This is a genomic window from Apibacter mensalis, from assembly GCF_001418685.1.
GTDB lineage: Bacteria > Bacteroidota > Bacteroidia > Flavobacteriales > Weeksellaceae > Apibacter > Apibacter mensalis.
This window is the reverse complement of sequence record NZ_LIVM01000001.1, coordinates 230,686-288,356: the sequence shown is the minus strand read 5'-3', so window position 1 is coordinate 288,356 and position 57,671 is coordinate 230,686. Positions and strand designations below refer to the sequence as shown.

General features: G+C 30.3%; 56 protein-coding genes and 4 tRNA genes (1 of these 60 running past the window's edge). 33 read left to right on the top strand and 27 right to left on the bottom strand.

The features are described from left to right. From ASC36_RS01270 to metN, 11 genes are all read right to left on the bottom strand, one after another. On the bottom strand, positions 1-1,999 hold the 5' portion of the coding sequence (locus ASC36_RS01270) for a TonB-dependent receptor (protein WP_055424664.1). The gene continues 137 nt to the left of window position 1, outside the view; only the first 1,999 of its 2,136 coding nucleotides appear in the window; the start codon lies at positions 1,997-1,999; its stop codon lies beyond the left edge, outside the window. A 160-nt stretch (positions 2,000-2,159) separates the two neighbouring features. Next, complete coding sequence (locus tag ASC36_RS01265) at positions 2,160-2,870, bottom strand: C40 family peptidase (RefSeq protein WP_055424663.1); 711 nt, start codon at positions 2,868-2,870, stop codon at positions 2,160-2,162. Positions 2,871-3,072: 202 nt separating this feature from the next. Then, on the bottom strand, positions 3,073-3,456 hold the full coding sequence (locus ASC36_RS01260) for a DUF3276 family protein (RefSeq protein WP_055424691.1): 384 nt from the start codon (positions 3,454-3,456) through the stop codon (positions 3,073-3,075). 120 nt (positions 3,457-3,576) lie between these two features. Then, positions 3,577-5,334, bottom strand: a complete 1,758-nt coding sequence (locus ASC36_RS01255; RefSeq protein WP_055424662.1) for an ABC transporter ATP-binding protein — start codon at positions 5,332-5,334, stop codon at positions 3,577-3,579. A 107-nt stretch (positions 5,335-5,441) separates the two neighbouring features. Further along, positions 5,442-6,449: an aspartate-semialdehyde dehydrogenase gene (locus ASC36_RS01250; RefSeq protein WP_055424661.1), complete on the bottom strand. Its 1,008-nt coding sequence runs from the start codon at positions 6,447-6,449 to the stop codon at positions 5,442-5,444. A 37-nt stretch (positions 6,450-6,486) separates the two neighbouring features. Further along, the gene (locus tag ASC36_RS01245) at positions 6,487-6,918 is read right to left on the bottom strand and encodes a hypothetical protein (RefSeq protein ID WP_055424660.1); all 432 of its coding nucleotides are present in this window, start codon (positions 6,916-6,918) and stop codon (positions 6,487-6,489) included. Positions 6,919-7,030: 112 nt separating this feature from the next. After that, positions 7,031-8,275: a type IX secretion system plug protein gene (locus ASC36_RS01240; protein ID WP_055424659.1), complete on the bottom strand. Its 1,245-nt coding sequence runs from the start codon at positions 8,273-8,275 to the stop codon at positions 7,031-7,033. Further along, positions 8,268-8,960 carry a monofunctional biosynthetic peptidoglycan transglycosylase gene (gene mtgA / locus ASC36_RS01235; protein WP_055424658.1) on the bottom strand — a complete coding sequence of 231 codons (693 nt, stop codon included), beginning with the start codon at positions 8,958-8,960 and terminating at the stop codon, positions 8,268-8,270. Before mtgA ends, ASC36_RS01240 begins: the two co-directional genes overlap by 8 nt. 30 nt (positions 8,961-8,990) lie before the next feature. After that, on the bottom strand, positions 8,991-9,794 hold the full coding sequence (gene metQ / locus ASC36_RS01230; RefSeq protein WP_055424657.1) for a methionine ABC transporter substrate-binding lipoprotein MetQ: 804 nt from the start codon (positions 9,792-9,794) through the stop codon (positions 8,991-8,993). A 39-nt stretch (positions 9,795-9,833) separates the two neighbouring features. After that, the gene (gene metI, locus ASC36_RS01225) at positions 9,834-10,487 is read right to left on the bottom strand and encodes a methionine ABC transporter permease MetI (protein WP_055424656.1); all 654 of its coding nucleotides are present in this window, start codon (positions 10,485-10,487) and stop codon (positions 9,834-9,836) included. Next, positions 10,480-11,511 (bottom strand): methionine ABC transporter ATP-binding protein MetN, encoded by a 1,032-nt coding sequence (gene metN, locus ASC36_RS01220; protein WP_055424655.1) that lies wholly within the window; start codon positions 11,509-11,511, stop codon positions 10,480-10,482. The genes metI and metN overlap by 8 nt, the downstream gene beginning before the upstream one ends. A 300-nt stretch (positions 11,512-11,811) precedes the next feature. Between metN and ASC36_RS01215 the strand changes: the two genes are divergently transcribed. Both ASC36_RS01215 and ASC36_RS01210 read left to right on the top strand, forming a co-directional pair. Next, positions 11,812-12,276, top strand: coding sequence for a MarR family winged helix-turn-helix transcriptional regulator (locus ASC36_RS01215; protein WP_055424654.1), 465 nt, complete (start codon positions 11,812-11,814; stop codon positions 12,274-12,276). A 33-nt stretch (positions 12,277-12,309) separates the two neighbouring features. After that, the gene (locus ASC36_RS01210) at positions 12,310-12,945 is read left to right on the top strand and encodes an NAD(P)H-dependent oxidoreductase (protein ID WP_055424653.1); all 636 of its coding nucleotides are present in this window, start codon (positions 12,310-12,312) and stop codon (positions 12,943-12,945) included. A gap of 205 nt (positions 12,946-13,150) precedes the next feature. Here ASC36_RS01210 and ASC36_RS01205 read toward each other — a convergent pair. After that, a tRNA-Leu gene (locus ASC36_RS01205) sits at positions 13,151-13,234 on the bottom strand. Between the two features lie 103 nt (positions 13,235-13,337). On the opposite strand from ASC36_RS01205, the gene ASC36_RS01200 reads away from it, so the two are divergent. From ASC36_RS01200 to ASC36_RS01185, 4 genes are all read left to right on the top strand, one after another. Next, positions 13,338-13,766 (top strand): type II 3-dehydroquinate dehydratase, encoded by a 429-nt coding sequence (locus ASC36_RS01200; protein ID WP_055424652.1) that lies wholly within the window; start codon positions 13,338-13,340, stop codon positions 13,764-13,766. A 26-nt stretch (positions 13,767-13,792) separates the two neighbouring features. Beyond that, a complete protein-coding gene (locus ASC36_RS01195; protein ID WP_055424651.1) occupies positions 13,793-14,809 on the top strand; it encodes an AI-2E family transporter in 1,017 nt (338 codons plus the stop codon). Between the two features lie 151 nt (positions 14,810-14,960). Then, positions 14,961-15,350, top strand: coding sequence for a peptide-methionine (R)-S-oxide reductase MsrB (gene msrB, locus ASC36_RS01190; RefSeq protein WP_055424650.1), 390 nt, complete (start codon positions 14,961-14,963; stop codon positions 15,348-15,350). Positions 15,351-15,384: 34 nt separating this feature from the next. Continuing rightward, positions 15,385-16,008 (top strand): L-threonylcarbamoyladenylate synthase, encoded by a 624-nt coding sequence (locus ASC36_RS01185; RefSeq protein ID WP_055424649.1) that lies wholly within the window; start codon positions 15,385-15,387, stop codon positions 16,006-16,008. Positions 16,009-16,230: 222 nt separating this feature from the next. Here ASC36_RS01185 and ASC36_RS01180 read toward each other — a convergent pair whose 3' ends face one another. Then, positions 16,231-19,146 (bottom strand): M16 family metallopeptidase, encoded by a 2,916-nt coding sequence (locus ASC36_RS01180; RefSeq protein WP_055424648.1) that lies wholly within the window; start codon positions 19,144-19,146, stop codon positions 16,231-16,233. 42 nt (positions 19,147-19,188) lie between these two features. Continuing rightward, positions 19,189-20,373, bottom strand: coding sequence for a Na+/H+ antiporter NhaA (gene nhaA / locus ASC36_RS01175; protein ID WP_055424647.1), 1,185 nt, complete (start codon positions 20,371-20,373; stop codon positions 19,189-19,191). A 263-nt stretch (positions 20,374-20,636) separates the two neighbouring features. Between nhaA and ASC36_RS01170 the strand changes: the two genes are divergently transcribed. From ASC36_RS01170 to ASC36_RS01145, 6 genes are all read left to right on the top strand, one after another. Then, positions 20,637-21,398, top strand: a complete 762-nt coding sequence (locus ASC36_RS01170) for a class I SAM-dependent methyltransferase (protein ID WP_055424646.1) — start codon at positions 20,637-20,639, stop codon at positions 21,396-21,398. A 186-nt stretch (positions 21,399-21,584) separates the two neighbouring features. After that, positions 21,585-22,808 (top strand): bifunctional folylpolyglutamate synthase/dihydrofolate synthase, encoded by a 1,224-nt coding sequence (locus ASC36_RS01165; RefSeq protein ID WP_055424645.1) that lies wholly within the window; start codon positions 21,585-21,587, stop codon positions 22,806-22,808. Between the two features lie 97 nt (positions 22,809-22,905). Beyond that, positions 22,906-22,980, top strand: a tRNA-Val gene (locus ASC36_RS01160). Positions 22,981-23,028: 48 nt separating this feature from the next. Beyond that, a tRNA-Gln gene (locus ASC36_RS01155) sits at positions 23,029-23,099 on the top strand. Between the two features lie 89 nt (positions 23,100-23,188). Then, a complete protein-coding gene (gene rpsT, locus ASC36_RS01150; protein WP_055424644.1) occupies positions 23,189-23,443 on the top strand; it encodes a 30S ribosomal protein S20 in 255 nt (84 codons plus the stop codon). A gap of 15 nt (positions 23,444-23,458) precedes the next feature. Beyond that, positions 23,459-23,530, top strand: a tRNA-Glu gene (locus tag ASC36_RS01145). 363 nt (positions 23,531-23,893) lie between these two features. Here ASC36_RS01145 and ASC36_RS01140 read toward each other — a convergent pair. Together ASC36_RS01140 and ASC36_RS01135 are read right to left on the bottom strand one after the other, a co-directional pair. Then, on the bottom strand, positions 23,894-24,244 hold the full coding sequence (locus tag ASC36_RS01140; protein ID WP_055424643.1) for a DUF1493 family protein: 351 nt from the start codon (positions 24,242-24,244) through the stop codon (positions 23,894-23,896). Between the two features lie 847 nt (positions 24,245-25,091). Beyond that, positions 25,092-25,697, bottom strand: a complete 606-nt coding sequence (locus tag ASC36_RS01135; RefSeq protein ID WP_055424642.1) for a 2,3-bisphosphoglycerate-dependent phosphoglycerate mutase — start codon at positions 25,695-25,697, stop codon at positions 25,092-25,094. 167 nt (positions 25,698-25,864) lie between these two features. On the opposite strand from ASC36_RS01135, the gene ASC36_RS01130 reads away from it, so the two are divergent. The 3 genes from ASC36_RS01130 to sucC all read left to right on the top strand — a co-directional run bounded on the left by ASC36_RS01130 (position 25,865) and on the right by sucC (position 31,867). After that, complete coding sequence (locus ASC36_RS01130; RefSeq protein WP_245630713.1) at positions 25,865-27,832, top strand: S9 family peptidase; 1,968 nt, start codon at positions 25,865-25,867, stop codon at positions 27,830-27,832. Positions 27,833-28,177: 345 nt separating this feature from the next. Next, on the top strand, positions 28,178-30,364 hold the full coding sequence (locus tag ASC36_RS01125; protein WP_055424640.1) for a thiol protease/hemagglutinin PrtT: 2,187 nt from the start codon (positions 28,178-28,180) through the stop codon (positions 30,362-30,364). A 309-nt stretch (positions 30,365-30,673) separates the two neighbouring features. Further along, positions 30,674-31,867, top strand: coding sequence for an ADP-forming succinate--CoA ligase subunit beta (gene sucC / locus ASC36_RS01120; RefSeq protein ID WP_055424639.1), 1,194 nt, complete (start codon positions 30,674-30,676; stop codon positions 31,865-31,867). Positions 31,868-32,270: 403 nt separating this feature from the next. On the opposite strand, the gene ASC36_RS01115 is transcribed toward sucC, so the two are convergent. Further along, positions 32,271-32,789, bottom strand: a complete 519-nt coding sequence (locus ASC36_RS01115) for a mechanosensitive ion channel domain-containing protein (protein WP_055424638.1) — start codon at positions 32,787-32,789, stop codon at positions 32,271-32,273. A gap of 504 nt (positions 32,790-33,293) precedes the next feature. Here ASC36_RS01115 and prfB point away from each other — a divergent pair. Beyond that, entirely contained in the window at positions 33,294-34,415 is a 1,122-nt protein-coding gene (gene prfB, locus ASC36_RS01110) for a peptide chain release factor 2 (protein ID WP_055424637.1), read from the top strand. Between the two features lie 57 nt (positions 34,416-34,472). Further along, positions 34,473-35,387, top strand: coding sequence for an SPFH domain-containing protein (locus ASC36_RS01105; protein ID WP_055424636.1), 915 nt, complete (start codon positions 34,473-34,475; stop codon positions 35,385-35,387). A gap of 63 nt (positions 35,388-35,450) precedes the next feature. On the opposite strand, the gene ASC36_RS01100 is transcribed toward ASC36_RS01105, so the two are convergent. The 3 genes from ASC36_RS01100 to ASC36_RS01090 form a co-directional block, all read right to left on the bottom strand. Continuing rightward, entirely contained in the window at positions 35,451-35,810 is a 360-nt protein-coding gene (locus tag ASC36_RS01100; protein WP_055424635.1) for a hypothetical protein, read from the bottom strand. A 39-nt stretch (positions 35,811-35,849) separates the two neighbouring features. Next, complete coding sequence (locus ASC36_RS01095) at positions 35,850-36,125, bottom strand: hypothetical protein (protein WP_055424634.1); 276 nt, start codon at positions 36,123-36,125, stop codon at positions 35,850-35,852. 104 nt (positions 36,126-36,229) lie between these two features. Beyond that, on the bottom strand, positions 36,230-36,544 hold the full coding sequence (locus ASC36_RS01090) for a hypothetical protein (protein WP_055424633.1): 315 nt from the start codon (positions 36,542-36,544) through the stop codon (positions 36,230-36,232). Positions 36,545-36,709: 165 nt separating this feature from the next. Between ASC36_RS01090 and ASC36_RS01085 the strand changes: the two genes are divergently transcribed. After that, positions 36,710-37,810: a hypothetical protein gene (locus tag ASC36_RS01085; protein WP_055424632.1), complete on the top strand. Its 1,101-nt coding sequence runs from the start codon at positions 36,710-36,712 to the stop codon at positions 37,808-37,810. Beyond that, positions 37,800-38,366, top strand: a complete 567-nt coding sequence (locus tag ASC36_RS01080) for a hypothetical protein (RefSeq protein ID WP_055424631.1) — start codon at positions 37,800-37,802, stop codon at positions 38,364-38,366. Before ASC36_RS01085 ends, ASC36_RS01080 begins: the two co-directional genes overlap by 11 nt. Here ASC36_RS01080 and ASC36_RS01075 read toward each other — a convergent pair. The 3 genes from ASC36_RS01075 to ASC36_RS01065 all read right to left on the bottom strand — a co-directional run bounded on the left by ASC36_RS01075 (position 38,333) and on the right by ASC36_RS01065 (position 40,537). Next, positions 38,333-38,902: a 5-formyltetrahydrofolate cyclo-ligase gene (locus ASC36_RS01075; RefSeq protein WP_055424630.1), complete on the bottom strand. Its 570-nt coding sequence runs from the start codon at positions 38,900-38,902 to the stop codon at positions 38,333-38,335. The two genes, ASC36_RS01080 and ASC36_RS01075, sit on opposite strands and share 34 nt — an antisense overlap. 5 nt (positions 38,903-38,907) lie before the next feature. Then, complete coding sequence (locus ASC36_RS01070; RefSeq protein ID WP_055424629.1) at positions 38,908-39,138, bottom strand: ferredoxin; 231 nt, start codon at positions 39,136-39,138, stop codon at positions 38,908-38,910. A gap of 157 nt (positions 39,139-39,295) precedes the next feature. Further along, positions 39,296-40,537 carry a peptidase U32 family protein gene (locus ASC36_RS01065; protein WP_055424628.1) on the bottom strand — a complete coding sequence of 414 codons (1,242 nt, stop codon included), beginning with the start codon at positions 40,535-40,537 and terminating at the stop codon, positions 39,296-39,298. 183 nt (positions 40,538-40,720) lie between these two features. On the opposite strand from ASC36_RS01065, the gene yidD reads away from it, so the two are divergent. From yidD to ASC36_RS01050, 3 genes are read left to right on the top strand one after another with little or no spacing between them, the layout of a single operon-like run. After that, positions 40,721-40,960 carry a membrane protein insertion efficiency factor YidD gene (gene yidD, locus ASC36_RS01060; protein ID WP_055424627.1) on the top strand — a complete coding sequence of 80 codons (240 nt, stop codon included), beginning with the start codon at positions 40,721-40,723 and terminating at the stop codon, positions 40,958-40,960. Between the two features lie 6 nt (positions 40,961-40,966). Beyond that, on the top strand, positions 40,967-41,821 hold the full coding sequence (gene lgt / locus ASC36_RS01055) for a prolipoprotein diacylglyceryl transferase (protein ID WP_055424626.1): 855 nt from the start codon (positions 40,967-40,969) through the stop codon (positions 41,819-41,821). A gap of 1 nt (position 41,822) precedes the next feature. Continuing rightward, on the top strand, positions 41,823-42,860 hold the full coding sequence (locus ASC36_RS01050) for a glutaminyl-peptide cyclotransferase (RefSeq protein ID WP_073961179.1): 1,038 nt from the start codon (positions 41,823-41,825) through the stop codon (positions 42,858-42,860). 92 nt (positions 42,861-42,952) lie between these two features. Here ASC36_RS01050 and lipA read toward each other — a convergent pair whose 3' ends face one another. Beyond that, complete coding sequence (gene lipA, locus ASC36_RS01045; RefSeq protein WP_055424624.1) at positions 42,953-43,807, bottom strand: lipoyl synthase; 855 nt, start codon at positions 43,805-43,807, stop codon at positions 42,953-42,955. Positions 43,808-44,006: 199 nt separating this feature from the next. Here lipA and ASC36_RS01040 point away from each other — a divergent pair, with 199 nt between their 5' ends. The 8 genes from ASC36_RS01040 (at position 44,007) to ASC36_RS01005 (ending at position 52,154) form a co-directional block, all read left to right on the top strand. Further along, positions 44,007-45,011, top strand: coding sequence for an AAA family ATPase (locus ASC36_RS01040; RefSeq protein WP_055424623.1), 1,005 nt, complete (start codon positions 44,007-44,009; stop codon positions 45,009-45,011). A gap of 23 nt (positions 45,012-45,034) precedes the next feature. Continuing rightward, the gene (locus ASC36_RS01035) at positions 45,035-45,901 is read left to right on the top strand and encodes a DUF58 domain-containing protein (RefSeq protein ID WP_055424622.1); all 867 of its coding nucleotides are present in this window, start codon (positions 45,035-45,037) and stop codon (positions 45,899-45,901) included. A gap of 2 nt (positions 45,902-45,903) precedes the next feature. Next, a complete protein-coding gene (locus tag ASC36_RS01030) occupies positions 45,904-46,815 on the top strand; it encodes a BatD family protein (RefSeq protein WP_055424621.1) in 912 nt (303 codons plus the stop codon). Beyond that, positions 46,805-47,806, top strand: a complete 1,002-nt coding sequence (locus ASC36_RS01025; RefSeq protein WP_055424620.1) for a vWA domain-containing protein — start codon at positions 46,805-46,807, stop codon at positions 47,804-47,806. Before ASC36_RS01030 ends, ASC36_RS01025 begins: the two co-directional genes overlap by 11 nt. A gap of 6 nt (positions 47,807-47,812) precedes the next feature. Next, entirely contained in the window at positions 47,813-48,826 is a 1,014-nt protein-coding gene (locus tag ASC36_RS01020; RefSeq protein ID WP_055424619.1) for a VWA domain-containing protein, read from the top strand. Positions 48,827-48,845: 19 nt separating this feature from the next. Then, the gene (locus ASC36_RS01015) at positions 48,846-49,670 is read left to right on the top strand and encodes a tetratricopeptide repeat protein (protein ID WP_055424618.1); all 825 of its coding nucleotides are present in this window, start codon (positions 48,846-48,848) and stop codon (positions 49,668-49,670) included. Further along, positions 49,670-51,499: a BatD family protein gene (locus ASC36_RS01010; protein ID WP_055424617.1), complete on the top strand. Its 1,830-nt coding sequence runs from the start codon at positions 49,670-49,672 to the stop codon at positions 51,497-51,499. The genes ASC36_RS01015 and ASC36_RS01010 overlap by 1 nt, the downstream gene beginning before the upstream one ends. Before the next feature lie 61 nt (positions 51,500-51,560). Continuing rightward, entirely contained in the window at positions 51,561-52,154 is a 594-nt protein-coding gene (locus ASC36_RS01005) for a MarC family protein (protein ID WP_055424616.1), read from the top strand. Positions 52,155-52,390: 236 nt separating this feature from the next. On the opposite strand, the gene rnpA is transcribed toward ASC36_RS01005, so the two are convergent. Continuing rightward, the gene (gene rnpA, locus ASC36_RS00995) at positions 52,391-52,762 is read right to left on the bottom strand and encodes a ribonuclease P protein component (protein ID WP_073961178.1); all 372 of its coding nucleotides are present in this window, start codon (positions 52,760-52,762) and stop codon (positions 52,391-52,393) included. 158 nt (positions 52,763-52,920) lie between these two features. Between rnpA and ASC36_RS00990 the strand changes: the two genes are divergently transcribed. From ASC36_RS00990 to ASC36_RS00980, 3 genes are all read left to right on the top strand, one after another. Next, positions 52,921-53,334 carry a BrxA/BrxB family bacilliredoxin gene (locus tag ASC36_RS00990; RefSeq protein WP_055424613.1) on the top strand — a complete coding sequence of 138 codons (414 nt, stop codon included), beginning with the start codon at positions 52,921-52,923 and terminating at the stop codon, positions 53,332-53,334. A 1-nt stretch (position 53,335) separates the two neighbouring features. Continuing rightward, complete coding sequence (locus ASC36_RS00985) at positions 53,336-53,662, top strand: SUF system Fe-S cluster assembly protein (protein WP_055424612.1); 327 nt, start codon at positions 53,336-53,338, stop codon at positions 53,660-53,662. A 261-nt stretch (positions 53,663-53,923) separates the two neighbouring features. Then, entirely contained in the window at positions 53,924-54,625 is a 702-nt protein-coding gene (locus ASC36_RS00980) for an RsmE family RNA methyltransferase (protein ID WP_055424611.1), read from the top strand. Between the two features lie 96 nt (positions 54,626-54,721). Here ASC36_RS00980 and ASC36_RS00975 read toward each other — a convergent pair whose 3' ends face one another. Together ASC36_RS00975 and proS are read right to left on the bottom strand one after the other, a co-directional pair. Then, complete coding sequence (locus tag ASC36_RS00975; protein ID WP_141656163.1) at positions 54,722-55,966, bottom strand: 3-deoxy-D-manno-octulosonic acid transferase; 1,245 nt, start codon at positions 55,964-55,966, stop codon at positions 54,722-54,724. 170 nt (positions 55,967-56,136) lie between these two features. Further along, entirely contained in the window at positions 56,137-57,612 is a 1,476-nt protein-coding gene (gene proS / locus ASC36_RS00970; RefSeq protein WP_141656162.1) for a proline--tRNA ligase, read from the bottom strand. Positions 57,613-57,671 lie beyond the last annotated feature (59 nt).

The window sequence follows — 57,671 nt, the reverse complement described above, 5'->3', positions numbered from 1 at the left end:
AGTTTATTGAAAATAGCGATGGAGAAAACTCAAAGACCATATCAGAGATATAATAACCGTTCAGTTTACCGTTTTTAGGTTCTTCATTGGTAAGATATTGACTACTTACATATTGATGCATCCATTTGCAATTTAAATTTTTTAGAGGCTTCCATTCTGCTGTAATATTTCCGATATAGTTAGGGGAGAAGGCAATAGTTGTATTTCCAAGCTCCTTTATATCAGAATCAGTTTCTTTTTTAAAGTTTATATTTTTATTAATACTTATAGTTGAATTTGCTGAAAGTGAAAATTTAGTAGATAATTGATAAGAGGCAGAAAGTTCAATTCCTGTCCGATAGCTTTTACCGCTGTTTTCTCTAATAAAGCTTCCCACATCGTTAATTTTACCGCTTAATACTAGTTGATTGATATAATACATGCCGTACCAGTTTGCGGAATATGAAAATTGACGGAAATTTTGTTGAACTCCTAATTCAATATTATGCATTAGCTCTGCTTTAACACTATTGTTTTCCAATATATCATTTCTGCTTGGTTCTCTTTGAGCAAGTCCATACGTTAAATATATGGAACCTTCTTCAATTTTATACGAAGTTCCTACTTTTGGATTTATAAAATTGTAATTTTTATCAAATTTTATAGCTCCACCATTCTTAAATATACTTTTCCCTCCGGGCACATCATAACCTTTATAATGAATGGTACGATATTGAATGTCTCCAAATAATTCCCAATAGGGAGTAAGATTGAATATCGCTTTAAAAAAAGTGGAAATCTCGTTTTTATTAGCTTTATTCCTATAATATTCATGATCTTTCAAGCCATTCGAAAAATATTCAGCCCAAATAACATTTCCGTGATGATATCCTTCATATGTGTTTGCCCCCATTCCAATTTCCAATTTCCATTTATTGATATTTCCTGAGGCACGATTTACTATTCCGTAAAAGTTATTATCCAACCATTGCCTCCGAATCAAATCTGAGCGCGAAATGGTTTCATTACCTATTATAATATCCTTTAATTTATAATTGGATAATTTGGAATTTTGCTTATATTCTTCATAATATCCTTTGCCACGAGTATAAAAAAGTGTTGAATTCACTACCCAAGAATTGCTAATTTTATGTTTAAAATATAAATGATAATGATCTTGATAATAATTATCAGTTTCGTTATTATAATAACGGATTATATTTCCGTCCTTCTCATAAATGGCTCCGCAAGAGTTGAAGGTTCTCCTTTTTTTCATCATTTCATCATTGATACCATTCCAAGATTGATATGTTTTTTCTTGTCCGCCAAACGTCATAATTCCGATGGATGTATTATTTTTTTCGTACAAACCATGAACATAATAAGAAAACAGGTCAGAAAAGGCCCGGTCAATATATCCATCAGATTTTATAAAAGATATCTTTGCATCTATTTTTAGTGTCTCATTAAAAAATTTTCCCGTCCCAAGCCCCAAGGTATGCTTATGGGTCTTAAATGAACCTATGGATTGAGCTGTTTGGAAGTAAGGGGTGTTAGAGGGTGTTTGTATTTTCGCATTAATACTAGCACCAAAAGACCCCGTACCTTCAGTAGAGGTTCCTACTCCACGTTGTATGGTAAGGTTGGATAAAGAAGAAGCAATATCTGGCATATTTATCCAGAAAGGACCTTGAGATTCTGCATTATTAATAGGAACTCCATTTAATGTTACATTAATTCGTGTCTGGTCACTCCCTCTTATTCTTAAACTTGTATAACCAATTCCTGCCCCGGCATCTGAAGTTGAAACTACAGAAAGATTATTTTTTAACAAGTAGGGGATATCTTGTCCTAAATTTTTACTTTCCAGTTGTCTTGCGGTTATTCGTTCTTTACTTATGGGGGCATTGCCGGATACAATAATTTCTTGCAATTCAAATAATGAATCTTTTTTAATCTGTGCTTTTAGGCTTAAATTAAAAAGAGCTATAACTAAATAAAACCAATCCCTTTTTTTCATAATAAAAAATCCCAGGGATATTGTTATAGGACTAAAAAAATAAGATTTCAAATAACTGTAATCTTTATCTAAGATTTCCCTTGACAACATTACTTGTCCAGGTTCTTAGGGTATAATCTCAGCCGTTAAACAGCACCCCTTAGTAGTGTTAAAGTTAATTTTATACGGAAGCCTTAGCTAGGCTATTACTATCTTGTGCTTTCTCACGTAATTTTTGTAAATCAATATCTGAATCTAAAATTCTTTTACCAGTCCTGAATTTTGAGCTCCAATAAGCAGTATCAAGAGAGGAAATAGTAACTCCTTTGGATGAAGAAGCATGAATGAAAAAAATTTCACCGGACGGGCTTACACTTTCAACAATTCCAACATGAGAAATCCTGCTTTTAGGCGTATGTGCAAAGAAAATAAGGTCTCCCTTTTTTAAATTATGTTTTGAAACAAAAGTTCCCCTATGGGATTGTTCAATTGATGTGCGAGGTAAAGAAATGTTTAATGCTGCAAATACATGTTGAACAAAAGAAGAACAGTCTATTCCACGTCTAGTTGTACCCCCGTATTTATAAGGAGTTCCCAAATATGTTTTCGCTTCATTTAATAAATTATAGACTCTTTTTGAAAATTTTTTTTCGGCATAGATATTGTTACTTTCGGTTAAAACAACATCTTTTCTTAATGTTGAAGAAAAATTTTCATCACTAATCGATGATGTATTGCATATTTTAACAGATTTTGGATGATATACCAACATTTCGTTAGTGCTAGGATATTTATAAGTATCGTTATTACTTGCTATGTAATTAGATACACAAGAGGTAGCAGAAGTTGAAATTACTATAATTACAGAGAGTATTTTTACTAATGACTTCATAATTCAAAGATGGTACAACTATTTTTTATAGTTTTCAAAAATAATAATCATATGCATATATATGCGATCAATTTAACTTTTTTCACAAATATTTAACAAATACCTTAAATATGTTAAATAAAAGTTAATTAAATAAAAAAACAGATATTTTCAAGATTAATATCTGTTTTTTTATAATATAAATTTATATTAAAAATGCTATCTAAATGTCATCGAAATTTACGTTGGTATAATTAGAAATATTTGCTGAATTAGCATTATTTTTATTTTCTTCAGTTTGAAGATGAAAATCGTCTCTATGTCTTTCAGAAATAACTTTTTCACCGGTTTCTTTAATAATGAAAGATGTAGTTTCTTCAAAGATGTCTTTGAAATTTTTAAAATCTTCCTTATATAAATAGATTTTAAATTTTTTGAAACCTAAAGCCCCATCTTCAGAAATATTCTTTTTGCTTTCAGTAATTGTTAAATAATAATCACCGGCTTTAGTTTCTCTTACATCGAAAAAATAAGTTCTTTTTCCTGCTCTTAATACTTTAGAGAAAATTTCATTTTCTTTCTTCTCTACATTTTCAAAATCATTCATCATATATGTGTTTTGTTTTTTATTGCCTTAAATTATGTATTTTAAGGGATAATAAAATATTATTTTTTTTATTTAAACAGAGCAAAATTATAAAAAATACTCTTAATATTACAATTGTTTTTATGATAGTTTTTGTGTAATTTGTTTTTTATATAATTCAGAATAAAAACCTTGATTTGAAATTAGATCAGAATGAGTTCCCATCTCAATAATTTTCCCTTTATCCAACACAATAATTCTATTTGAATGTTTAGCGGATGATACTCTGTGCGTAATAATTAGAGTAGTTTTAATACCTATATCATTTTCAATATTGGATAATATTTTTTCTTCAGTTTCAGTATCCACCGCTGATAAACTGTCATCAAATAAAAAAATTGTAGGGTCTTTAATAAGAGCTCTGGAAATGGATATACGTTGTTTTTGCCCCCCGGATAGGGTAACCCCACGTTCTCCAACTTCAGTTTGATAGTTGTCTTTGAATTCCATGATATTAGAGTGAATTTCTGCCTTTTTAGCGTATTTTTCAACTTGTTCTAAGGTAGCATTTTCAATTCCATATGAAATATTGTTATAAATTGTATCTGAAAAAAGAAAACTTTCCTGAGGAACGTAACCGATTTTATCTCTTATTATATTTATATTATGTTCGGATAGAGGTTGGTCGTCAATATAAATCATTCCTGAATTGGGCTCAATAAGTCGTTCTAACAATAGTGCAATAGTAGATTTTCCCGCCCCGGTCTTTCCCATAAAAACGATAGTTTCTCCGGGTTCTATTTCAAAAGATAAATTCGTTAGAGCTTGTATTCCTGTATTAGGATATGTATAAGATACATTTTCAAACCTAATTTCCCCTTTTATCGGATAAAGATTGAAATTAGAGTTTTTTATTTCTTCTTTAACACTTAAAAAGTCATTGATTCTTTCCATAGACGCCTCAGCTCGACGTATCATCGATATTACCCAACCTAAAGCTGTAAATGGCCATATTAAAACATTGAGATATAGAAAAAAATCTGTAATAGTTCCAACATTTATTTTGCCATCTATATATCTTTGGCCACCAATGTAAAGTATAAATAAGTTGCTCAATCCGATAATAAGGATCATTAATGGAGAAAAAATGGCTTCAGTTGTTGTAAGGGAAAGCGTTTCATTTCTATATTGATTCGATTGGTCTATATATTTTGATATGATATAATCTTCTTTAGTGAAAGATTTTATAACCCTTATTCCTGAAAAAGAATCTTGTACAAAGGATGAAAGTTCAGACTGTTTCCCTTGTACAATTTTAGTTTTCTTATTAATCACAGTGCTTTGATTATATATAAAATATGAAAGAAAAGGTAATGGAAGGATTGCGTAAAAGGTCATTATCGGATCAGAAGCTAACATATATCCGAGAATAATAATAAGCATTATAGATAAGTTGGCGCTATACATAATTCCGGGACCTAGGTATTGGCGTACATTTACCACATCTTCGCTAATACGATTCATGAGATCTCCTATTTTAAATTTTTTAAAAAAGCTGAATGAGAGTGTTTGATAATGTTTATAAATATTATTTTTAAGCTCAAATTCAATTCTTCTGGATGCAACAATAATAGTTTGCCTCATATAAAATTTCATGATTCCCGAAGTAATTGGAGCCAACACAATGATTCCACCATAAAGAAGCAGCTGTTTCAATAACTGCTTTTTATCTAGTGAATCCGAACTGGTAAGAGAATGAGCAATAATGTTAATGGCTTTTCCAATAAATTTTATCGGGAAGATAGTTAAAAAATTGGAAAGGATTATAAATACAACTCCATAAAGGAGCAATTTTTTATGTTTTAAAAAATATGGATTTAAAGTTTTTAAGGCACTCATAAAGGCAAAGTTACAAAACTTGTGGTTTTTATTTCTTATAAACTAAAAAAGAGTATCTGATTTAGTTACATCAGGTACTCTTTTCTATAAATTTATAAGTTGTAATGTTATCTTTTTTTATGCTGGATTAAATATTCGGCAATCTGAACTGCATTCAGAGCTGCACCTTTACGTATTTGATCACTTACACTCCAGAAGGCAATACCTTTTGGGTTGGTAAGATCTTTTCTGATTCTTCCTACAAAAACCTCGTCTCTTCCTGAAAGGAATAGAGGCATCGGATATTTCTTTTCAGATGGATTATCTTCTACAATAATTCCATTAAAATTTTCAAAAGCTTTTCTAATTTGTTCGACGCTTAATTCATCTTCGGTTTCTACCCATATACTTTCCGAATGCGCCCTCATAACGGGTACACGAACACAAGTTGCTGACACTTCTATATTTGAATGCATAATTTTACGAGTTTCATTATACATTTTCATCTCCTCCTTAGTATATCCGTTATCTGTAAAAACATCGATATGAGGTATTAAATTGAATGCCAATTGATAAGCAAATTTCTCAACATGGACCTCTTTTCCAGTAGTGGATTGCTTTACTTGTTCAATTAATTCATTCATAGCAGTAGCACCCGCTCCGGAAGCAGATTGATAGGAAGAGACATGTACCTTTTTAATATGAGATAATTGTTCAATAGGTTTTAAAGACACTACCATTTGTATGGTAGTACAATTAGGATTTGCAATAATACTTTTGGGGGTATTCAATGCATCTTCCGCATTCACTTCAGGTACAACCAAAGGTACTTCATCATCCATTCTAAATGCTGACGAATTATCAATCATTATGGCTCCGTGCTTAGTAATGGTTTTGGCAAAATTTAAGGAAGTTCCGCTTCCTGCGGAAACTAAAGCAATATCTACTTCTTTAAAATCATCATTATGTTGAAGTTCCTTCACCTTGTATTCTTTATCCTTAAATGTATAAATTTGTCCGGCACTTCTCTTCGATCCGAAAAGTACTAATTCGGTTAAAGGAAAATTTCTTTGGTCTAAAACTTTGAGAAGCTCTTGCCCAACCGCTCCGCTTACTCCAACAATTGCAATTTTCATAACTATAAACTTTAATGATTTTTAATGATTTATCTTTTTAGGATAAAAAGCTAGCCCAAAATGATCTTGGAATCATTCCAAGAACTAATGCAAGAGATACTGCTGACATAAGAAGCATCCAAACAGTAATTTTAGGCACTTTTTTAATTTTTGCATTAATAATTGTAATTAATGCACCTACCATAACCATGGAAAAAGGATGTTCTATATAATTTCGTCGCACTGCAGCAATTCCCATAATATCTTTCATGCTGGTACTTTGAAAGATAGGAGAGCTGAAAAATAATATTATTCCAAGAACTATCTGTGTATGTGTAAATATCAAAGCTAAAAGTGAGATTTTTTTGGCCTGACCACTAATAGGTCTTTCCTGCAAATAATAGATAAACGATACAACAGTAAGTAATAATACAAATACAAGGGTAATCATACCTACGTAGTGATGTATGTTTTTAAAAAGGATATACATAGATTTACTTTTATTTCTTTTTAAGAAGTAACAAAAATAGTAAACCTAATCAAATATATTGTTATTTAAATGATTTTTATTGAAATTTTAAATACTCATAATCAATAAACAATTATAATCTACTAGCTCTAACTTCACCATAACCGATAAGTGCATCATAAGTCCCTCCAAAAGGAGTATAGTATAGTAAACTTTGATACAGATTTTCGGTTTGCCAAAATGAGCCTGAAATTTCTGATATACTAAAGTGATTGTTTTTTTTGTCAACTGTTGCAATGGTATAATTATAATACCCTTGTTTTAATAGCAATGTTTTTATATACTTACCTTGATTATGATCATAAATCATCTTATTTGAATCGGAAAGCTCATAATTATTAAATAATCCGACTATATATAAATCTTTATTATCTAAAGGTTGTTTGAATTCCACAGAAAAATTTACCGGAGTGTAATCGCCTTCCGTTCTGGCATCCCTTTCTTGATTAAGATCAAATCGCCTGAAATAATAAGCACCATTTACATCTGGATTATAGGCATAAACTGGTGGATAAGGTATAATCGGATATAAATAGGTGAGGTATAGAGGATTATTTTCTAGGGAATTAGAAACTCCATAACCGGGGATAGCTATATTTTTCGTGTCGAAAGCATAAAATTCATTTCCTCCTTCAAAAGCGTTAGTAAGCTGTCCAAATGTGAAAGAATTTCCATTTATAAATTGAGGCTCTATATTATAGATAGCATTTTTCCAATTGTTATTTTGAAGTAAACTTAAAGACAGTTGTCTGGGGGAAATTGAATTGATACCAGAGAGGGTAGCCTGTGCTATTACTCGCTGTGTAATATTAGGATTTTTGGATGTTGAATACCTTTCATATCTTACATTAATATGTGCAAAATCTTCATAAAATGCAATTTTTTTACTGAATAAAGGCTGATGGTTGTCATTATATACGGTAAGAAGATAATTTCCCGAAATCTTAGGTTGCATGTCTTTGTTAGGAAATTCCAAGGTATAATGTGTGTAATTTTGTCTCGTATTAAAGGAAGGTTGGTAATCGTATATTTGAGGTAAAGTATACCCATCAATATATTCCGATTCAAAAAGAGTATCCTCATTCCAATTCCTGTCGTAATGCTTTATAGTATAATAAATTTTTTCATAGCCTCTATCTAGCATATCAAAAGTTAAAACAAACATACCATTTCCCATTGGGATGAAAGGGGTTTCATCGTTTGTGTCGGGATTGAATAATTGTATACCATTGACGGAAGAGCTATACACTTTTTCTAAAGCAGACTGTGAAAAACAGAGCTGAGAAAGTAAGCATAATAATAGAAGCTTTTTAAGCATTTTTAGTTTTTTTTAATTTGTAATAGTTCGAAAAAATTACTGTATCTTTTAAATTAGACATTTGTCGCATAATCCATAACTTTCTTTTTTGAATGAATTTTCCGTTAATGATTTTTCCGTATTCCCTAGGATTGGGTAAAAGAGCAGCCAATGTAGCAGCTTCACTTGTAGTAAGTTTAGAGGCCGGTTTATGAAAATAGTGTTGAGAAGCGAATTCTATACCATAAATGCCATCCCCGAATTCTATTACATTTAAATATACCTCAAGTATTCTTTTTTTACCCCAAATCCACTCAATAAGACAGGTGAAATATACTTCTAAGCCTTTTCTAACATAATTTCTTCCATCCCATAAAAACACATTTTTTGCTGTTTGTTGTGAAATGGTGCTTCCCCCTCTTTTAGGTGTTCCTTTTTTTTCAATTATTTTTTGTATCTCTTTAAAATCAAATCCACCGTGTTGAAAATATTTTTGATCTTCGCTGGAAATGACCGCAAGTTTTATTGAATTGGCCATACTATCAATTGGAACCCATTTTTTTTCAATGTTTGAACCATTTACAAAAAATCTTTTAAGCATGAGTCCTGTATAAGGAACTGGGATCCATTTATAAACTAGGACTATAAGGATGGATAATACAAATAATCCAATAAAAACCCGTTTAATCCATTTAAAAATCTTCATTAAAGTTCAATTGATAATAAAATGGATTACTTACCAACCTTTAACCGCTCCTCCCTTGAATTCACGATCGGTAGTTTCTGCGACTTCGTTCGATTGATAGGCTTTGATAAATTTTTTCACATTTTCAGCATCTTTATTATCTTCTCTTGAAACAATCACATTCATATAAGGCGAATCCTTGTCTTCGACAAAAAGTCCGTCTTTTAAAGTAAATCCCTCTTTAGCTGCAAATGTATTGTTGATTATGGCAATGGATACTTTATCATCATTAAGGATTTCTGTTAAAATAGCAGGGTCCATATCAATTATTTTTAAATTTTTAGGATTTTCAATTATATCCGATGCACTAGAAATAAGGCTTTTAGGGTCTTTTAATTTGATTAATCCTTCTTTTTGTAGAAGCAGTAAAGCCCTCCCTCTATTGGTGGCATCATTAGGAATTCCAATAGTGCTGCCAGATTGTAATTCATCCAGTGATTTTATCTTTTTGGAATATCCGGCCAATGGATAAATAAAAGTATTACCTACAATAGCAAGTTTATATCCTCTTTGCTTAATGATATGATTCAAAAAAGGTTTGTGCTGAATAATGTTAATATCAATATCTCCATCATTGAGTGCCGTATTCGGTAAAATATAGTCATTGAATTCAACTAATTCTACTTCTAAACCGTATTTTTCTTTAGCAATCTTTTGTGCGGTTTGGGCCACTACAAATTCTGGCCCGGATTCTACTCCTACCTTAATATAATTGGGATTATCTACCTGTTTCTTTTGGCAAGTGCTTAGTAAAATAGAAGAGACGAATAAGATAAATATTGTTAGTTTTTTCATTATTATTTCTTTTAGATGTTATTTTTTATGTTTAAATTTTTAACGGTGATCTACTTTTTTTGAAAAATAATCTCCCGCGAATTGGATTGCAAAAACAAGTAAAACTAATAATATTAAAACAAAATTCATAATTTCCATATTTTTATTTACATATCCTTCTTGATATCCTATTTTTCCCAAACCTCCGGCTCCTACAGTCCCACCCATAGCTGAATAACCTACCAAAGTAATCAAAGATATTGTAGCACAATTAATTAGTGAAGGAAATGCTTCCGGAAGTAATACTTTTTTAATAATTTGAAAAGGGGTTGCGCCCATAGCTTTGGAGGCTTCAACCAAACCACTAGGGACTTCCAATAAACTATTTTCAACCATTCTGGCTATAAACGGAGCAATTCCCAAGCTTAAGGGAACTAAGGCGGCAGGAACCCCGATGGAGGTTCCCACGATTAAGCGCGTAAAAGGAATCATCCATACAATCAAAATGATAAAGGGTATAGCACGAAATATATTAACTATGGTGGATACGGTATGATTGAAAACAAGATTTTCCTTCAGTTGCCCTTTACGTGTTATAAATAAAACAATTCCGACAGGTAATCCTATCAAATAACCAAAAAAACCGGAAATAAAAGTCATGGCTATGGTTTCCCAAGTTCCTTTTGCTAAGAGATCAATAATTGAGTTAGACATATCCTAATAAAGTTACTTTAATATTTTTACTTTTTAAATACTCTATAGCAGCTATTTCTTTGGAAATAGTGCCGATAAATTCCGTTAACATGACTCCGAACTTTACTCCACCTGCGTAATCCATTTGAGCGCTTATAATATTGTTATTGATATCAAATAATCTGGAAATTTCAGACAATACCGGCTCATCTACCGTATTTCCGGATATTTGTAATTTTAACAACGGGTGTTTACCTTCTTCCGGCATATGGGTAATACGTTTTTGGTAATCAATAGGTATTTCTAGATGTAAAGAAGACGATATAAAACGCTGAGCTAATTCAGTTTTCGGATTTGAAAAAATTGCAGAAACACTTCCTTGTTCAATTAGTTTTCCACGATTCATGACAGCTATATCATCACATATTTGTTTGACCACATCCATTTCATGTGTAATTAGTAAAATAGTAATTCCCAGCTCTTTATTTAAATCTTTAAGCAGAGACAAAATGGAGCGAGTAGTAGATGGATCTAAAGCGCTGGTTGCCTCGTCGGATAGTAAAACTTTAGGATTACTGGCTAGGGTTCTGGCAATAGCAACCCTTTGTTTTTGCCCTCCGGAAAGATTTACCGGATAACTGTCTAATTTATCGGTAAGTCCTACCAGCTCTACTAATTCGTAAACTCTATTTTTGATTTTAGCTTTAGAAGTATGGCTTAATTCCAAAGGAAAAGCGATGTTATCAAATACAGTTCGAGAGGAAAGCAGATTGAAATGTTGAAAAATCATTCCTATATTTTTCCGTGCCGCAGTTAATTTAGAAGGAGAAAGTTCCATCAGATTTTGACCATCAATCCATACCTCTCCTGAATTAGGTCTTTCCAATAAATTAACACATCTTATGAGTGTACTTTTTCCGGCTCCAGATTCACCAATGACCCCAACTATCTTTCCTTCAGGAACAGATAGGGAAATATTGGAAAGAGCTATGTTTTTCTTCCCTTTGTGGTCGAATGTTTTGGTAATGTTTTTTAAATCAATCATTTAATAGATTAAATTTTTTATGTCTTTATACGATTAGGGTATGTACAAAGGTACAAATAGTATACAGAAAGTCATATTAAAATACAATATTTACCACTATTGAATTATTTTAATTATATAATGCTTATCAGTAATAGCTTATGATAAATTAGCGCACTTGAAAATTCAAATTTTATAATAGTAGATTTATGTATAATCAAATTCAGATACGAAAAGCCGGTAATATAGTTATTATTAAAACAAACTTAAAAAGTTGCATATTAATTGTATACAATTTAATTTTGTTCAATCTAAATTGGTATGGAAAGTTTACAATTAAAAAATCAATTATGTTTTCCTATATATGCTTTGTCCAGGTTAATAACCACACTTTATAGACCACATTTAGAAAAATTAGGCTTAACCTATCCCCAGTATTTGGTATTATTAGTATTATGGGAAAATGAAGAAATTTGTGTAAGGGATATAGGAGAGTTGTTGTGGTTAGATAGTGGAACCTTAACCCCTCTTTTAAAGAGAATGGAAGAAAATGGATTTATAAAGAGATTTCGTTCCACACAAGATGAAAGACATATGCTAATTCGTCTTTCAGAACAAGGGAATAAAATGAAAGAAAAAGCAAGAATAATTCCGCAGACTCTTAAGACGGAATTGGAAATTGAAGAAGAAGAATTATACGCTCATCAGAAAGAATTTTGTAAGTTGTTATCCATTGTTTCGGCGAAGAGCAAGAATAGAAGTAAGAAAAAAAGAGAATCAAAATAATAATATATATATTTAAAATAAATTAATAATAAAATGGAATTAATTAACTCACTTAAATGGAGGTATGCAACAAAAAAATTCGATGCCACCAAAAAAGTTGAACAATCGTTGGTAGATCAAATCGTTGAAGCAGCATGGTTAGCTCCCACCTCTTCCGGATTACAGCCTTTTAAGATTATAGAAATTACCAATCCGGAATTAAAGCAAAAGCTGGTTTCTATCTCTATGGATCAAAAACAAGTTGAAGATTGTTCACATATTCTAATATTTGCTGCCTGGGATAATTATACAGAAGAACGAATAGATACCATTTATGGGCATATAACGAGAGAACGTAATCAGCCTTCTGATGCTTATCAAAGCTATACGGATCGTATTAAAGGAATTTATCTTAATACAGCTGCTGAAAATAATTTTGAACATGCTGCACGTCAAGCCTATATAGCTTTTGGATTATCGATTGCAGCAGCAGCAGAGCTAAAAGTTGACACGACTCCTATGGAGGGTTTTGACAATCAGGCAGTAGATGAGCTTTTACAATTAAAAGAGCTTGGATTGAAAAGTGTAGTTATGCTCCCTTTAGGTTATAGAGATGAAAAGAATGACTGGTTAGTAAATTATCCGAAAGTTAGACATCCTAAGAAAGATTTTTTACTTAAATTTGATTAGAAGTAAACTAATATTTACATAAATAATTTTAATGATTGATAAGAGGCTTTATTTTAAAGTTCTCTTATTTTTATTTAAGTAATAAAAAAAATACGAGGTTGGGTAGAAAATTAATAATTTATTAAACAAGAAGATTACTTGTAAGATTTACTAATGATACTATAGAATAATAAGTAATTTGTAAATAAAAATACCTATTATATTGTACCCAGGGCGGGAATCGAACCCGCACGATATCGCTACCACTGGATTTTGAGTCCAGCGCGTCTACCAATTCCGCCACCTGGGCATTATTTTTTAGGTGTGCAAATATACTTAAATATTTTTCTTCTTCAAAATTTATGTTTTTTATTTCATTCATTCTTTCTTTCCTATATTCGTAAAAAAAGATTATGAAAATATTAATTATCAATGGTCCTAATTTAAACCTTCTAGGGCAAAGAGAAACACAAATTTACGGTTGTTGTTCATTCGATGTTTATTTTAAGCATTTGCAGAAAAAATTTATAGATGTGGAATTAGAATACTATCAAACTAATCATGAAGGCTCGATTATTGATAAGATTCATGAAAAAGGATTTGAATACGATGGTATTGTGATTAACCCGGGAGCATATACTCACTATTCCTATGCAATATATGATGCATTAAAGTCAGTACTTGCACCGGCAATTGAAGTTCATATTTCCGACATTGAAAAAAGAGAAGAATTTAGAAAAATTTCAGTAATAAAAGACGCTTGTATACACCAAATTAAAGGCAAAGGATTACCCGGTTATGAAGAAGCCATTGAATATTTAATACAAATGAAACAACAATAAAAAGTAATAAGTAATTGATATTTTAAATGAACGAAAAAATAAGTGGAAAAGTCATACATCAGATATTGTTTTTAATAATAATAATATCTCTTTTTATCCTTATTATAAGTCAGTTGGCCATATTTCTTCCAAGCTTTTTAGGAGCAATCACCTTATATGCACTATCCAAAGATTTTTTCTTATATCTAACTGAAAAAAAAGGACTGAAAAAATGGTTGTCAATTATTATAGTCTTTCTACTTACATTATTGATTATTTCGATTCCTATTTATTTTGTCATTGAATTGAGTTATTCTCAGGTGCATACAGCAGTATCTTATTTTAATAAGATAAATAATTCTTTAGTGAAAATTGTAAATGATTTACAAGCCAAATACGCACTTAATATACTAAACAAAGACAATATCATCCAAGCAACAACTTGGGTGGGCAGGGTGGTACCTAAAATAGTAAATTCAACCGTAAATTCAGTGGTAGTTTTTCTCTTTTCATTTGTTCTTTTCTATTTTATGATTATGAATATCAGAAAAATTGAAAGTACATTTATGAAATGGTCTCCTTTGAAAGAGCAAAACACTATAAAGTTAGGTCAAAGATTGAAGAAAATGATCCAATCTAATGCTATAGGTATTCCATTAGTTGCTGTTATTCAGGGTGTTGTGGGGTCTGTTGGCTATGCTATTGTAGGGTTGGACAATTTGTGGTTTTGGTTTGCAGTAACTACTTTTACCTCTATGTTGCCTATTGTAGGTTCTGCATTAGCTTATGTTCCGATTGCTATTCTATTATTTACTTCTGGAGATATTTGGCAATCCGTATTTATAATATTATACGGTATTATAATTATTGGAGTTTCAGATAATATTGTAAGATTCACACTACTTAAGAAACTGGATGATGTTCATCCGTTAATTACTATCTTTGGAGTAATTTTAGGCATGAATATTTTTGGTTTTATCGGGTTAATTTTTGGACCAATATTACTTTCCAGCTTTTTTCTACTTTTAGATGTTTATAATAACGAATTTAGTGATAATCCTTAAAAAATTCACACCTCAGTATTGGAATGAATTTTGTTTTTAAATGAATACAGATCTAAAACTGCTTCAGTGTGCAGTTTTTATAAATTTCGGATTACTGTTGATATCTTGTTTATCAAAAGACAGTTTAGAAGTAACCAAATAAGAAACACATATGAAGGTAATAAAATCAGAAGAAGAATGGAAGAAGCAGCTTTCTCCAGAAGAATATTATATTTTGAGAGAGAAAGGAACCGAAGCTCCCTATAGTGGAAAATTTAATATGCATTTCGAAAAAGGAGTATATACTTGCAAGGCTTGTGGAGCTGTTTTATTTGATAGCTATTCAAAATTTAATTCTCATTGCGGTTGGCCCAGCTTTGATCAAGAAATAGTTAAAGGCAGAATTACCGAAAAATTAGACACTTCTCATGGGATGACCCGCATGGAGATTCTTTGTGCTAATTGTGGCAGTCATTTGGGACATGTTTTCAATGATGGTCCTACAAAAACCGGATTAAGATACTGTGTAAATTCTGCTTCACTGGATTTTGTTGAAGAATAATAAATAGGTTACAGAGAATAAAAGAATTGATATAATGGCTAAAATTGTAAAAATTTACCCCGAAAATCCCTCAGAGAAAGCTATAAATGAAGTGGTAGATGTATTAAAGAAGGATGGAATAATTGTATATCCGACAGATACGGTTTACGGAATGGGTTGTGATATTTTTAATCACAAAGCGATGGAAAAACTTTCGAAAATTAAAAATGTAAAACTTGAAAAGACCCACTTTTCTTTTGTTTGTAACGATTTAAGCAATTTATCTCAATATTCTAAACCTATAAATACTAATTTATTTAAGCTTTTAAAAAGATCACTGCCGGGAGCATTTACTTTTATCCTGAATGCTTCCCATACGTTACCCTCTTATTATAAAAATAAAAAAACAGTAGGAATAAGAATTCCGGATCATATCATTCCCAGAATCATTGTAGAAAGATTAGGTAATCCCATAGCTTCAACATCTACCCATGACGATGATGAGATATTGGAATATATTACTGATCCTGAGTTAATTGCTGAAAAATATGGTAAATTAGTAGATTTAGTAATTGATAGTGGTGCTGGAGGCTATACTCCCTCTACAGTAGTAGATTTAACATCAGGGAGTGCAAAAATACTACGTCAGGGACAGGGTGATTTAGATCTATATATCTAAATATGTAATCTCATGTTAAGTTTAGTTTTACCAATAATTTACTTTTCTATATCTATAATTTGTCTCATACTATTAAAGCTCCTTATTTTAAATTATATATAAAACTCTACATTATAAAAAAGTAAAAAGAACCAAATAATTTTATTCAGTTCTTTTTATAAAACTTTGAAAATATTCTTTTAAAAGAAGCTTGAATTTAGAATTTCATTTTTTATTGATTTATTAATAATTAAATAATTCATCAATAGATAGTTCGTGAACTTTCCCCAACTTACTAACAGAGTTCCAATTGAGATTTTCCTTTTTTCCAATTAAAGAAACATTATAGGTTTTTCCCTTAATTTCACGGTTAAAAAAATCTTTAAGATCCTTAAGTTTTAAAGTTTGTATTTGAGAATACATATCTTTTCTTAAATCATAATTAATCCCTCTTTTTTTAGCGAATAGATAAGACCAATAAATATTAGATTTAGTGATTCTGTCTGAAGCAATTTGCTTTAAAGCACTTTTTTTAGCATTGTCAAATTGCTTATTAACTTCAGGCATATTGTTCATTAAATATTTCATTGCGTCTACTGCTTGGGGTAGCTTATTGGCCTGAGTTCCAATATAGGAAGAAATATAATCGTATTTGTCCTTATCTGAGGACACGATATAACTAGCATAAGCTGAATACGCTAGGGATTTGCTTTCACGAATTTCTTGAAAAACAATAGAAGATAAACCTCTTCCGAAATATTCGCCAAATACTTTTGCGTAAGGTATTTTAGCAATGTCAAATTTAGCTCCTCTTGATTGGAAAAGTATTTCAGCCTGTACCATGTCATAAGGAGCAAAAAACAAACTGCCGTCGGATTCAAGTTCTTTATAAGTAACAGGGAAGGTATATTCCTTACCACTACCGAAATTATGATATTTCTGAATAGCTTTTTTAATGACTGATTCATTCGGTCCATAGTAAAAAATTTCATGTTTGTAATCGAATAGACTTTTACTTATCTTAACTAAATCAGCAGGTTTTTTGTTTAATAAATCAGCTTCAGAAATATTGTTTCTTAATCTATTATTTTCTCCGTAACGAGCATACAATGCTAAGGCATTTAGAATCGACTGTTTATTTAATTTTGAATTTTTTCTTGCTTTTTGAATAGTTTGTACATATTTTTGGTAAGTCTCTGAATCGGGTTTAGCATTTTGTAATAAATGCTCAAATAATTCAATCCCTTTTGGAATATTTTTTTCTAATCCTTGTAGACTAAGAAATATTCGTTCATTTTGAACTTGGATGTTATAAGTAATGCCTATTTTATAAAACTCTTTTTCAAGATCGGATTTAGCATATTTATCTGTACCTAAAAGAGAAAGATAATTTAACGCTAGATCCAACTCCTTATTGTTGTCTGATCCGAAATCAAATATATAATATACCTCCCCTAATTCATTATTTATATTTTTAATATAAGAAAGAGGAGTGTTTTTTACATGATCAAATGTAATTAATTTTTGATAATCTATAAATTGGGGTTGAATCTCTTTTTCAGGAAGTTGAGAGAATTTTTTATAAAAATCTGACAGTACTGTTCGGTTTAAAGTTATAGGGGTTATTTCCGGATTTTCAACTCTTACTAGTTTGTCATTAATTCCTTTTTCTTTATAAATCACAACATAATTGTCCTTATAAAATTCCTGGGCAAATTTTACAATACTTTCTTTATTCATTTTATCCAGCTCATTAAATTCATCTAAAATCTGTTGCCAAGATAAATTTTGGATAAAAGCATTATACATTTGAGTTGCTACCCCATTGGCTGTGTCCCAGCTGCTAATGCGTTGAGTTTTTAAATCATTGATAATAGCTTTAATCAACCAATCATCAAATTTCCCATTTTTAATGATCTCCAGTTGATCTAATAAAAGTTTTTGTACTTGTTCCAGCGATTGGCCTTCTCTCGGAGCTCCATATAAGGAATGAAGTCCATAATCTTTAAAAAAAGAAGTGTAAGAACCTGCACCTTGAGCTAATTGCTTTTGATTAATATTTATATCAATTAAACCTGCACCGGAATTGCTTAAAATCATATTAATCATTTTAACATAAAGAGCTTCTTTACTTCCCGCTCCATTACATCTGAAAGCTAATTGGATTCTTTCCGAAGAAGGACTTTTTACCACTCTTTTTACTACAGATGTTAACGGTTGTTCTGTAGGTTTTTTCAATACGGGCAATTCTTTATATTGGAAGCTTCCGAAATACTTATCTACCAGTTGTATGGTTTCATCAAAATTTAAGTCACCTACCAGTACGATTGCCATATTATTAGGTACGTAATAAGTTTCATAATATTCATGAATTGCTTTCATGGAAGGGTTTTTTAAATGCTCGGATGTTCCAATAGTAGTTTGTTGTCCATAAGGATGGGTGGGAAACAAAGCGTCCATCATTTCGTAATTTACCAAACGCATATCGTTATCTTGGGCGCGATTAAATTCTTCATAAACAGCTTCCAATTCTGTATGAAAAAGACGTAAAACTAATTCAGAAAATCGTTCTTTTTCAACAAATAACCATCTTTCTAATTCGTTGGAAGGAATATTGTTTTTATAGACTGTTTCATCAAGCCAAGTGTGAGCATTGGTTCCGGTAGCGCCCAATTCAGAAATTAATTTGTCGTATTCGTTAGCGATCGCATATTTAGATGCTTCTTGAGATACTTCATCTATTTTTTTATAAATTTCTTTTTTCTTTTTTGGATTTTTTTCAGCTTTATGTTGTTCATATAAGTCTGAAATACGATTTAATAATACGGATTCTTTATTCCAATCAGAGGTTCCGATCTTACTGGTTCCCTTAAACATCATATGTTCCAAATAATGGGCAAGTCCGGTATTTTCAGACGGGTCATTAGCAGATCCGGTACGTACCGGAATATAAGTTTGAATTCTTGGTTCATCGTTGTTTCGGGATAAATAAACTTTGAAACCATTTTTAAGTGTATAAATTCTTGAGTTAGAAGGGTCATTCGTTACCATTTCATAAGTATAACCCTTTGAATCTGTTATTGTTTTAATTTTATAAATTTGTGCTTTCGTGGTCATTATAAAAAATGTTAATACAAGTAATAAAATTATTTTTTTCATATTAATTTTAGGTTTAATATTGTGAAAATACAAAGATTTTAATTAAAATTTCTTTTTTCGGCATATAAAATATAAGTACAAATATCCTATTAAACCCGAGCATAGTGAGGAAAATAAGATCATAATTTTAGCATGAGTAATATAGTCAGTTTGTATAACCGGATTAAAAGCCAGTAAAGTAATAAAAATAGACATAGTAAATCCAATTCCACCTAAAAAACCTATTCCTATAATTTGTTTCCAATTCGTTTCACATGGGAGCTTACATAATTTTAAAGCACAAGCAAGATAAGTGAATAAAATAATACCTAAAGGTTTTCCAAAGACTAAGCCAAAAAATATTCCAAGGCAGTAAGATTGTGAAAAATACTCTTGGAAATTTAATTCAATAGATAGAGCTGTATTGGCTAATGCGAAAAGGGGTAGAATTATAAAGTTTACAGGTAGTTGGAGTATGGAAAATAATTTCATGGCATTACTATGTGTATTACCATCTCCAAAAGGTAGGGTAAATGCAAGTAACATACCTGCAAGGGTAGCATGTACGCCTGAATTAAGCAAACCATACCAAATTACTATACCACCTATTATGTATAAATATAAATATTTTATTTTTAGCTTTTTAAAAAGTAGTAGTACCATCCATGTGATTAGAGCTAAAGATAAATAGTACCATGAAAGTTTTTTAGTATAAAAGATTACTATAACTAAAATCGCACCTAAATCATCCATTACAGCTAAAGCTGTAAGAAATATACGAAGAGATAAATTAATTTTTTTTCCTAATAAACTTAAGACACCCAATGCAAATGCTATATCGGTGGCCATAGGTATTCCGGCCCCTGAAATGGTATCTTTTCCAGAATTTAAATAAGCATATACTCCAGCAGGAACAATCATTCCTCCTAAAGCTCCTATTATAGGTAGGAGAGCATGTGATAAGTTGGAAAGTTTTCCAATACGAACCTCATAGATCAGTTCTAATCCCACCATTAGAAAAAATATGCTCATTAAACCATCATTTATAAACTCTGATAAGGTTAAAGAAATTCCTGGTAAATTAAATATATTTAAGGTTCCAGCTCTTAAAAAAAACGGTGTTTCCCAAAAATTGTGATAGAGAATATGGAAAGATGAGTTTGCTAATGAAAGAGATAGGATTGTACATAAAATAAGTAGAATCCCCACGGATTTTTCGTTTTCAATAAAATTTTTTAATAACTTCATTACAGGGCTTTTATCATTTTCTTAAGCTATCGGATGTAAATAAAAATGGTACTGCGCACAGTTAAATATAATATTCAAATTTATATTTACCAAACCTTTAAAATATATAATAAAAATTTTTTCAATATAAACAATAAAAAAAGAGAATAGAGTGAAATAATTATTCTTTTATTACACTCTTAGCCCAATTTAGTTAGAAACATAATGGTATGAGTATTTTAATTACATTTGCACCATATCAGTATAATAAAAGTACAATATAAATGCAATCAGTTTTAAGAACTTTATTCGGCTATTTAGCCAGGCCACAGTTATATCCGGAATTAATAAGGAAAATCTATAAAAATATTTTTGATAGGGGGAGTGCTGTACAAGGAAAAAAGGAATCCGAAATTTGGTGTGCAGAGAGAGCAATAAGTCAGCAAGATGCAATTTACCGGATTACTGAAAATGAATACTCATTATATAAAGATTTTCCTGAGCAAATGAAAAAGTCAAAAAAAATTGAGATAGAATGCCCCGTTAAAATGGGAGGACCCGGAGCATTAGATCTTATCTATGCATTATGTGAATATACTCAGGCCAAAAATGTCATAGAAACCGGGGTGGCTTACGGTTGGAGTTCTCTCGCCGCTTTATTGTCTTTGCAGAAAAGGGAAGGGAAATTATACAGCTCTGATATGCCTTATTTGGACAGAAATAATGATAAATTTGTTGGATGTGTAGTCCCTGAAAGGCTTAAAAAATATTGGAATTTGTTTAGACAAGCAGACAAGGAATCCTTACCCAAAATATTTAAAGAACAACGTACCTTTGAGATAGCTCATTACGATAGTGATAAAAGTTATAAAGGAAGAATGTGGGCTTATCCTTTACTATGGGAAAGGATTGAAAAAAACGGTTTTTTTATCAGTGATGATATTGGAGATAATTCTGCTTTTATGGATTGGGTTAATCAAAACAATTTGCAAACAGTTATTGTTGAATTTGAAGGAAAGTATATAGGTGTTGTGAAAAAGTTATAATATATTGATTTCAAAAATATTCTATTTTAAAGAAGTAAAAGTTTAAAATATCTGTCGAACTCAGGAGTGATAAAAATGTTTTTTTTCATTTAACCTTTTTTAGGTATGTAGCAGTAATTTAAAATTTTACTAAATATTTTTAAAATTATTGTAATTTTAATACCATAAAATACATTATATATTGTCATGCAGACATACGAAGAAATTTTAGATTGGTTATATACTCAGGTATCAAATTATCAAAACGTCGGGAAATCTGCATATAAGCCCGGATTTGAAAATATATTAAAGTTATGTAAAATTTTAGAAGATCCTCAAACAAAATTTAAATCCATACATATCGCAGGAACTAATGGAAAAGGAAGTGTCTCTAATATGACAGCATCTATCTTAAAAAAAGCCGGTTATAAGGTGGGTTTATTTACTTCCCCTCATCTAAAAAATTTCACTGAACGAATAAGAGTAGACGGAAAAGAATGTCCGGCTGAGTTTGTATACAATTTTTTAATTAATATTAGAAATTATTTCACTAAAGATTTCAATCCATCTTTTTTTGAATTAACTACAGCTATGTCTTTTAGCTATTTTGCTAAAGAAAAAGTTGATATAGCCGTTATTGAGGCAGGAATAGGAGGAAGATTAGATTCTACCAACATCATTACCCCCGAAGTGTGCGCAATTACCAGCATTTCCATGGATCATGTAGATTTATTAGGTGACACTATTGAAAAAATAACCATGGAAAAAGCAGGAATTATTAAATCCGGAATTCCTTTAGTTATTGGTGAAGAAAAGGAAGAGGTTAAAAATTTACTAATTCATATTGCTCAAGAACGAAATTCAGAATATGTAGATGCGACAAAAAATAAGATAGAATACTCATCCGACCTTAAAGGTATATATCAAGAAAAAAATAAAAATACGGTAGTAAGTATCATAAATGTTTTAAAAAATAAAGGATTTGCAGTATCAGTTAATCAGATTAAGGATGGATTATTACGTGTAAAAGATACTATGAACTTTAGAGGAAGGTGGGAAATTTTGCAAAAAAAGAATCCTATGATTGTTTGCGATACAGCCCACAATGAAGATGGATTTAAACAATTAGTAGAACAATTTAAACTTTTACAATATAAAAAACTTCGAATTGTAATAGGCTTTGTAAAGGGGAAAGATTTAGATAAAATATTTTCATTATTACCGGTTAATGCCATTTATTATTTCGTAAAACCGGCTATACAAAGAGGTATACATCCTAACGAATATTCAGAAAAGATCAATAGGTATTTTAAAACTTATCAAAAATTCGATAGTGTGAAAGAAGGGGTTGAAGCAGCAAAAACCCATTCTGGAAAAGAAGATTTGATATTTATAGGAGGAAGTAATTTTGTTGTGTCAGAAATTTTTTAAAAAAAAATTTGCAAGTATAAAAAATGAGCGTATATTTGCAATCCAATTAGGGAACAAAGTAATTAAAGGAAAGCTCTTAAATATCTTTGTTTAAAAGGGGCGATTAGCTCAGCTGGTTCAGAGCACCTGCCTTACAAGCAGGGGGTCGCAGGTTCGAATCCTGCATCGCCCACAGCAAGAAAGGCCTTGATTTTTTCAGTTAAGGTTTTTTTGTTGGTACAGACCCATGGTGTAACGGTAGCACACCGGTTTTTGGTACCGTTTGTCGGGGTTCGAATCCCTGTGGGTCTACAATAAATTAAATGAAAAAGTAAATTTGTAGGTTTGTGAAAAATAATTACATTTGCACCGCAAATAGATAATGAAAAGGAAGAATTAAAATGGCAAATCATAAGTCAGCAATAAAAAGAATAAGACAGAATCACGTAAGGAGATTACGTAATAAGTATTATCATAAATCAGCTCGTACAGCTATTAAAGAATTAAGAGCTGAAACGGATAAAACTGTGGCGGTAGGTAAATTACCGACTGTTTTTTCTCAGATTGATAAGTTAGCAAAAAGAAATATTATTCATAAGAATAAAGCGTCTAACTTGAAATCTAAATTAAATAAGCACGTTAACGCATTAGCGTAAATAAAAATAATAGTAGGCCCGTTCGTCTATCGGTTAGGACTTCAGATTTTCATTCTGGCAAGAGGGGTTCGACTCCCCTACGGGCTACAATTGCAAAGGTTTAAATTATTCAAAAATAATTTAAACCTTTTTCCTATTTAAAATATATGTATTATGTAGGTAAAGAGATTAAAAAAAATATTTATAGACTTAGTTTTAAGTTTCTATCAATTTATAAAATTAATGAAAACTTATTTAATACACTATTTTAATAGCTTATTAGAATTTTTAATATTATTTAGGTCTTGTATCTCACCTTTATTTTAAGTATCTTTAGTTTATTTTGATACAAGTGTTTTTAACTTCTAATATGAAATATACTTCCGATAAAATTTTAACAAAATTTAAATTTATCACGTATAAAAATAAGTGGTAATCTCATTTATTTTTTGTTTTAAAGACACATATAGGCTATAATAAAATTCCCCTTTTTATTGCTACTTCTAGCTCCTCAATACTGAGATCTTTTAATTCTTTTTCGTAAATCGATTTTAGAAGAAAAATATTTATGGTTTTAATACATATACTTCTAACTGCATCTAATGCAGAATATGTTTCCGGATAAAATCTTTCATTAAAATTAAATTCACTACTTATAGTTACATTAAATTCTTTAGTAAAATGCTTTAAAAAATCATCTACATCGTAACCAACTAATCCAAAATCTTGGTATAATTTCATATCGGATCTGAATTGTATTTTATTTTCCCATTTGGATAATAATACTTTTTCTAAAAATAATTGTAATTTATGATCAACCATATTTATTAAATTTAAGATACCTGTAATTTTAATTATTTTACCTACAAAGGTATATTTGTCATTATAATTTTTTTAAATAATTTTTAATTCATAATCATACAATACAATTAAACATATAATAATAGTTGTTTTATTATAAAATTACCATCCAATCATAGTTATTTAATGACAATCGCTACAAATAAATACTATTAAATGCAGTACGTACAAATTTTATAATATGATAAAAAGGTGAGTTGAATTGTTATAAGATAGGATTTTCGTTTGTTAATAGGCTATAGCAATTGATGTATACTTTGATAGACTTGTTTAAAAATAGGTAATCTATCGTAGTATACTTAGGTTTTGTTTATTCGATAAATATATAAAAAGATGTATTAACATGCAAATATATGTTAAATAAAAATATATTTAGATTAAATAAAAATTTTATAATATAAAAAATAGAGTATATAGAATATTGCTTTATAATTATATAAGGCTAATCCGTTACTTAATATAGATAGCAAATGGATGCTTATCATAGTTATTTTAATCACTGAATGCATTAACGCATTAAAGGTTTTAATAATAAAATAAATGTTTTTAATGGCAGGTTGTTTTCATACGATTTTGAATATATGGTTGGTAAACAAGTAATTATAAAATAAACTTTATAAATATTAGCACTTATAAAATCAAAGTCCTGTTTTTTTACTAAAAAAACAGGACCATATGTTTAGTTAAATATTTGAGAAAAGTTATTTATATGAAATAACTTACTATGAAAAGAACAACTATTAATATTTTTATTTTAAGTTAGCTTAAAAAATATAATTTTGTTAATTTCATAAGAACTCTACGAATATTAAAGATTTTTAACCTTTAAAACATGTAAATTGGAATCTAATTCATATAGTCTAGGTACTCCTGTAGCTATTTCAAATTTAATAATTTCTTCAGGCGACATTTTTTCTAAAAACATGACTAATGCACGTAAACTATTTCCATGCGCGGCTATAATTATGTTTTTACCATCTTTAATTTTAGGCACTATCTCACTTTCAAAATAAGGAATTACTCTGTCAGCGGTATCTTTAAGACTTTCGCCATTAGGCGGAGCAACATCATAACTTCTTCTCCAAATATGAACTTGCTCATCTCCAAATTTCTTAGCAGTTTCTGCTTTGTTTAATCCCTGCAAATCTCCATACATCCTTTCATTTAATGCTCTATCAAATTTTGTTGGGATATTGTTAATTTCAGCTTCATCTAAAGCAATTTGTAAAGTTTCTTGGGCTCTTTTAAGTGCCGATGAGTAAGCGTAATCAAAATGTAAGCCTTTAAGTTGATCACCGGCTTTTTTAGCCTCTTCTTTGCCCTTATCGGATAACTCTACATCCACCCAGCCGGTAAATTTATTTTCCAGATTCCAAACGCTCTGACCATGTCTCATTAATACTAAAATTGCCATGATTACTAAATATTTATATTATCTTTATTATCTTGAAATAATTGTGCCAATATAAAAATAAGGAACTATTATTTTAATAATAATTTTGAATAAAGTTTGATTTGAATGAAATAAGTGTATAAGAAAATGTTAAATTTGAAATCAATTCTAAAAATAGGAAAGAATTAATGATGAGAAAAAGTAATTTACTCGTATCAATTCTAATTGGGATTTTTACTATGGCACAACAGCAAAATTTGACTCCGGAATTACTTTGGAGTTTGGGCAGGGTATCAATAGATGCTGTAAATGATAACGGAGACATTATTTACGGAGTTCAGCAATATAATGTTGAAGAAAATAACAGTACGAGAAATTTATATCTGCTGAGCCTAAATGGACAAGTTAATAGACTTACTCAAAGTAAGGATAAGGAAAGAGCATTATCTTTTCAATCCAATGATGTATTTGTATATTCGGTGGGAAAAGATATCTATTCTTATAATTTAAAATCTAAGAAAACAGAAAAAATAAATAAGGAAAATGAAATTCTATCAGGATTACTGTATTCCAATAATTACAATTATTTTGTAATATCGAAACCTGTAAAATTAGAAAAAGTTTTAGGCACAGATTTGTATCCAAAATTGGATAAGTCTGAAGTAAAAGTTTATGATCATTTAATGTATAGACATTGGGATACCTGGAAAGACGGGAACTTTCAACATATATTTATCGGAAATTCAGACGGAACTTTAGTAGATATAAATGATGAGAAATATAATTCGGAGGCATATTCATTCTCTCCGGATAGCAAGCTTCTAGTCTATCAATCCAAGAAGCTTTTTGGAACTCAAGATGCCGTTTCGACCAATACTGACATATATCTTTACGATTTATTTTCGCAACAAACACAAAATATAACCGCAGAAAATAAAGGATATGATACTAATCCTAAGTTCAGTCCTAAAGGAGGAATGTTAGCATGGTTATCAATGAAAACGGATGGATATGAATCAGATAAGAATGATATAAAAATTTATGATTTTAAGACTCAAAAAACCATGAATTTGACTTCAGATTGGGATAATACAGTCATAGATTATGTGTGGAGTAAAGAAGGAAAGAAAATTTATTTTTTGGCTGGCATTAATGCAACTAAACAATTCTTTGAGCTGGATATAAATACAAAAAAAATCAGGCAAATAACCAAAGGCCGACATGATTATGTAGGAATTAATTTAGCAGGAGATTTTTTAATTGGAGAACGTCAAGATATGAATCATGCTTCAGAAATTTATAAGGTAGCGATTAAAACCGGAAAAGAAACTAAGTTAACTACCGTAAATGATGAAATATATCATAAAATAAAAAGTTGTAAAGTTGAAGAAAGATGGATTGATACCACCGATGGAAAAAAAATGTTGGTTTGGGTAATATTTCCTCCCGATTTCGATAAAAATAAAAAATATCCGACTTTATTGTATTGCCAAGGAGGACCTCAAAGTACCGTATCTCAATTTTACAGCTTCCGTTGGAATTTCCAGCTAATGGCTTCTAATGGATATATTGTGGTAGCCCCCAATCGGAGAGGATTGCCTTCTTTTGGTGTAAAATGGAATGAAGAAATTTCAGGTGATTGGGGTGGACAACCTATGAAAGATTATTTGTCTGCTATAGATGAGGTTTCAAAAGAGCCTTATGTGGACAAAAATCGATTAGGTGCAGTAGGGGCAAGTTATGGTGGATATTCTGTATATTACCTAGCGGGTATACATCATAAAAGATTTAAAACTTTCATTTCACATTGTGGTGTTTTTGACCTGGAATCCATGTATGGGTCAACGGAAGAAATTTTCTTTCCTAATTATGATATTGGTGGAGCTTATTGGGAAAATCCTCAACCTAAAGCATACCAAGAATTCAATCCCATAAAACTAATTGCTAATTGGGATACACCCATATTGATTATTCATGGAGGCAGAGATTATCGAGTTCCTTACACACAGGGGTTGGAAGCTTTTCAAGCCGCACAATTAAAAGGGATAAAAAGTCGGCTTTTATATTTCCCGGAAGAGAGTCATTGGGTGCAGCAACCTCAAAATGGAATCATCTGGCAAAAAGAATTTTTTAAATGGTTAAAAGAAACACTTTAAATTCTATATTTTAATGATTAATACGTATTAACATTTTTACACAAATATATCTATATCAAAAATTAAAATATAATATAAATGGTCTAAAAAAAGGTTGAAGTAATCCCTTCAATCTTTTTTTATGTGTAATAATTAAATTTTCTTGTTTAAAATAGGTTTAAACATGGACAATTAGTGGAATATGACAATAATGTTATAACTTATGTAATTGGTTGCAGAAAATTTTAAAAATTTGAATATGGAAAATATATTATATTGATGATTAATTTGATAAAATCAATTTTCGATAAATATAAATTATTTTTTTTTTATTACATTTAAGCGTATTTTTTAAACAAATAATTTATGAAAAAAATTACTCTTTTTTTGCTATTTATATTTACTTATTTACAATTATGGTCTAAACAAGTAGAGCAAGATGAAGCAAAGCGTGTTGCTGAAAATTTTATAAATAACAATATTTCTGACCTCCAACAAAGAAATATTAGTTTTCAATTAAATTTAGTTTACACCGCCAAAAATGAAGAAAATAAATCCAAGAAAAACCATTCTCAGAATTATTACTATGTATATAATATTGGAAATAAACAGGGGTTTATAATTATTTCAGCAGATGATATTAATTATCCTATAATAGGATATTCTACATCCGGTTATTACGATATTAATAATATTCCTGAGAATTTTCGATTGTGGATGAGAACCATAGAATTGGGTATGCAAGAAGCTTTTAAGAATTCAAGTCAACCAACAGAAGAAATTAGACAAGAGTGGGAGGTTTATAGAAATTCTGATATAAATATAAATAAAAACACAAAGTTTTCTGAATTACAGCCTTTAATTAAAACTAAATGGAACCAAATGGCACCTTATAACAGCCAAATTCCCTATGATGTTGTTACTGGTTGTGTAGCTACTGCTACCGCTCAAATTATGAAATTTCATCAATACCCAAAATCCGGAATGGGAAAAATCCCTGCTTATGAAACGATAGATCCCAATAACAATGTACAATATAATATTCCGGAAATAGATTTACAACAATATGAGTATGATTGGTCTAATATGTTGAATGAGTATATAAATTCACCTACTCCAGCTTATACAAAAGAACAAGGAAAGGCTGTAGGGCTCTTGATGTATCATATAGGAGCAAGTGTCAAAATGAAATACGGGATAAAAGAAAGTGTAGTCTCAAGTAGGGATGCACTGAAATCTTTATATACTTATTATGATTATGATAAAGGTATTGATTATATTGTAAGAGGTAAGTATTATAATTCCTTAAATGAGATACTTATAAGTGATGAAGAATGGGGGGATATCATAATAAAAGAATTAAATGAGGGTAGACCTATTTACTATTCAGGAAGTACTGAAAAGAAAGAAGGGCATGCATTTATTTGTGATGGATACGACTCAAACGGACTATTACATTTTAATTTCGGATGGGGAGGATATCAAGATGGGTATTACAATTCAAATGCTCCATTAGAGTATAAATATGGTCAAAGTATAGGTATAAATATAAAACCTAATAATGGAGGAAAAAAAGTTAATAGATATTTTATAAATGAGTTAACGATTCCTAAAAATAGAGTATATAAAGAAGAGTGCTTTAATGAAATACATAAATTATATAACATAGGGATTGAAGATGATATTGACTCAAAAAACTTATATATGGCATTATATGATTTGAACGAAAATATCATTGCAATATTCAATGCCGGAAGTCACCCTAGAAATTTCAATACTAACAATTATAAGATAGATAGTAATATTCCGGCAGGAAAATACCGATTAAAGGTAGTTGAAAAAAAGGACAATACATACGTTGCAATCAAAACAGCTAAAGCCGTAGAGGGAAATAATATTATCGAAGTTATAGATGGTATAAAATCTCATAATCTTTTCTTAAGAGATGAACTAGCACTTCAAGCCAATTTGATACAAGCCGGTCCAAAAGATGATCTTAAAGTTAAGTTTTCAGTTGGAAATACACGATGTAAACCTTTTACTGGTATGCTCGCACTGGCTTTAACTAATGAAAAAGATGAATTGAAATACATTCTTAATAAAAGCTCAATAAGTAATTTACAAGAGGGTTATTTTTATCCATCGTATTTAATTTCAGGTATGATACCGGATGATATTTTAAATGGAGAATATCGAATCAGGATTTTTGCACGTGAAAATGATAATCAAGAATGGCAATTTTTGGAAGGAGCAACCATAAATTATCTTCCTTTAACTATAATAAATGGAAAACTGGGAACAGAAGATATAAAAAATGAAAATAATGAATTTGTAATTTATCCTAACCCGGTTAAAAATACTTTATACATCAAGTTAAACTCAGAAGAAAAAATTAAATCAACATCGATTTATGATTTCTCAGGTAAAAAAGTACTAGAAGGAAATTTAGATTCATCGTATGGGATAAATGTAAGTCAATTAAGCCCTGGAGCATATATTATAAAAATTCTAACTTCAAAAGAAGTTAAAAAATATAAGTTTATTAAAAAATAGAGTACATATTTTATTAGTGTAAAAAAGCGTTTCCTTTGAATTATTCGGGAAATGCTTTTTATTTCATTCCTTATGCTGAGTAGGTATAAAAAATTAATCAATAAAAAATTTAGAAACCCTACTAAGTAAAAGTAATTCTAATTATATTTTTAGAAAGTTGATAACTTAATTATTCAAACTGATTGAAACAAATGTATAATCTTGACCCACTATTTATTTAAATATCACAATTAAAAAATAAGTATATTTGTCATTATTGCAATTAAAGAATTAAAGTAGATTAATACAAGTCGAAAGAAAAATTAAGCCATGAATTTACACGAATATCAAGGAAAAGAAATACTTTCATCATTTGGAGTAAGAGTTCAAAGGGGAATAGTTGCTACCACACCGGAACAAGCAGTAGAAGCCGCTAAAGAGATGAATGATAAAACGGGTACCAATTGGTGGGTAGTAAAGGCACAGATTCATGCAGGAGGAAGGGGAAAAGGGGGAGGTGTTAAATTGGCAAAAACCTTAGACGAAGTTAAAGAAAAGGCATCTGAAATCATAGGAATGAATCTAATTACTCCACAGACTTCTCAAAAAGGTAAAAAAGTTCATCAGGTGTTTATAGCGGAAGATATGTATTATCCCGGAGAGGCTGAAATTGAAGAATTTTATATATCTATGCTATTAGACAGAGTAAAAGGGAAAAATGTAATTATATATTCTACAGAAGGTGGGATGGATATAGAAACGGTAGCAGAAAAAACTCCTTCGCTCATCTTTAGCGAAGAAATAGATCCTTCAGCGGGTTTACAAAATTTTCAAGCAAGAAAAATTGCTTTTAATTTGGGGTTATCGGGAGAGTCATTTAAGAATATGGTTAAGTTTGTATCTGCATTATATAATGCATATATAAAAAGTGATGCAACTTTATTTGAAATAAATCCCGTATTGAAAACATCAGATAATCAAATCGCGGCGGTAGATGCAAAAGTTACCATAGATAATAATTCCCTTTTCAGGCATCCGGATTATGTAAAGCTCAGAGACATAAGAGAGGAAGACCCTATTGAAGTACAAGCAGGAGAGGCAGGATTAAATTTTGTAAAATTAGAAGGTAATGTAGGTTGTATGGTAAACGGTGCAGGATTAGCCATGGCAACGATGGATATAATTAAACTTTCAGGAGGAGATCCTGCAAATTTTTTAGATGTTGGAGGAACTGCTGATGCGGAAAGAGTAGAAAAAGCATTTAGAATAATTTTGGCAGATGATCGAGTACAAGCAATTCTTGTAAATATATTTGGAGGTATTGTTCGTTGCGATCGAGTTGCTCAGGGCATTTTAGATGCCTATAAGAATATGAGAGATTTTATAAAAGTACCCATAATTGTTAGACTACAAGGAACCAATGCAGAGGTAGCTAAAAAGATGATTGATGAAAGCGGATTAAAAGTGATATCAGCTATTACATTAGAAGATGCCGCAAGAGAGGTTACTAAAGCCTTATCATAATAAAACAAAAAGGCTATTATTTATATAGCCTTTCTTTATTATTGTAAAAAAACATTACGATAAAAGGATAGGTTAATCATTGGAAACCAGGAGATAGTTTTTTTAACATAAAAGATTCCCGGATAAGTAAACAGGTAGATTAAAACAAAATTTTTATCTGGTATTGAATTATTAATTACAGGAATACGTGTTTTAACAGTCATATCAAAGTTTCAATCAAATTATGTTTTCCAATCCTGAAGTGAAAATATAATATACTGTAGCAAATTAATCCAGCAATGGTACTGTCAATGATTCATTTTAAGTTTGAAATGTTGAAATGATAAGTTTTTCGAGATGTGTCCTGAAGTTAAAGAAAAGGTGATACAATCTAAAATAGTGACTTTATCTCTAATGAATTTCATTATGAAGATTTTATTGTGGAAATAGCTTTTTGTAAAATTAAATTATTAGGAAAAGTTACTGGAAATCCATCATTAGTTCTTAAAACAACGTAGAAAGCTTTTATATCCTCAACAGTTGCTTCAATAGGATTATCTTTATCTATAATTTTAATAGTATCCCCAATACGAAAAGGTACTGTAAAGTATATTATAAAACCGGCAGTAACATTGCTCAATAATGACCATTGAGCAAAAAATGCTACTCCAACAATCGCGAAAAAAGAAGCAAATGTAGCAAATATCCATTCCGGAGTAACTCCCCAAATGGTTATAAGAAGAATTAAGCCTAAAATGTTTATTAATATGCTTGAGTATTTTATAATAACCCTTGTTCTTAATTCTTTAATGTGGGTATGATTTCCGTATTTTAGTATTATTTTATTTATAATAAGTTTTAAAAAATAAATCGCCATAATAACAATTATGGTTACTATCAATTGACGGTGATTTTCTTTAAAAAAATTACTTAATAATTCCATTTTATATTATTCATGTTGTTAGTAAATCTTTCTAGTATATTAGTTTTTCATCAGCTATAATTAATGTTTGATTAGTATGGTATTTTATACCATATAGGATAATATTTTCATCTCTACAATCTTTTCATTTTCATATTAGGCTGTATTCAGCTTACTTCATTAGTGCTCATCAATTTTAAGGGATTATATTGGGAAAAAGGAAAAATATAGTTTTTTTTAATCATTTTTAGATGTATCCTCTTTAGTATGCATTAACCAAGTATCTTTTTAGCTTATTGTACATTTTTGTAGTTCATTAATTACTAACGCTTTATTTAGCATTAAGATATTATGAATACTATTAAATAAAACGAAAGCAAATTTACAAACAAAATTTATCAATCTTTATTTAATTTAGAATTTATTTCAATAATTTATATAATTGGAATGTAAGTCTACCTATAATTTTATTATTTATTGAAGTATTTTAATTATAACATTTTACATTGTATTTTTGTACTACTTATGATTACTCAAGAAACTTTAAAAGAAATACAGACAAGAATAAAAGATTTGTATGAATACTTGGAAATTGAAAAAAAGCAAGTTGAAATACAAAATGAAGAAGAAAAATCTGCAGATCCTTCTTTTTGGGAAAATGCTAAAGAAGCACAAAAAATTTTAAAGCATTTAAGAGGTAAAAAAAGATGGGTAGAAGAATATCAGGAAATTAACACACAATATGAAGACTTAGTTGTTTTATACGATTTTTTCAAAACAGGAGATGTTACAGAAGAGGAAATAAATTCTCATTATCATTCGGTAGTTGCTTTGCTCGAAAATATAGAATTTAAGAATATGCTATCATCTGAAGGGGACGATTTAAATGCTGTGATACAAATAACAGCAGGTGCCGGAGGTACCGAAAGCTGTGATTGGGCAAGTATGCTCCTACGCATGTATATCATGTGGGCAGAAAAACATAATTTTAAAGTAAAAGAGCTCAATTATCAGGCTGGTGATGTAGCAGGTGTAAAAACAGTAACATTGGAGGTTGAAGGAGACTATACATTTGGTTATTTGAAAGGGGAAAATGGTGTACATAGATTAGTTCGGATCTCTCCATTCGATTCCAATGCAAAAAGACATACTTCTTTTGCATCCGTATATGTATATCCTTTAGTGGATGAATCCATAGATATACAAATTAACCAGGCTTCGCTTTCATGGGATACTTTTCGTTCAAGTGGAGCAGGTGGGCAAAATGTAAATAAAGTAGAGACAGGGGTTAGATTGCGTTACAAATACAAAGACGAAGAAGCGGCTGAAGAAAAAGAAATAATAATTGAAAACACCGAAAGCAGATCACAGTTACAAAATAAAGAAAAAGCATTGCAGTTATTAAAATCGCGTCTGTTTGAAATAGAGTTAGAAAAAAGAAATGCAAAACGAGATGAAATAGAAGCCGGTAAAATGAAGATAGAATGGGGAAGCCAAATAAGGAACTATGTCATGCAGCCCTATCGTCTAATAAAAGATGTTCGTACAGGTACAGAAACTTCAGATGTTGATTCAGTTATGAATGGCAATATTGATGATTTTTTAAAGTCTTATTTAATGTTAATGGGGCAGAAACCGCAGCAATAAATATAATATATAAAATTGTATATTTATCTTTTATAAAACTAAATTTAATTAATAACTATGGGAATTACAATATTGTTTATTTTACTTATATTATGTATAGTAGGAAGTCCGGTATTTGTTGTAAAACAGCAAACATCAGTAATTATAGAACGATTTGGTAAATTTAATTCTTCTCGAAATGCGGGAATTAATTTTAAAGTACCATTCATAGATCGAATTGCAGGAAAGATAAATTTAAAAATACAGCAATTGGATGTAATGATAGAAACAAAAACAAAAGATAATGTTTTTGTTCATCTCAAAGTTTCTGTGCAATATCAAGTCGTTCAAACAGCTGTATACGATGCGTTTTACAAATTACAAAATCCTTATGAACAAATCACTTCTTATGTCTTTGATGTGGTTCGTGCTGAAGTCCCCAAATTAAGGTTGGATGATGTATTTGTAAGAAAAGATGATATAGCTAACGCTGTAAAGAGTGAGCTGCAAGAAGCTATGCAGAGTTATGGGTACAGTATTGTTAAGGCACTGGTAACGGATATAGATCCTGATGAGCAGGTAAAACAAGCAATGAATCGTATTAATTCGGCTGAAAGAGAAAAGGTTGCGGCTGAATATGAAGCGGAGGCAGAACGTATCAAAATAGTAGCTAAAGCCAAGGCTGAAGCAGAAAGTAAGCAATTGCAGGGAAAAGGTATTGCTGATCAAAGAAGAGAAATTGCACGAGGCTTGGAGGAATCTGTAAAAGTATTGAATGGAGTAAACATAAATTCACAAGAAGCCTCTTCTTTAATTGTGGTTACTCAACATTATGATACTTTAAGCTCAATAGGGGCCAGTTCCCGATCTAATTTAATATTGCTTCCTAACAATCCTAGTGCAGCAAGTGATATGTTAATTAATATGATTACTTCTTTTGAAGCTTCACAACGGGTTGGAGAAAAGATAAATGATAAATCATCTCAAACCTAATATAAAAAAGAATAAAAAAAGCACTTATAAAAGTGCTTTTTTTAATTTTATGCAATAGTGAAATTATTTTTTTGTTGCATTTTTCATATCATTTTTAGAATCCTCAGCAGCATTTTTTATTCCTTCTTTAGCATTATTAGCTGTTTCTTTGATATCTTTATTTTGTTCATTTGCTTCTCCTTTAATTTTATCTACAGTTTTATCCAAGCTTTCTTTTGCATCATGGGCAGTTTCTTTAATTTGTGCAGCAGCAGAGTCTGTAAAATTTCCTATTTTTTCACCTAAAGTAGCAGAATCTTTTGCAATAGAATCAGCTGTTGAAGTAGAAGAATCAACATGATTAACCTGTTTCTTTTCACAAGAAATAAAGGAAAAAGAAGCAATAATAGTAAGGGTTGCGATGTTTAAAATTGTTTTTTTCATAACGATAAATTTTTAAAATGATTTTTTAAATTTATAATTTTATTTTTTAGTATTTCCTGCTGAGCCCTGTTCTATTTCTAGCTGGGGTTGAGCATTCATACCTTGTACTTTTGGATTATATATGTCTTTAAGATCAGCAGAGCTATCTATTGAAGGGGCAGGAGCAACTTCTTCTTCCGGTTGAGCATTTAATCCTACTATAGGTTTGGGAGCCTTTTCGGTTTTGTTATTGTGACTATTAGTATTGTTACAGGCAGTAAATGAGCTAGTTATAAGTAGTGTGATGGCAGTGAAATGTAAAAATATTTTTTTCATCACTTAAGATTTTAACTATTTATAAAAGTAAAAAATTTACTTTCAGAAAAAGGCTACAAAAAATGTTGTAACCTTTTATTGAATTTTGTTTAAATTTAAACAAACTATTTTGCTTTTACAGCTTCATTAGCTTTAGCAGCATCAGCTTCATTAGCTTTAGGTGCTTTAGTAGCATCAGCTTCATTAGCTTTAGCAGCATCAGCTTCGTTAGCTTTAGGTGCTTCAGCTTTAGCTGAATCAGCAGCAGCAGGAGCTACTTCTTGAGGAGCTTCGGTTGAAGTAGAATCAACTACAGCAGCAGTTGCAGTAGAATCAGTTGTAGAAGCAGCATCACTAGCTGATTGTTTTTTATCACATGCTACGAAAGAAGTGGTTGCGATAACAGTTGCAGCTGCAATGTTGAAAATTAGTTTTTTCATTTTTTTAGTTTTTATATTATATATAATTTTAAATTTAGATAAACAAATATAGGGATGTTAAACTATGTTGCAAGATTCAAATGGTTGTAATATTTTTGTAAAACAGATTTTCGAGTTTTACAAAAAATATATATTGAAAATCAGTAACTTGTATTTAATTTACAAATGACCGACCGGGAAACAATACTTTTTGAACAGTTAAAAAAAGAGGTTACTAAAACCTTTTTAGAAGATTTTCCTACCTTAAATCCTGATATTTCTAAATGGAAAGGTTTAGATATAATATATTTTCAAGAACATTTACGACAAAAAGTCCGAGGAAACGTTAGCGAAAAATGGTTTTATACTTATTTTAAATCTTCTTTTGAGAAATTGCCAAGGATTGATATGCTTAATTTATTAGCTCAGTATTGTGGCTATAGGAGAGGTTGGACTGAATTTGTAGAAAAATACAATTTTACGTTAGAAAAAGATTTTATTAGTATATCTAATGAGCAAAAAAATAATCAAAATTCAGATTATACTAAAATGCTCTTAGAAAATGATGATAGTAGGGAAAAAGAGCAAGGTTTAGACAAAGGTGTAAATCTAAGAAGAAAAGAAAAAAAATTATTTAAGTTTAAAAATCTTATCTATACTGCTGTAGGAGTAATTAGTATATTATTACTGATTTTTTCCGTCGATAAATATTATGAATACAGAAATACCTTTAAATTTTGTTTTTATGATGCAGATAGAGGATCTTTGATAAAATCCAAATTAGAAATTATAATACAAAAAAATGGTGTTTCTCCTGAATTTTATACTGTTTCGAATGGGTGTTTTACTTACAGATCTTCAACAGATACGCTTAGAATGACCATTAGTTCTCCAATGTATAAGAAAGAATCTTTTGTTGTGGGACTTAAAGAAATTAGAGATAAAGGGGAAGAAAATAGTAGAAATTTTAAATTAAGGCCCGATGATTATGCCATTATGTTATATTATTATTCAACGGCAGTTACCAACTCAGATGAAAATAAAAAATCACAACTTATAAAGCAGAGAAAAGAAGAACTTAATAAATTGATAGCAGATGATGCACTTATCTATCAGGTATATGATAATGAACTTTTTGGTGTAGAAGTGCTGGATAAGAAAAAATACATTGACTTTATGACAATACCTACAACATCACTAAAAAACTATGTTCTGATCAGCAGTCAGATTAATAAAAATAAAAAAATTGATTTAATAAAATTCAAAATACAAAAAAATGATAAATAAGCATATAATTCAAATTATTGTAGTGTTTCTGATAATAGGTTTTGTAGCTTGTAATAAGGAAAAATATTACGAAGGAGAAAAAGACCCTATTAAAATAAAAGAATATAATAATAAAAATTATTATGCTTCTGAAAAAATGGATTCCTTGGCAGTAATTTCACATATAACAGAGCAAAAATTACAAGAAGTATACGATCTGGCTATATTGGCAACTGAGAATAAATCGAATAAAGAAATTGATACTCTTATAGTGTCACAATTAAAAGGTTATTTTTCTAAAAAAGATACGGTTTATGTGAGTAGGATTGTAAATAATTTGGATTCATTGAAGGTGAAATATGTTAAAATTGAACTAGAGAAGAAGATATTGGGTAATACTACAATTTTAAATGATTCAATAGGGGTAATTCATTATAAAGTACATTATTATAATGACAAGAAAAAATATTTCTCTACTCAAAATTCTAAGGCTAATTATATCTTAAAGAAAAATCCTGAAAAATTTAAATCAGAATTTAAATTTTATTTCACCTCAATTGGGAAACCTGAACAATAAGAGGGAGTTATTATATAATCTAAAGGTATATCCGAAGTAGTAATATCCTCAATTGCTTCAATAGGATCAAAAAAAGAAACTCCAATTTTAGTTGAAAAGTTATAGTTTCTTAAAAAATTATCATAATATCCTTTGCCGTAACCTACCCGGTTTCCTAAAATATCATAGGCTAATAAAGGGGTAAAAATGCAATCAATATTCTTAATCAATATATTTTTTTGATCCATAGGTTCAGGTATACCCCACCAATTCTTTTTAAGTTTAGTTTCAGGAGTAAGTTCATAATGTAATAAAGAATTATTGTTTACTTTAGAACAATAAACTTTTTTTTGCTTCATCCACAAATAATTAAGTATAAAAGAAGTGTCTATCTCATTCTTGTCGGAAATAGTTAGGAAAATATGATAAGAATTGTAATCAGATAAAATGGTTTTTTTCCACACTAAAAAAATTTGCTCAGATTTGTATAATATCTCATCATTTGTAAGTAAGGATCTTAACTTTAAAAATTTTTTACGAGCCTCTTTTTTTTGCATTGATATTATATTTTTTTAACGGATATAATTTTTACTGGACATGCTTTTGCTGCTTTATCGGCAGCCTCCTGGCAATTATCGTCCGGATTTTTAAGAGTGAAAAAGCCCTTTTTTTCTTTAGATCTAAGTAAAACCGATTTCCCATCTTTCTTTGACATACGAAAATTTTCAGGATCAAACTCTGAACAATAATTGCACCCTATACATTTGTCTCTTTGTAATGTAATAATTATCATATTTTATTTTAATATTTCATTATAGTAGGATGATTTTTGCCGAATATAAATACGTATGAATTACTTAAGGATTTATGATCATAAAAAAGTTATAAATTATCATGATACCAGCAATACTTTTTAATAATTTTAAACTTAATAGAAAATTTGTGCAAATTTATGCTTTGACAACCTTATATAATTTGTCGGACGGACGTATTTTAAAGCCAATAGGTAAAGTAAGTATGTCTCCTTTTTTAGCTTCCTGAGCGGGTAAGTCATCTACCATCATAGATATAACTTCTGCTTCTTGAGCACCGGTGGTAGGTCCTTGAATTAATATTTTATCTCCAATGGTTAAGCTATAGGCTTCAATCTCAAATTCACCGATTTTAGTTTTTGGGTAAAAATGTCGTCCTTTTCCAATATAAACCTTTTTTTGAGTTGCATTAGAACCCGGGTTATCTGACCATTCACCCAATTTCTGTCCCAGATAATATCCGCTCCAAAACCCACGGTTGTATACGGTTTTCAATTGTTTCATCCATTCGTTCACAGCTTCATTATTAAAGGATCCGGATGCAATTGCATTAATAGCTTCTCGGTAGCACTTAGTTACAGTAGCAACATATTCAGGAGCACGCCCTCTACCTTCAATCTTAAGAACTTTTACCCCGGAATCAATTATTTGATCAAGAAAATCAATAGTACATAAGTCTTTAGGAGACATCATATATTCATTATCAATTTCAATTTCAAAACCGGATTCTTGATCAATAACAGTGTATTTTTTTCTGCAGTTTTGTTTACATGCACCGCGATTAGCAGAAGAATTATGAGAATGTAAGCTTAAATAGCATTTTCCTGATACCGCCATGCATAAGGCACCATGTCCAAAAATCTCAATTTCAACCAATTTTCCATTAGGTCCTTTAATTTGTTCTTTATTAATTAGAGAAGTAATCTTTTTTACTTGATTTAAGCTCAATTCTCTACTTAAAACCATTGTATCGGCAAATAAAGAATAAAATTTCACAGTTTCAATATTGGTAATGTTTATTTGTGTTGAAATATGGACCTCCATTCCAATTTGTCTTGCATAAGCAATAACAGCCTGATCCATAGCAATAACTGCTGTTATAGAAGCAGATTTCGCTCTATCCAATACTGTTTTTATAATGGATAAGTCGTGATCATAAATAATAGTGTTTAAAGTCAGATAGGTTCGTACCCCTTTTTGAGAGCATCTTCTGGAAATCTCTTCCAGATCTTCTAAAGTAAAATTAACAGATGAACGCGCACGCATATTTAATTGCTCGACTCCAAAATAAATTGAATCGGCTCCATTATCCAAGGCTGCCTGTAGTGATTCATAATTACCCGCCGGACACATCAATTCTATCTTTCCACTTTCTGTCATTACTTATTTAAAATTTTACGCAAAAATAATAAATATAACCTATATAAAATGAACTCTTTATTTAGAGTAGTAAACCTTTAATAATTATATTGAATTGGAAATATTTAATTTAGCCTGTTAAATATTTATTAATGCAGAATGTCATCTTAGAGAAAACTGTATCTTTGCAAGGAAATTGATATAATGATAAGGAAAATAACTATATTCCCGTTGGTTGTATTAATACGCGCTTATCAGATCGCTATATCTCCTTGGTTAGGAAAACATTGCAGATATACTCCTACCTGTTCCGCATATATGTTGGAAGCATTAAAAACTCATGGACTGTTCTATGGTTTTTGGTTGGGAAGTAGACGTATTTTTCGTTGTCATCCTTGGGGAGGAGAGGGTTATGATCCGGTGCCTCAAAAAAAACATAATTAAAAATAAATGAATCAACTTTTATATATTACTTGGGATCCAAGTTTAGGCATACACATAGGCAGTTTTACCTTAAGATACTACAGTTTGATGTATGTTATTGCTTTCGGCTTAGGTTTTTATCTCATGGAATTTATTTTTAAAAAAGATAAGGAAGATAAAAAATTATTAGATCCCTTATTTATTTATATGTTTCTGGCAGTAATAATAGGAGCCAGGTTGGGACATGTTTTGTTTTATCAAAAGCAATTATTGATACAAGATCCATTAGCTGTATTCTTACCCATACGAACTAAGCCTCATTTTGAATTTACAGGTTATTCAGGGTTGGCCAGCCACGGAGCTGCTATAGGAATTCTAATTTCTTTATATTTATTTACAAGAAAATATTTGAAACGAACCTTTTATTGGATATTAGATAGAATTGTTATTCCTGTTTCTATAGGAGGGATGTTTATACGCTTTGGAAATTTTTTTAATTCAGAAATTATTGGAAAGCCTTCTTCTCTTCCGTGGGCAGTATTATTTATCCAACAAGATACAGATGAATACGGAAATATAGTTCCACGACATCCTTCTCAGTTATACGAAGCATTCGGATATTTACTATTGTTTATATCCCTTATATATATTTATTTAAAAACTGATAAAAAGAAATATTCGGGGTGGATATTCGGGTATTTTTTAATTGTACTTTTTGGAATAAGATTCATAGTAGAATTCTTTAAAGAACCTCAAGGAGAAGAATATATCAATTGGCTAGGATTAAATACAGGACAATGGTTGAGTGTGCCCTTTATTATTGCAGGAATTTGCATTCTAATTGCGGCTAAAAATAGGATTTATACTTCAAAAGCAATATAAAATGAAAAATATAATATCGAGACTAGTACTATGTTTGTTGTTTCTTATAAGTATAATCGGATGTAAAGATCCTAAGAATATAAGTATCAGTACCAATTTTGAAAAATTAGATGATAAGCCATTACACATAGGAGATAAGCTGCCTTTGGAATTTAATACTCAAGATGGAATTATTGATTCTTATAGTATTAAATTAAATGGTAGAACATATGATAAAAATAATATTACATTGGAAGAGTCTAATGCTAAACTAGGAATTAACTATATAATATTGACAATTAACTATAACGGAAAATATAAAAAAAAAATAGATGCAACTTTTACGGTATTTCCTAGAGAGAAAGAAAAGATTTTAAAGTATAAATTAATTCAAGAATTCCCTCATAACCCGGAATTATTTACACAAGGATTTACCTATAAAGACGGATGGATTACAGAAAGTTCCGGGCTATATGGAAAATCCTTATTAGTAAAATATAAGTTAGGATCAACCTCTTATTCTCAAAGTGTTAAAATAGATCCCAAATTTTTCGCGGAAGGGTTTGCTACGTTGAACGGGAAATTGTATTTACTTACTTGGAGGGAGAAAAAAGGATTTATTTATAATGTTTCAGATTTTAAACTTCAAAAAGAATTTAATTATCCCGGCACTTTATTTGAGGGATGGGGAGCGACAACCATAGGGGATGAAATGGTTATTTCAGACGGATCCTCAGAATTAAAATTCTATGATAAAGATTTTAATTTAAAAAAGAGCATTTCGGTTATTGGGTATGAAACTATCTATTCTAGAATTAATGAATTAGAATACGCTAACGGCTATATTTATGCCAATGTTTTTGATGAACCCATAATTCTGGTTATTGATCCTAATACTGGAATTGTGGTTGCAAAAGCAGATTTTTCGGAATTAGTAAAATTGAATAAATCCAATGAAGAGGCTGTTTTGAATGGTATTTCCTATGTAAGTGGAAACGTATTTTTAATTACGGGGAAACTGTGGTCTAAAATTTATAAAGTGGAGTTTACAGTGCAATAATTTTTAGTTGTTCATGATATAAATGTGATAAACTGTATGTAACACCAAAAACATGATTTCACTTACTATTTATACTATTTAAATTGATAGTTTTAATTGACATGTTTTTCTGCATGATAAGATGAACGAACCAATGGGCTACTTTCAATATGCCTGAAATTTCCCAAGCTCCTAGCATAATCTTCATAATCTTTAAATTGTTTTAAGGGAATAAATTCCTTTACAGGAAGGTGCTTTTTACTAGGTTGTAAATATTGTCCAATAGTTATAACGTCAACATGAGCATCATGTATTTCTTTGATAGACTCATAAACTTCCGACGGTTTTTCACCGAGACCAAGCATAATTCCAGTTTTAGTCCTTCGTTGCCCTTGTTCTTTTATATATCGGAGAACTTCCAAGCTTCTATCATATTTTGCCTGGATACGTACTTCACGGGTTAAACGTCTAACCGTTTCCATATTATGCGAAATGACTTCAGGGGCGGCTTCCAGAATTCTATTTATATGCCTGTGAATTCCTTGAAAATCGGGAATTAATGTTTCCATGGTTGTGCCAGGACTAATTCTGCGCACCGCCTTGATAGTTTCAGCCCAAATAATGGATCCCATATCTTTTAGATCATCACGATCTACAGATGTTAAAACAGCATGTTTAATTTTCATTAATTTGATAGAACGCGCAACTTTTTCCGGTTCTTCCCAATCGATTTCAGCAGGACGGCCCGTTTTAACTCCACAAAATCCACAGCTCCTGGTACAAATATTACCCAGAATCATAAAAGTAGCCGTACCCTCTCCCCAACATTCGCCCATATTAGGACAACTTCCGCTTTGGCAAATAGTGTTTAGCTTATACTTATCAACGATTCCCCTAAGCTCCTTATAATTTTTTCCGGAGGGTAGCTTTACCCGAATCCATTTAGGTTTTGATGTTGAGGAGTCCATAAAACAAATTTTTATTGTACAAAGTTAGTAAGTTTATTATTGAGATTGCCTAATTTATAAATATAAAAAAAATATAATAATCAAATTATACTGCCAGAAATATATAAAATTAGATGATTTACTACAAATTTTAACGATTTATTAGCAACGCAATTAGAATAAAATATTGAACTTTGCTGCAAGTTAATTTTTAGAAAAAATGGAGTATACATCAACTTCCGAAGATATAAAAATTATTATTGAAAAAGTACGAGAAAAAAGCAAGGATTTTACTTTACTTAGTAAAGAGATAAATCAGGTTATTGTTGGGCAAAAATATATGATTAACCGTCTGTTAATAGGTTTATTAAGTAACGGTCATGTTTTGTTGGAAGGTGTTCCTGGATTGGCAAAGACTTTGGCAATAAAAACCCTTGCTGAGGCTCTTGATGGAGAATTTTCTCGTATTCAATTTACACCTGACTTATTACCGGCAGATGTATTAGGTACCCTAATATATAATATGAAAGATAATGATTTTTCTATAAAAAAGGGACCTATCTTTGCTAACTTTATCTTGGCAGATGAAATTAATCGTTCCCCGGCTAAAGTCCAATCTGCGTTATTGGAGGCCATGCAGGAAAAACAGGTAACCATTGGGGATAAAACATTTAGGTTGAAAGAACCTTTCTTAGTATTGGCAACACAAAATCCTATCGATCAAGAAGGAACATATCCACTCCCGGAAGCTCAAGTTGACAGATTTATGCTTAAATGTGTGATTTCTTATCCTGATTTTGAGCAAGAAAGGACGATTCTTAGGCAAAATATTTCCGGTGAAAAATATCAAGTTAAAAAAATAATAACTTTGGATAAAATTTTTCAAGCAAGAGAGTTAATAAAAGAAATATACATGGATGAAAAGATAGAAAGTTATATTCTTAATGTGGTATTCGCTACGCGTTATCCAGAAAAATATAATATACCTAATTTAAAGCCATATATATTATTCGGTTCTTCTCCAAGAGGTAGCATAAGTATGGCATTGGCAGCTAAGGCAAATGCATTCCTAAACCAGAGAGGATTTGTTATTCCTGAAGACGTTAAATCTGTTGCCAAGGATGTACTTCGTCATCGTGTAGGAATTACCTATGAAGCAGAAGCAGAAAATATATCTTCAGAGGATATAATTGATCAAATTCTAAATTCTGTAAAAGCACCGTAGTAATTATTAAATAAATAAGAAAGTTGACGACAGAAGAGCTTTTAAAAAAGGTAAGACTTATCGAGCTAAAATCTAAAAGAAGAATTAATTCTATGTTTTTAGGAGAATATCATAGTTCTTTTAAAGGTATAGGAATGACATTTTCGGAAGTTCGTCAATACCAATTTGGGGATGATGTCAGAAAAATCGATTGGAATAAAACAGCTAGATATAATGAGCCTTTTGTAAAAATATTCGAGGAAGAAAGAGAAATGGTGTCTATGATATTAATAGATATCAGTGCATCTATGAATTTTGGTACAAAAAAACAATTAAAAAAAGAGATGGTTGCTGAAATTGGAGCAACTCTTGCTCTTTCTGCTGTTAAAAACAACGATAAGGTAGGGTTAGTATTATTTTCGGATAAAATAGAATTTTTTATTGCTCCTAAAAAGGGAAATGCTCATATAGTTAGAATAATAAAAAAGATTTTAGAAGCAGAGCCCAAACATACCAGAACAGATTTATCAGTAGTTTTTGATTTTATAATAAAAACCATAAAAAGAAAATCTACCATTTTTTTAATATCAGATTTTGATGTCACCTATTTTGAAAGAAATTTACGAATATTAACAAAAAAGCATGACATAACCGGGATTCGCGTTTACGATCGTATTGAAAAAATATTTCCGGATATGGGCTTGATTTATCTTGAAGATTTAGAAACCGGAAAATTGCAATGGGTAGATACTTCTTCAAAAGTAGTTCGGGATAAATATTCAGAATATTATCAACGATTAATGAATATAACAGAAAATGTATTCATTAAAAACGGTGCCGGTTTTCTAAATATACCTGCTCATGGTGATTATATAAAAATATTGTTTAATTATTTTAGAGGACATCATTAATTGTGAAGTTTAAAATTTTCATAGTATATTTTTCTATAGTATCAATATTTATTCATGCTCAAGCACCTGTTTCCACTATTTCAACAGATTATATAAAATTTGGAGAGCCGGTTACTTTAAAAGTTACAGTTAAATCTAATCATAATGATACTATAATTTTTCCAACAGTTAAAGACACACTTAGTGCAAAATTAGAAGTTTTAAGACAAAAAAAAGATACATTATATAAGGACAATATTCGATTTATAAGTGACAGTATAATTTTTTCGGCATATGAAGAAGGAACATTTACTGTACCTTCTCAAAGAATTCTAATAAATTCAAGAGAATATTATACTCCGTCCTATAAGGTAACGGTAATTCCGGTTTCCACCGATAGTATTCGGACTCCTTTATTCGATATAAAGACTATTGTAAAGGTACCTAAGAATAGTTGGGATTATTTACAGAATTATTGGCAGTATATTGTACTAATTATCTTCATAGTGGCTATAATTATCTATATAGTGAGAAGAAAGAAGAAAAAATCGGTAATCCATAAAACATATCCTGATGTACTGGCAATAAATCGGTTGAAAAAGTTGAATAAATCTAATTATTTAGATAAAAATTTATATAAAAAATATTATTCAGAGTTAGCGTCTATTTTAAAAGAATATATGGAAGCTCGTTGGGATTTCCCCGCAACCAAACTTTTGTCTGATGATTTATTGGAATGTTTAAAAAAAGAAAGATGGATAGATGGGCAAGAAGCAGAAAATCTTAGTGCAATTTTCAAAACTGCAGATCTGGCAAAGTTTGCGAAATTCAAGCCTACTCCGGAAGAAACGAAAATACATATGGATAAGGCAATAAATTTCATAAATCAAACAAAAACCGATTCACCTAAAATAAAGCTGCAAGATGAATCATAATATAGTGTTCGGATATCCTTGGATGTTGGTTTTATTGCTAATAATACCGATGTTTATTTATCTTAAATTTAAAACTAAAGCTAAGACAGAGGCAGTATCAATACCCAATGTCTCAGCTTTTAAGTCTGAAAATAATTACAAAATTTTCTTAAGACCCTTATTGTTTTGGATGCGTCTGCTTATACTAGCTTTATTAATATTCGCAATGGCCAGACCTAAAGTTATAGCTACTTCCCAAATATATCAAAGTAATAAAGGTATTGATATAATGCTGACAGTAGATGTATCATTAAGCATGTTGGCAAAAGATTTGAATCCGGATAGGCTATCAGCACTTAAAAAAGTGGCACAGAAATTTGCTTTAGAAAGATTGGTTGACCGGATTGGATTGATTGCTTATTCTGGAGAAGCACTTACCTTAGTTCCTCTGACTGTAGATAGAAATATATTAATTCAACAGATTGAAAATTTAAAAACACAGACTCTAGAAGGGGGAACTGCCATAGGAGTTGGATTAACTACAGCAGTAAATCATCTTAAAAAAAGTAAGGCTAAAAGTAAAGTAGTTATTTTAATGACAGATGGAGTAAATAACGACGGATATGTAGATCCTACTGTAGCTGCAGATATTGCAGCAGAAGAAAGGATTAAAGTTTATACTATTGGAATTGGAACTAATGGTTATGCTTTATTTCCCACTCAAATAGACCGATTTACCGGAAAGTTATATTTTGAAAAACAAAAAGTGGAAATAGATGAAAATTTATTAAAACATATTGCACAAAAAACCGGAGGAGAATATTTTAGAGCTACCGATGCTGAAAGTCTTCAAAATATATACAATAGAATAAACAAATTAGAAAAATCCGATATTAATGATTTAAAATATTATAATTATAAAGAGAAATATAGAATGTTTCTTTTTCCTGCATTAATACTTTTATTGATAGAATTATTTTTAAGAGGATTTGTATTTAGAAGTATAAATTAAAATATTATGAATTGGCAGTTTGAGAAAATATCATATTTTTATTTATTGTTATTCATACCCTTTTTATTTTGGAGGTTGTTATATCTCATTAAGTGGAAAAAGTCTAAAATAAATCAATTTGCAGAGCCGAATTTTCAGAAAATGATTTTCGGTAAGCTTAATTTTTCGAAATTTATTTTAAGTAATATAGGAATAATTATAGCCTATATTTTGATGATTTTTGGATTAGCTAACTTGTTAGGAGGACCCGACAAGAAAGAAGTTAAAAGTGAAGGAATTGATTTAGTATTCGTAATCGATGTTTCAAAATCTATGAATGCAGAAGACGTAGCTCCATCTAGGATGGAAAAAGCCAAAAAAATTGTTCGTGATTTTTTATCTAAATTAGGAGGGGACCGGGTAGGAATAGTAGCTTTTGCAGGAAATGCTTATCCGATTATGCCATTAACAAGAGACTATAACGTTGCTGAGCTCTATCTGAATGGAATTGATACAAATTTTATTACGACACAAGGAACTAATATTGCAGATGCAGTATTAGAAGCTTCAACCATGTTATCTCAAACTTCCAACACATCCAAAGTAATGTTTATAATATCCGATGGGGAAGCTCACGAAGGAGAAGTTAAGAGAGCCATTACTATGGCAAAGAAAAATAAAATATCTATATTTTCCGTAGGAATAGGTACCACTCAAGGAGCACCTATACCTTTATTTTATGAAGGTAATTATTCAGAATATAAAAAGGATGAAAATGGAGATATTGTATTGACTAAATTGCAAGATAGTTCATTAAAACAATTAGCTGCAGGAACCGGGGGTAAATATTTCTATGGAGGTTATAATACAAAAGATGTTGTCATAAAACTATTTAAATCCTTTTCAACCTTAGAAAGAAACAATCAATCCGTAAGTATTAATTATGACATCAAACAATATTTTAATTATTTTATTGGAGCTGCATTTTTAGTAATTTTTATTGTTTCTTTAACAAATTATAAAAGGGATTTTATAGTTTAATCTTAGTATCTTTGTTAAAATGTATTTAAAAAGAAAATATTTAGTTGTAATTTTTATATCACTAATAAATATTTTACAAGCACAAACAGTTGCTTCAAGAAAACATTTGTTGGAGGGTAATAATAAATATATAGCTGAATCTTATAAAGATGCGGCTGCTAATTATTTGATTTCAATACAAGAAGGCGAAAATTCATATAGATCTAATTTCAATTTAGGAAATGCCATGTATAAGTTGAAAAAATATGATGATGCATTGATTCAATATGAAAAATCTCTCAAATTAGCAACCAACAACTCGGAAAGAGCTCATGCTTATTTCAATATAGGTGACAGCCATTACCAAAAAGGTGAATATGATAAAGCAGTTGAAGCATTTAAGAATGCCTTGAAATTAAATCCCAAAGATGATAATGCCAGGTATAACTATACTATGTCAAAACAAAAAGTAAAAGAAATCCAACAAAAACAAGAAGAACAGAATAAAAAAAATCAAGAGAAAGAGCTGGAAAATAAAAAGAATAATTCTCAGCAAAATGGAAATAATCCGTATGAATCAGCTAATGATAAAGAAGATAAAACTAATGATCCAAACAATCATAACAATCCAAATAATAAAGATAACACTGTAAATAATAAGGATACTCAAGAAAACAAAATTAATCCCGTAAATAATCAAAAATTTCAGGCTGATAATCATAAATCTAATCTATCAGAGGCGTCTCGTAAATCATATTATGAAAATATTTTAAGAGCCATGGAAGAACAAGAAAAAAGAGCACATCAAAAGATTTTAAACAAAAGAGCAATTCCATATCAAGTACAAAGAAACAAAGATTGGTGATGAAGAAATATTTAGTAATCTTTTTACTTATCTTTTTAGGAGGAGTTTGGGCAAATGCTCAAGTTTCTTTTCAAATTATACCGCAAAAGAATGAGGTAGGGATAAATGAATCTGTACGCATACAGTTTTTACTTTCCATAAAAAATGAAGAAATTAAAAATATTGGACGTTTAAAATTACCCTCATTTACCAATACACAAGTGACAGGCAGACAGGTAATTCAGAACCAAAGCATAGATGAAGAAGGCAATAATATTTTTGAATATGGGATTGAAATTATACTAAGGGCTGTTAAAAAAGGGAATATTCGTATAGATCCCGCTCAAGTAACTGTAAATAATAAAATGTATGAGACTAAACCAATAATAATTACAGTTTCGGGAAATCCTAATACTATTGAAGAAAGTACCTCCTTAAATTCAAAATTGGGAGAAGTTTTTCTTAAATTAAAAGTTTCAGAAAAGAATCCTTATCAAAATGAAGGAATTGTTGCAAGCTTAAAATTTTATACACGAAGAATTGAATTACTAAACAGTTTGACCAATCTGGTTTCCCCGGATTGGCAAGGTTTGTTTGTACAACCAATAAAAGAAAGAAGCCATACCTATGAACAAGAAATAATTAATGGAAACTCCTATTTTTCAAGAATAATTGGATCTTATATTATATTCCCGACTCAATCAGGAAGCATCGTTATAAACCCGTTTACATTAACATTACGAATTCCGGATGGTTTTTTTGACGAACATGATTTTAACATAAAATCGGCTCCGGTTACTTTGCAAGTAAAAAAATTACCGGAAGATCCCCCCAAAAATTTTCATGGACTTGTGGGTCAATTTTCAATGAAGGCTTCTGCAAATAAAAAAGAATTACAGACAGAAGAAGCAGTTACAATAAATGTTGAAATTAATGGTAAGGGGAATATTACACTTCTTAAATCTCCGGGGCTAACTTTATCCGATGATATTGAACAATATACCCCTAAAAGTAAACTTGAATCTGAAGCAACCATGAATGGGATAAGAGGAACGTTAAATACATCCACCATATTGGTTCCTCAAAAGGCAGGTAACTATAATATAAATGTAGAATCAATAACCTATTTCGATCCTAAAGAGGAAAAATATAAAAGTTTAGCTGTTCAACCGATTTCCATTCAAGTATCAGCTAATAACATAGCTAAAAATGAGGAGGATTCTTACAAAGTATTCAATAAAGATTCTGGGGAGATTAACCATTATGAGCCAAAATTTATTATTAAAAATAAAGTTACCGAAGTATTTAAGAAAGATCATAACAGGTTAAGAAAGATATTGATAATTATATTAATGGTAGTAATTTCAGCAATTATCATTATCATCGGAATTATCATGTTTGTATTTAAGAGAAATAAGAAACACCGGTTAAAAAAACACGAAGAAAAATACTCTTTATACCACTTAAATAAAGAAAAAAAATTAACATCAAGTACTTTAGACAATACATATATAAGTTCAAATACTACCGATTTTAAAAGCGAATTATCAGAATTAAATCACTTAGCTTATGAAGGAGCGGATAAAAAAGAATTTTACATTCTTCTAGAAAAAACATTGATGGAAGCAGCTAGGCAACTTTTAAATTTAGAAAAGGGAAGCTTTGTTTCTGCTTCAGACTTGGAAGATGAATTAGCTCAGAAATTAGGTGATGAAATATCAGAGGAATGGAAGAGTATGGTTATCCAATCTCAAATTGAACGATATTCAAGCATAACAGAACAAGAATCATTATTATCTGTTTATTCAAAAGCTAAAGAATTAATTAATAAATTATATAAAAATTTGTAGATTTCCTAAAATTTATTTAGGATAATTTAAAAACAAAATTCTTTAAAATAATAGATTTAATATGCCTTTACATTTTTCTATTCAGGAAATAGCGAGTTGCTTTATGGTTTTATTTGCTATTATAGATATTTTTGGTAGTGTACCTATAATAGTAAGCATAAAAAATAAAATTGGTTATCTGCAAGCCAAAAAAACAACTTTAGTAGCTTGTGCAATCATGATATCATTTTTATTTGTCGGAGATAAATTATTAAAACTTATAGGAATCGATGTTTATTCATTTGCAGTGGCAGGAGCATTAGTCTTATTTGTGATTGCATTGGAAATGATTTTAGGTATTGAAATTAACAAAATTGATGAACCACAATCTGCATCGATAGTTCCCTTGGCATTTCCCTTAATTGCAGGCGCTGGCTCATTAACCGCTGTGTTGGCTTTAAAGGCAGAATATCATACAGAAAATATTATAATAGCGATACTCCTTAATATGGCAGTAGTATATTTAGTATTAAAATATTCAGGTAAATTGGAACAAATTTTAGGAAAAGGAGTAATTTCAGTCATGAAAAAAGTATTTGGAATTATCTTATTAGCCATTTCCATTAAGCTATTTACCGCAAACATAACTTCTTTGTTAGAAAAAGTATCCCATTAAAAAATAAGATAGCATTTAGTATATTTGTAAAAACATACAGATGAAATATTTTTTAAATCTTACTCTTTTAGCTTTTATACTACTAATTATTTTTAACATAACGAGGATTAATTATAATTATGGATTGACTACAGATCCCAATGATAAATATTTTTATTCAATTTTATTTGCTACATTAGGTATTTTACTAATATTTATTATGAAAGGACTAAAGAATCTATCGCAAACTAAATAAATTAGCGAGAAGACTTTACTTTTTCAAGTATTCGTAAGTAGTTATTGATTAATTTTTTAAGTGATGGGATTTCTTGGTTTTTACCGGTATATACTATCATTATTAGGTGGGGAATTGCAAAAGTATTATATAATTCATATTTATGTAAGCGGTAGCATTCACGCAAAAGTCTTTTAACTCGATTCCGGTCTACAGCATGTTTAAAAATCTTTTTAGAAACGGACACTCCCACCTTGTGAGCTTTCAACGCTTTTGGGGAAGGACAATAAATAATTTTAAGAGAATGTTTTTTATCCCATTTCCCGTTTTCAAACAGATATTTAATTAGCTTATACCCTTTTAAATGCTCTTCCTTTGTATACCTTTGGTTCATATAAAATGCATTTCGCAACCATACCACTATCATTAGCAGATATTATTAATACTTTTTATTACATAAAATTTCAAGAAATGTTTTGTCAAAGATAGGACATTTGTAATAATCATTAACATTAATTATTTTTGTATAATAATAAATACTAATATAAAAATATGTATCCAGAAGAAATGGTAGCGCCAATGAAAGCGCAATTAACGAATAAAGGTTTTGAAGACTTAAATACTTCAGAGAAAGTACTTAAAGCAATAAAACAATCAGGAACAACTTTACTTATAATCAATTCAGTTTGTGGATGTGCAGCCGGAGGAGCTCGTCCGGGTGTATTATTGTCTGTTGAAGGTGAAGGAAAAAAACCGGACCATCTTACCACTACATTTGCAGGGTTTGATGTAGACGCCGTTAAAACAGCCAGAGAACACTTAGCACCTTTTCCACCTTCATCACCATCCATAGCACTATTTAAAGATGGAGAATTAGTTCATTTTCTAGAAAGACATCATATTGAAGGTCACTCACCGGAAATGATTGCTGAAAATTTGAAACAAGCGTACGCTGAATTCTGTTAACATGACTTTAAACGAAGAACAAGTACAATCCTTATCAGAAAAAATCGTAGAAAAATTAAAGACAGTATACGATCCAGAAATTCCCGTTGATATTTATGAATTGGGTTTGATATACGATATACAAATCAGTACCGAAGGAGATGTAGAGATCTTGATGACCTTGACTACCCCTAACTGTCCGGTGGCCGAAACACTACCTATGGAAGTTGAAGAAAAAATTGGTACTATTGATGAAGTAAAAGAAGTAAATGTGAAAATTACATTCGAACCATCTTGGGATAAAGATATGATGAGTGAAGAAGCTAAATTTAACTTAGGGCTTTTATAGCAATAGGATGTATTGGGTGATTAACTAGAGTTAAAGTAAATTATAAAAAGGACAGGTTTGACTCAATAAGCCTGTCATTTTTTTAAATAATATAATAAAGTATATTGATTCAAATATAAATTATATTATCAAAGATGTAATTTGAGAAAAATAAGGAAAATGTAACTAAAACATATGGAATTTAAAACAAAATGTATTAATTTATCAACCAGTCAATTACATTATTAAATAATTAAATTTGTTCAATATAAGTATGATCTCATGAGGTTATTTATAGGAGAAATATATCAGAATGAAGTACTGTTAAAAGAAGAAGAACACCACCATATAGTAAGAGTGCTGCGAATGAAAGAAGGAGATATTGTCTATGTGACCAATGGAAAAGGTGCATTAATAAAGGGGAAATTGTTGATAAACGGAAAAAAAGTTAAGGTACAAATTATAGAATTCCTTTCCAATTCATCTAATACCCATAATGGGTTACATATTGCTATTGCTCCAACCAAAAATATAGATAGATTTGAGTTATTTGTGGAAAAAGCGGTTGAATTAGGAATATCCAAAATAACCCCATTATTATGTACCAATTCAGAAAGGAAAATTTTAAATATAGAAAAGATTAAAAAGCAAATTGAAACTGCATGCAAACAATCACTGAGGACCTATTTTCCTGAAATATGTCCATTAACACATTTAAAGGATTTTATACAATCCACGCAAACCCAATTATATCTAACCCATTGTTATAAAGAATATGAAAAAATTTCTTTAAAAGAGACTTTTAAAAGAGAAAAAGAAATAACCATATTAGTGGGACCTGAAGGTGATTTTTCTAAAAAAGAAGTGGAGGAACTCTATTCCTTAGGTTCTATAGGAGTGAGCTTAGGAGAAAATAGATTGAGAACAGAAACTGCCGGAATTTTTATAGCTTCCAGTTATTATTTTTATCAAAATAATGAGTAAAGTAAATCAAACAAAGCTTTACAATGCACATTTCAAATTTATATACCTATTTCGTTTAACAAGAATTAAGTTAGATTGCATAACCAATTTCTCTCCTTATTGTAATTTATCAAAATAATCAATAATAAGTTGTACAGTATTGGGTTTACTCAAAATATATTCTTGAGCCTTTTTGCCCATTTTATGCCTTTTATTTTTATCAGTAAGTAACTCAACGAGTGCTTCATTAAACTCATTTTGATTATGAATAACTTTTGCACCGCCGAATTGAATTAGTTCTACCGCCTCAATAAATTTATCATAAATAGGTCCGTAAACCACAGGAGAGGCAAAAACTGCAGGTTCCAAGACATTATGAACCCCATCTTTTCCAAATGCCCCCCCTACATAAGAAATGTCCGAATAGGAATAAACTTTAGTCAATATTCCAACCGTGTCTAAAATAATAACTTGATAATCAGTGGGATTTGTGTGGTTTAATTCAGAAAATAATAAAGTTTTTGGCATTAATTCGCCTTTTAGCTTCCGGAAATAATCTGAATTCATGTTATGAGGAGCTATAACTAGCTTACAATTTATAAAAAAAGAAGAATTAATGAAGTTTTTTAAAAGAATATTATCTTCTTTCCAGGTACTTCCGGCAACTATTAAGGTACTAGTACCTTTAAAGAGAGACAACCAGTTTAATTGGTTATTTTGTTTAATTAGCATTTTAACTCTGTCAAAACGAGTGTCCCCGGACACTGTTACCTGTTGAATACCAATGAAGTTTAACAATTTTTTAGAATTCTCATCCTGTACAAAAAAATGAGTTACTTTAGTCAAAATCGATACAAACCATTTTCCGCTAGGCTTAAAATATATTTGGTTTTGACGAAAAATGCACGAAATAAATAATGTGGGTATTTTTTTGAGAGCGAGAGTTTGTAATATATGGTACCAAAAATCATATTTTACAAAAATTGCATAATCAGGATGTAAAAGTTCAATTAATTTATTTGCATTAGAAGGTGTATCTAAGGGAATATAAAATAAAAGATCTGCCATGCAATTATTTTTAACAACCTCATATCCTGAAGGAGAAAAAAAACTAAGAGCCAATTTATGTTCAGGAAATTTTTTCTTTAAAGCTATAAGCAAAGGAAGTCCTTGCTCATATTCACCAAGAGAAGATACATGCATCCAAATAACTGAATCAGTTGGAGAAATTCTATTTTGTATCTCCGCAAAGACCTGTACTCTTCCTTGTATCCAAAGCTTCGCTTTGGGATGAAAAAAAGAAGCAATCTTCATACCTGCTCCCATAAGGTGAATACCCAATGTATAGAAAAATGAATTCAAAATTTATTTGTAACTTTTTTATATATTTAACTCTTTTTCAATGAAGTAGTTGAAAAAAGAATTACCTTTATACAATTAAAGCCAACTGCATTTATACTTGGTCTGACGGTGAAATTTTAGTTCGATTCTATTGATTAAAATATGAGTTAGCTAAAGTACTAAAGTCATTTTTAATAAGCCCTGGCAAATAACACTCTTCTTTTGGAAGGATTTCCGGAATATATACATATACCATTTTCTTCTTTAGCATCAAGAGGTATGCAACGAATAGTTGCTTTCGTTTCAGCTTTTATTTTTTCTTCAACCTCCACAGAACCGTCCCAATGTGCAGAGATAAATCCACCTTTTTCATCTAATATTTTTTTAAATTCCTCATATGAATTTACTTCAGTTATTAATGAGTCTCTGTGCAATTTAGCTTTATTGAAAATATTTTGTTGAATATCTAGCAATAAATTTTGAATGTGTTCAGCTAATCTATCTATAGAATGTTGATGTTTTTCTAACTTATCTCTTCGAGCTATTTCGACTTGTTTATTTTCAAGATCCTTAGGGCCTATTGTAACTCGAACAGGTATGCCTTTTAACTCATATTCATTAAATTTCCATCCCGGTTTATATTCAATTCTATCGTCAAATTTTACGCTGATTCCCATTTTTTTTAGCTGGGATGTAAGAATAACCGCTAATTCAGAAATAGCTTTTAGTTGTTCTTCATTTCTATGTATTGGCACAATTACTACTTGTATAGGAGCGATATTTGGAGGTAATACTAAGCCATTATTATCAGAGTGAGACATGATTAATGCACCAATAAGACGTGTTGATACTCCCCATGAAGTGGCCCAAACATATTCTTGTTTACCCTCTTTAGATTGATATTTTACATCGAATGCTTTGGCAAAATTTTGACCCAAAAAATGAGAAGTTCCGGCCTGTAAAGCTTTACCATCTTGCATCATTGCCTCAATGCAATAAGTTTCTTCAGCACCTGCAAATCTTTCTGCAGGAGATTTTACCCCTTGAATTACTGGGATTGCCATAAAATTTTCAACAAATTCGGTATAAACTTTTAACATTTTTTCAGCTTCATCAATAGCTTCTTCTCTGGATACATGTGCGGTGTGGCCTTCTTGCCATAAAAATTCAGCAGTTCTCAAAAATAATCGGGTTCTCATTTCCCAACGAACTACATTAGCCCATTGATTAATCAAAATAGGCAGATCTCTATGAGATTTTATCCAGTTTTTATAAGTGTTCCATATTATAGTTTCCGAGGTAGGCCGAACAATCAATTCCTCTTCCAATTTAGCATTCGGATCCACTTGTACACCATTCCCGTCAGGAGAATTTTTTAATCTGTAATGAGTAACCACAGCACATTCTTTGGCAAATCCTTCCACATGATCTGATTCTTTAGATAAATATGATTTGGGAATAAATAACGGAAAATAAGCATTTTCATGTCCGGTGTCTTTAAACATCTGATCCAATTGCCGTTGCATTTTTTCCCAGATAGCATAACCATAAGGTTTTATAACCATACATCCTCTAACCCCGGAATTTTCAGCCATATCAGCTTTTATTACCAGTTCGTTATACCATTTACTGTAATCTTCTTCTCTTGATGTAAGTGTTGCCATAATGCTTTCTACTGTTTTTTAACTTTTTCTATAATTTACTGCCATATTTTTAAGATACTTTG

What these genes read in the sequence shown, in the direction of transcription:
- ASC36_RS01125 (WP_055424640.1), top strand. Translation starts at nt 28,178, where the DNA reads ATGAAAAAAATTACTCTTTTTTTGCTATTTATATTTACTTATTTACAA.
- ASC36_RS01070 (WP_055424629.1), bottom strand. Translation starts at nt 39,138, where the DNA reads ATGATAATTATTACATTACAAAGAGACAAATGTATAGGGTGCAATTAT.
- lgt (WP_055424626.1), top strand. Translation starts at nt 40,967, where the DNA reads ATGAATCAACTTTTATATATTACTTGGGATCCAAGTTTAGGCATACAC.
- ASC36_RS01195 (WP_055424651.1), top strand. Translation starts at nt 13,793, where the DNA reads ATGAACGAAAAAATAAGTGGAAAAGTCATACATCAGATATTGTTTTTA.
- ASC36_RS01140 (WP_055424643.1), bottom strand. Translation starts at nt 24,244, where the DNA reads ATGGTTGATCATAAATTACAATTATTTTTAGAAAAAGTATTATTATCC.
- mtgA (WP_055424658.1), bottom strand. Translation starts at nt 8,960, where the DNA reads ATGAAGATTTTTAAATGGATTAAACGGGTTTTTATTGGATTATTTGTA.
- metI (WP_055424656.1), bottom strand. Translation starts at nt 10,487, where the DNA reads ATGTCTAACTCAATTATTGATCTCTTAGCAAAAGGAACTTGGGAAACC.
- ASC36_RS01075 (WP_055424630.1), bottom strand. Translation starts at nt 38,902, where the DNA reads ATGCAAAAAAAAGAGGCTCGTAAAAAATTTTTAAAGTTAAGATCCTTA.
- ASC36_RS01215 (WP_055424654.1), top strand. Translation starts at nt 11,812, where the DNA reads ATGGAAAGTTTACAATTAAAAAATCAATTATGTTTTCCTATATATGCT.
- ASC36_RS01105 (WP_055424636.1), top strand. Translation starts at nt 34,473, where the DNA reads ATGGGAATTACAATATTGTTTATTTTACTTATATTATGTATAGTAGGA.
- ASC36_RS01065 (WP_055424628.1), bottom strand. Translation starts at nt 40,537, where the DNA reads ATGACAGAAAGTGGAAAGATAGAATTGATGTGTCCGGCGGGTAATTAT.
- ASC36_RS01095 (WP_055424634.1), bottom strand. Translation starts at nt 36,125, where the DNA reads ATGAAAAAAATATTTTTACATTTCACTGCCATCACACTACTTATAACT.
- ASC36_RS01080 (WP_055424631.1), top strand. Translation starts at nt 37,800, where the DNA reads ATGATAAATAAGCATATAATTCAAATTATTGTAGTGTTTCTGATAATA.
- ASC36_RS01260 (WP_055424691.1), bottom strand. Translation starts at nt 3,456, where the DNA reads ATGAATGATTTTGAAAATGTAGAGAAGAAAGAAAATGAAATTTTCTCT.
- ASC36_RS01090 (WP_055424633.1), bottom strand. Translation starts at nt 36,544, where the DNA reads ATGAAAAAACTAATTTTCAACATTGCAGCTGCAACTGTTATCGCAACC.
- ASC36_RS01040 (WP_055424623.1), top strand. Translation starts at nt 44,007, where the DNA reads ATGGAGTATACATCAACTTCCGAAGATATAAAAATTATTATTGAAAAA.
- ASC36_RS00980 (WP_055424611.1), top strand. Translation starts at nt 53,924, where the DNA reads ATGAGGTTATTTATAGGAGAAATATATCAGAATGAAGTACTGTTAAAA.
- ASC36_RS01240 (WP_055424659.1), bottom strand. Translation starts at nt 8,275, where the DNA reads ATGCTTAAAAAGCTTCTATTATTATGCTTACTTTCTCAGCTCTGTTTT.
- ASC36_RS01015 (WP_055424618.1), top strand. Translation starts at nt 48,846, where the DNA reads ATGTATTTAAAAAGAAAATATTTAGTTGTAATTTTTATATCACTAATA.
- ASC36_RS01130 (WP_245630713.1), top strand. Translation starts at nt 25,865, where the DNA reads ATGATGAGAAAAAGTAATTTACTCGTATCAATTCTAATTGGGATTTTT.
- msrB (WP_055424650.1), top strand. Translation starts at nt 14,961, where the DNA reads ATGAAGGTAATAAAATCAGAAGAAGAATGGAAGAAGCAGCTTTCTCCA.
- ASC36_RS01050 (WP_073961179.1), top strand. Translation starts at nt 41,823, where the DNA reads ATGAAAAATATAATATCGAGACTAGTACTATGTTTGTTGTTTCTTATA.
- ASC36_RS01200 (WP_055424652.1), top strand. Translation starts at nt 13,338, where the DNA reads ATGAAAATATTAATTATCAATGGTCCTAATTTAAACCTTCTAGGGCAA.
- ASC36_RS01100 (WP_055424635.1), bottom strand. Translation starts at nt 35,810, where the DNA reads ATGAAAAAAACAATTTTAAACATCGCAACCCTTACTATTATTGCTTCT.
- ASC36_RS01005 (WP_055424616.1), top strand. Translation starts at nt 51,561, where the DNA reads ATGCCTTTACATTTTTCTATTCAGGAAATAGCGAGTTGCTTTATGGTT.
- ASC36_RS01085 (WP_055424632.1), top strand. Translation starts at nt 36,710, where the DNA reads ATGACCGACCGGGAAACAATACTTTTTGAACAGTTAAAAAAAGAGGTT.
- ASC36_RS01170 (WP_055424646.1), top strand. Translation starts at nt 20,637, where the DNA reads ATGCAATCAGTTTTAAGAACTTTATTCGGCTATTTAGCCAGGCCACAG.
- rnpA (WP_073961178.1), bottom strand. Translation starts at nt 52,762, where the DNA reads ATGAACCAAAGGTATACAAAGGAAGAGCATTTAAAAGGGTATAAGCTA.
- ASC36_RS01010 (WP_055424617.1), top strand. Translation starts at nt 49,670, where the DNA reads ATGAAGAAATATTTAGTAATCTTTTTACTTATCTTTTTAGGAGGAGTT.
- ASC36_RS01245 (WP_055424660.1), bottom strand. Translation starts at nt 6,918, where the DNA reads ATGTATATCCTTTTTAAAAACATACATCACTACGTAGGTATGATTACC.
- lipA (WP_055424624.1), bottom strand. Translation starts at nt 43,807, where the DNA reads ATGGACTCCTCAACATCAAAACCTAAATGGATTCGGGTAAAGCTACCC.
- ASC36_RS01180 (WP_055424648.1), bottom strand. Translation starts at nt 19,146, where the DNA reads ATGAAAAAAATAATTTTATTACTTGTATTAACATTTTTTATAATGACC.
- ASC36_RS01115 (WP_055424638.1), bottom strand. Translation starts at nt 32,789, where the DNA reads ATGGAATTATTAAGTAATTTTTTTAAAGAAAATCACCGTCAATTGATA.
- metQ (WP_055424657.1), bottom strand. Translation starts at nt 9,794, where the DNA reads ATGAAAAAACTAACAATATTTATCTTATTCGTCTCTTCTATTTTACTA.
- ASC36_RS01185 (WP_055424649.1), top strand. Translation starts at nt 15,385, where the DNA reads ATGGCTAAAATTGTAAAAATTTACCCCGAAAATCCCTCAGAGAAAGCT.
- ASC36_RS01165 (WP_055424645.1), top strand. Translation starts at nt 21,585, where the DNA reads ATGCAGACATACGAAGAAATTTTAGATTGGTTATATACTCAGGTATCA.
- ASC36_RS01210 (WP_055424653.1), top strand. Translation starts at nt 12,310, where the DNA reads ATGGAATTAATTAACTCACTTAAATGGAGGTATGCAACAAAAAAATTC.
- ASC36_RS01135 (WP_055424642.1), bottom strand. Translation starts at nt 25,697, where the DNA reads ATGGCAATTTTAGTATTAATGAGACATGGTCAGAGCGTTTGGAATCTG.
- ASC36_RS00985 (WP_055424612.1), top strand. Translation starts at nt 53,336, where the DNA reads ATGACTTTAAACGAAGAACAAGTACAATCCTTATCAGAAAAAATCGTA.
- prfB (WP_055424637.1), top strand. Translation starts at nt 33,294, where the DNA reads ATGATTACTCAAGAAACTTTAAAAGAAATACAGACAAGAATAAAAGAT.
- ASC36_RS01250 (WP_055424661.1), bottom strand. Translation starts at nt 6,449, where the DNA reads ATGAAAATTGCAATTGTTGGAGTAAGCGGAGCGGTTGGGCAAGAGCTT.
- metN (WP_055424655.1), bottom strand. Translation starts at nt 11,511, where the DNA reads ATGATTGATTTAAAAAACATTACCAAAACATTCGACCACAAAGGGAAG.
- ASC36_RS01020 (WP_055424619.1), top strand. Translation starts at nt 47,813, where the DNA reads ATGAATTGGCAGTTTGAGAAAATATCATATTTTTATTTATTGTTATTC.
- ASC36_RS01265 (WP_055424663.1), bottom strand. Translation starts at nt 2,870, where the DNA reads ATGAAGTCATTAGTAAAAATACTCTCTGTAATTATAGTAATTTCAACT.
- ASC36_RS00990 (WP_055424613.1), top strand. Translation starts at nt 52,921, where the DNA reads ATGTATCCAGAAGAAATGGTAGCGCCAATGAAAGCGCAATTAACGAAT.
- ASC36_RS01025 (WP_055424620.1), top strand. Translation starts at nt 46,805, where the DNA reads ATGAATCATAATATAGTGTTCGGATATCCTTGGATGTTGGTTTTATTG.
- ASC36_RS01255 (WP_055424662.1), bottom strand. Translation starts at nt 5,334, where the DNA reads ATGAGTGCCTTAAAAACTTTAAATCCATATTTTTTAAAACATAAAAAA.
- yidD (WP_055424627.1), top strand. Translation starts at nt 40,721, where the DNA reads ATGATAAGGAAAATAACTATATTCCCGTTGGTTGTATTAATACGCGCT.
- sucC (WP_055424639.1), top strand. Translation starts at nt 30,674, where the DNA reads ATGAATTTACACGAATATCAAGGAAAAGAAATACTTTCATCATTTGGA.
- rpsT (WP_055424644.1), top strand. Translation starts at nt 23,189, where the DNA reads ATGGCAAATCATAAGTCAGCAATAAAAAGAATAAGACAGAATCACGTA.
- nhaA (WP_055424647.1), bottom strand. Translation starts at nt 20,373, where the DNA reads ATGAAGTTATTAAAAAATTTTATTGAAAACGAAAAATCCGTGGGGATT.